The sequence below is a fragment of the Bradyrhizobium sp. 172 genome (assembly GCF_023101065.1).
GTDB lineage: Bacteria > Pseudomonadota > Alphaproteobacteria > Rhizobiales > Xanthobacteraceae > Bradyrhizobium > Bradyrhizobium canariense_D.
On record NZ_CP064701.1, the window covers coordinates 7,424,020 to 7,481,690 of the forward strand.

Here is a 57,671-nt window from a genome sequence, read left to right on the forward strand (position 1 = left end):
TCGACCTCGATCAAGCCAGGGCGGCAACGACGCGCCGCAGCTTCCTGGAACGCTATTGCGACACCGACACGCTGTGCTGCACCGCGCATTTCCCGTCGCCGTCCGTTGGGAAGATCCGGCGCAAGGGCAGTGGCTTCGTATGCGCGGCGGTGTAGTCGAATGGCGCAATCGTAGGGTGGGCAAAGCGAAGCGTGCCCACCATGCCAAACGCGTTGTAGAATGATGGTGGGCACGGCGCGCGAAGCGCGCCTTTGCCCTCCTTACGATTCCACCCGTGTGGAGAAAGCAAATGACAATGCTCCCCGACATCCCGCTCCCCGCCGGCATCCGCTCACGCTATGTCGACGATATCAACGGCCTGCGCATGCATGTGCTGGAGGCCGGCTTCGAGACCAAGGGGCGGCCCTGCACCCTGCTGCTGCACGGCTTTCCCGAGCTTGCCTTCTCCTGGCGAAAGGTGATGCCGGCGCTGAGCTCGGCTGGCTATCACGTGATCGCGCCGGACCAGCGCGGCTATGGCCGGACGACGGGATGGAGCGCGGAGTATGACGGCGATCTCGCGCCCTTTTCGCTCTTCAACCTGGTGCGGGATGCGCTCGGGCTGGTGTCGGCGTTCGGCTACAGGCAAGTCGACGTGGTCGGACATGATTTCGGCAGCCCAGTCGCGGCCTGGTGCGCGCTGATGCGGCCCGACGTATTTCGTTCGGTGACGATGATGAGCGCGCCATTCGGCGGAGCGCCGCCGCTGCCGTTCAACACGGTCGACACGCCGGTAAAGCCAGCGGCCGAAGACCCCGTGCATCGCGAGCTCGCCGCCTTGCCGCGTCCACGCAAGCATTATCAATGGTACTATGCGACACGCCCGGCCAATGCCGACATGCACCGCGCGCCACAGGGCGTGCATGATTTCCTGCGCGCCTACTATCATCACAAGAGCGCGGACTGGACCGACAACAAGCCATATCCGCTGAAATCCTGGTCGGCGAACGAGCTTGCGAAGCTGCCGACCTATTATGTGATGGACCTGAACGAGACCATGGCCGAGACGGTCGCGAAGGAGATGCCCTCGCAGGCCGCAATCGCCGCCAATCAATGGCTGCCCGACCGCGAGCTCGGCTACTACAGCGCCGAATATGGCCGCACTGGATTCCAGGGCGGCCTGCAATGGTACCGCTGCGGCACATCGGGCGCATTCAACAGCCAGCTCCAATTGCTGGCCGGCCGCAACATCGACATCCCCTCCTGCTTCATCTCGGGCAAGCAGGATTGGGGCACCTATCAGCGTCCCGGCGTATTCGAGGCCATGCAGGCGCGGGCCTGCACGAAGCTGCTGGGCTGCCACCTCGTCGATGGCGCCGGTCACTGGGTGCAGCAGGAGCAGCCGGCCGAGGTGAGCCGCCTGCTGCTCGATTTCCTGGCGAAGAGCCGCGGCGTGGTTTGACCCGGTAACCCAAGCGCCCTATATAGTTTAGAATTATTCTAAACTAATCAGACAGGGCCGCCGTGAAGAATTTTGCCGATCTGACCGAGCGCGAGGTGCTTGCGGTCGCAATCTCCTCCGAGGAGGAGGACAGCCGCATCTACATGAGCTTCGCCGAAGACTTGAAGGAGCGCTATCCGGACTCCGCCAAGATCTTCGAACAGATGGCCGAGGAAGAGCGCGGCCATCGCCACATGCTGCTGGAAATGTACGAGCAGCGCTTCGGTCCGCATTTGCCCCCGATCCGCCGCGAGGACGTCAAAGGCTTCCTGCGCCGCCGTCCGGTCTGGCTCACCAAAAACCTGTCGCTCGACACCATCCGCAAGGAGGTCGAGACAATGGAATTGCAGGCCGAGCGCTTTTACGTGAAGGCCGCTGAACAGGCGCAGGATGTCGGCGTGCGCCGCCTGCTCGGCGATCTGGCCGAGGCCGAGAAGGGCCACGAAAAGGTGGCGGCGAAGCTGACGGATCGGATCCTGAGTTCAGACGTGCGCGCCGAGGAAGACCGCACCAACCGGCGCATGTTCGTGCTGCAATATGTGCAGCCAGGTCTCGCCGGCCTGATGGACGGCTCCGTCTCGACGCTGGCGCCGCTGTTTGCGGCTGCCTTCGCCACGCATCAGAATTGGCAAACATTTCTGGTCGGCCTCGCCGCCTCGATCGGTGCCGGCATCAGCATGGGCTTTGCGGAAGCGCTGTCCGATGACGGCTCGCTGACCGGGCGTGGTTCGCCCTGGCTGCGCGGTCTCACCTGCGGCTTGATGACGACGCTAGGCGGGCTTGGGCACACCCTGCCCTATCTCGTGCCCGATAGCTGGGCCAACGCATTCTGGATCGCGACGGGAATCGCCGGAATTGTCGTGTTCTTCGAATTGTGGGCGATCGCCTTCATCCGCGCGCGCTACATGGACACGCCGTTCCTCCAGGCCGTGTTCCAGATCGTGCTCGGCGGCGCGATCGTGCTGGCGGTGGGGATATTGATCGGAGCGGCGTAGGACGCCTTCATGCCCCGGCTTGACCGGGCATCCAGCACGCCGCGACCTGTCCGTGTCCAATCGGCGCCGGTGGAATACTGGATCGCCCGGTCAAGCCGGGCGATGACTGCGAGTGGTTGCTTGGCTCACCGCGTTCCGTCTTGCTCAGATGTCAATCGCGATCAAACGGCGGTTGCGGTGCTGGGCCAAACTGCGCATCATTGTTCCACGCTAAGAACAGGAGATGCGGGATGGCCAAATCCGAATGGAGCTTCAAGAGCGCGGTCGAGCTGTCGGCGGCACTGACGGCCAAGAAGGTTTCCGCGGTCGAGCTCACGCAGGATGCGATCGACCGCATCGAACGGCACGACAGCAAGGTCAACGCGATCTGCGTCCGGGATTTCGACCGTGCGCTGGACGCCGCACGCGAGGCAGACGCCGCATTGGCGCGCGGCGAGCGAAAGCCGCTGCTCGGTCTCCCCATCACTGTGAAAGAATCCTACAACATCGCCGGCCTGCCCACGACCTGGGGCTGGACGCCGCAGAAAGATTTCAAGCCGGCGGAGGACGCGCTGTCGATCGCCCGGGTCAAGGAGGCCGGTGGCGTCATCCTCGGCAAGACCAACGTCCCCGTGGGCTTGGCGGATTGGCAGAGCTACAACGAGATCTACGGCACGACGAACAATCCGTTCGATCTCGGCCGCACGCCGGGTGGCTCGTCGGGCGGCTCGTCTGCGGCGCTCGCGGCAGGCTACGGACCACTCTCGCTTGGGTCCGACATCGGCGGCTCGTTGCGCGTGCCCGCCTTCCATTGCGGGGTCTATGCGCATAAGCCGACCTACAATCTCTGTCCAACGCGTGGCCACACGCCGCCGCCCTTTCCAGCCATCCCGATGGAGCGCGATATGGCGGTGATCGGTCCGATGGCGCGGAGCGCAGTCGACCTGCCCCTGCTCCTGGACGTGATGGCAGGCCCCGATCCGTTGGACCTGGGCATCGGATACAAGCTCGCGCTGCCGGAGGCGCGACACCGCGCGCTGAAGGATTTCCGGGTGCTGGTGATCGACAGCCATCCGCTGCTGCCTGCGAATGCAGATATTCGCGGCGCGATCGAAAAACTGGCGGGGCAATTGACGGGCACGGGCGCGCGCGTCGCGCGCGAAAGTCCGCTGTTTCCGGACTTCACGGAGGCTTCTCGCCTCTACATGCGCATGCTGATGAGCTTCCTCGGCGCCTTCCTTCCGCCGGACAATCTCGCGCGCGCGCGTGCCGGTGCAGCGCAGCTCTCACCCGACGACAAGAGTCTCGCTGCCGAACGGCTGCGTGGTATCACCAGCACGCATCAGGCCTGGGTATTCGACGAGGGCGCCCGCGCCGGCCTGCGCGCGCAATGGCGGCAATTGTTCAAGACATTCGATGCGGTGATCTGTCCGATCATGCCCACGCCGGCCTATCCGCATGATCATTCGCCGGAGCAGGAAAAGCGCCGAATCAACATCGATGGCAAGGACCACGCCTATCCGGACCAGCTTGCGTGGCCCGGCATCGCCACGCTGACGGGCCTGCCGGCAACGGCTGTTCCACTCGGCCTATCGAAGGACGGCCTGCCGGTCGGCGTGCAAATCATCGGGCCCTTCCTCGAGGACCACACGCCGTTGAAGCTCGCCGAGCTGATCGAACGCGAGTTCGGCGGGTTCGTGCCGCCGCCCTTGTTCAATGACTGAGAGAAACCCCATGAGCAACGACCTCGAACAGCTCACCGCGCTCAACCGCGACTATGTGGCCTCGGTGCAGAATTGCGACGTCAAGCGCTTCGACGAGATTTTGGCGCCGGAGTTCTACTGCTCCAATCCCGACAAGACGCTGGTCGATCGCGAGGCCTTCCTGAAGCAGACGGCGCGGCCGATTGCGATCCGAAACCTCAGAGAGCACGACGTCATCATCCGTATCATGGGTGATTTCGCCATCATCCACGCGGCAACGAGCTACACCAATGCGGACGGCCAGCAGGCCACCGGGCGCTATACCGATTGCTGGGCGAAGACGAACGGGACGTGGCTGGCGGTGTCGGCGCACGTGTCGCGGTAAAGAGCGCGTCACACCACACATTCTCCGGCACAGCCAGATATTCGGGAGGCCGCGAGCTCACCGCTCCAGATTCTTCAGCAGCAATTTCAGCGCTGTCGCTGCAAAGGTCTGCATATTGGCCAAGCGGTCGTTGCTGCCCGTCTCAAGCGTCATCACCTCGACTGCGGGCCCGGCGACCGCCATGCAGCTGTGGCCCGCCGCATCGCCGTAGCGATTGCCGGTGGGACCGGACGCCCCGGTCTCCGACAGGCCCCAATCGCAGTTGAAACGGCTGCGCATCTGCCCGGCCAGCAATTGCGCGTAGGGCTCCGAGGAGGAACGAAAGCCCTTCATTCCTTCGTCCGAAATATCCATCAGCACGCGCCTGGCATCGCGAGTGTAGACCACGGCCCCGCCGAGGAAATAAGCGGACGCGCCGGGCACCGCGAGAAGGCTGGCCGAGATCAGGCCGCCGGTCGAGGATTCCGCAACAGCAATGGTCTGTTTGCGCGCGATCAGCTTCGCTGCGACCTGTTCCGCAATGCCGACGAGCTCTTTCATTCCTTGACCCCTTATTGCTTCGCAACCGAGCTCGGCCTTTCTAGCATATGACAGCGCCGTTGGCCGAGTTGCAGCCAACGGGCAGGCCTGCTTGAATGGCGGCCAAAGGGCGGAGCGGCCAAGCTCTGCCCGCGGGAAAGACGCGACGAGGAAACGTGAAGGACACGTCATGGCGTCCCTGATCGCCGGCGGAGTGGATTGCGATGTGCATCCGGCCGTGCCGCATCTGACCAGCCTGCTGCCGTACCTGAACGAGTATTGGCGCGATCAGGTGACGACGCGCGGCATGGTCGATCTCATCTCGCAATCCTACCCGCAGAACTCGCCGATCACGGCGCGGCCCGACTGGCGCCCCGAAAGCGGCAAGCCGGGTGAAAGCCTGGCGGACATGCAGCGCCATGTGCTCGATCCCTTCCAGCTCTCGCACGCCATCTGCAATCCGCTCTACGGCGTGCAGATGGTGTTTTCAGAGGATCTGCAGGCCGCCTTCTGCCGCGCGCTGAACGACTGGCTCGTGAAGGAATGGCTCGATCGCGATCCGCGGCTGCGCGGCTCGATCGTGATCCCCACCCAAAGCGTCGAGAAGGCCGTCGCCGAGATCGAGCGCTGTGCGACGGACCGCCGCTTCGTGCAGGTGCTGATGCTCGTGATGGGCGATACGCCGCTCGGCAAGCGCGCGCTCTGGCCGATCTACGAGGCGGCGGAACGGCTGGAATTACCGATCGGCATTCATGCCGGTTCCGCCTATCACAATCCGCCGACCGCCGTGGGCTGGGGTTCCTACCACATCGAGGATTATGCCGGTCAGGCCCAGGCGTTCCAGACCCAGCTCACCAGCCTGATCGTCGAGGGCGTGTTCGTCAAATATCCGCGGCTGAAGATGGTGATGCTTGAATCCGGGGTGTCCTGGATCTCCCCATTTCTATGGCGCCTGCACAAGTTCTGGCGTGGGGTGCGGATGGAGACGCCGTGGGTTGATCGCGCGCCGCTGGACATTGTGCGCAGCAACATCCGCTTCTCGTTGCAGCCATTCGATGCACCGCCGGATGAGGCGACATTAATTCGCCTGTTTGATCATATGCAGTCCGACGAATTGGTCGTATTCTCCACCGACTATCCGCACTGGCAGTTCGACGGCCAGGAGGCGCTGCCCGCAGGTCTCACCCCCGATCTCGTGCGCAAGATCATGATCGATAATCCGCATGCGACCTATCCCCGCCTGACTTAGCCGCTGCCAAAGGAGGCAAGGCGATGAATATTCAGTTCCGCGAAAGCTCCGAAGCCGCTTCCCCACTGGCCGTCAAAACCGCGATCGCGGACTGCGACATCCATCCGGCACGCGCGACCCGCGCCGAGCTCTATCCCTACCTGGCCAAACGCTGGCAGCATCATCTCGAAGTGTACGGCGTCCATGCCTATCAGGGCATGATGGAAGGCCCGCCCTATCCGAAGGCCCAGCCCAACGCCTCGCGCCGCGACGCCTATCCGCCGGAAGGCGGGCCGCAGGGCTCCTCGCTGTCCTTCATGCAGAAGCAGCTGCTCGATCCCAACAACGTGCAGCTCGGCGTGCTCAATCCGCTCAACACCGGGCAAGGCATCCGCAATCACGAGCTTTCGGCGGCCTTGTGCTCGGCGATCAACGACTGGCAGATCGACAAATGGACCAGCAAGGACAAGCGGCTGAAGGCGTCCATCGTCGTCGGCAATGAGGACGGGCTGTCAGCCGCCGCGGAAATCCGCGAGCGTGCCGGCGACAAGAATTTCGTGCAGGTGCTGCTGCTCAGCCGCAATGTCGAGCCGCTCGGCCAGCGTCGCTACTGGCCTATCTATCAGGCTGCGGAAGAGGCCGGCCTTCCCGTCGGCGTCCACGCCTTCGGCTTCGGCGGCAACCCCATCACGCCGTCGGGCTGGCCCTCCTATTACATCGAGGAGATGGTCGGCCACTCGCAGTGCCAGCAATCGGCGCTCGCAAGCCTCGTGCTGGAGGGCGTGTTCGAGCGCTTCCCGAAGTTGAAGATGGTGATGATCGAGGCCGGCTTCGGCTGGGCGCCGTCGCTAGCATGGCGGCTCGACAAAGTCTGGCAGCGCCTGCGCAGCGAGGTGCCGCATGTCAAGCGGCCGCCGTCCGAATATATCCGCGAGCAGGTGTGGTGGACGACGCAGCCGATGGAGGATCCGGAGCGGCGCGAGGATCTGTTCGATGTCATCAAGTGGATCGGCTGGGACCGGCTACTGTTCGCGACCGACTATCCGCACTGGGATTACGACGAGCCGTCGCGCGTGCTGCCCGCGGGCGTCAGCGACGACGACCGCGAGGCCTTCTATCTCGGCAATGCGAAGAAGCTGTACGGGATCAGTTGATGGCGCGGCATGTGATTGCCGCGGTCGACGAGCTTCCGCCCGGCACGCGAAAATTTCTGGAGATCGACGGACGGCCGATCGCAATCTTCAACATCAAGGGTGAATATTTCGGCCTGATGAACCGCTGCCCGCATCAGGGCGCTGCGCTGTGCGAGGGACCCTTGATCGGGCTCGCGCAATCGAAGGATCCGGGCGAGATCGAATATACCAAGCTCGGCGAGATCATTCGCTGCCCCTGGCATGGCTGGGAGTTCGACATCCGCACCGGCCAGTCCTACTGCGACCCTCGCCGCTTCCGCGTGAAGGCCTACCCGGCCCATGTCGAGCCGGGTGCAAGCGTGGTGAAGGGGCCGTATGTCGCCGAGACGATACCCGTGAAGATCGAGAGCGACTACGTCGTGGTGGAGCTGTAGCGAGAAGCAGGTTGCGCGGACATGCGCCGGCACGATTTCAGGCCTTATTCCGCGTTGCCGCGATCATCCACTCACGGAATGCGGCGAGCTTCGGCGCTTCGCGGCGCCCCTCCGGCGCGACCAGGTAGAAGCCCGCATCGGCCGGCAGCGCGATCTTGAAGGGGACCACTAGTCGCCCCTTGGCGATGTCGTCCTGGACATAGGAGGTCCGCCCCATCGCCACGCCGATGCCGTCGATCGCGGCCTGGATGGTCATGAAGATCATGTCGAAGGTGATGCCGGGCTGCCTGGCGATGTCGGCCGGCAGACCCGCCGCCGTCAACCACAGCCGCCAGTCGTCGCTGTTGGCGTTGGAGGTGTGCAGCAGCATGTGGCTCTTGAGGTCCTCGGGACAGCGCAACGGCTTGTCGCCACGCAGCAGAGACGGGCTGCAGACCGGAAACAGCTCGTCCGCCATCAGCCAGTCGGCGCGCAAGCCCGGCCACTGGCCGCGCCCGTAGCGGATCGCGGCATCGACATTGTCGCGCTGGAAGTCGACGAGGCTGGTGGAGGTCGTGATACGGACGTCGATGCCGGGATGGTGCTCCTGGAAATCGGTCAGCCGCGGCAGCAGCCATTTTGCGGCGAGCGAAGCCAGCGTCGAGACCGTCAGCACCTTGTCATCGTCCTTGCGCAGCAGCCGATCGGTGGCAAGCCGGAGGTCGTTGAAGGCGGCGCGGACGCCCGGCAGATAGTCGCGCGCCTCGGCCGTCAGCGCGAGCGCGCGGTTCTGCCGGACGAACAGGCGGATGCCGAGCTCCTCCTCGAGCCTGCGGATCTGGTGGCTGATCGCGGTCTGGGTCACGTTCAGCTCGGACGCCGCCAGCGTGAAGCTGAGATGGCGCGCGGCGGCCTCAAAGGCCCGCAATCCATTCAGGGAGGGCAATCTGGCAGTCATCTGGCAGCAGGATACATGACGTTATTTCATGCGAAAGAGTACAAATTGTCGTTTGTCGCAGTGCACCCGGAAGCAGATATTAGCGGTCAACTTAGCTCCAGGAGCTGGCAATGTCTACTTTGACCCAGAATTCGATGACAAATCATCATGCGCCAGGGCTGATCCACCAGATCGGCGAGACGCTTCACGTTTGGCACGAGCGTTACCGGACCCGGCGTGAGCTCACCAACTGGTCCGCGCGCGACCTTCAGGACGTCGGACTGTCCTGGAGCGATGTCGCCTACGAGGCCGACAAACCCTTCTGGCGGGCCTGATTGGCCGCCAGGCCGGCGCCGCCTGACTGTGGGGGCGCCGGCGGTCCCTTTCCCCTTTGGTCCCCTTGGGGGCGCGTGTCATGAGCACCCTTCGCCTGGAAGATCTGAAGCAATATTCGGACACGCTGCGCACGCGACACGGCGAGGCGCTGCGCGTTCGTTTCGTCGAGCCGCGCGACACCGAGGAGCTCCAGCACTATTTTCGCTCGCTCTCGACGCGGTCCCGATACAACCGCTTCTTCGGCGCGATCAGCGAACTGCCGCAGGGCCTGCTGCACGAATTCCTTCAAATCGGCGAGCGCGAACGTTTTACCGTGGTGGCGACCATGATGGTCGACGGCTTCGAGACCATCGTCGCCGAAGCGCGCTATGCGCTGCATGCCGAAACCGCGACGCTTGAATTCGGTCTGTCGGTTGCCGACCGCTGGCAGGGCCACGGCATCGCCACCGTGCTGATGAAGAATCTTGAATGCCGCGCGGCCGCGCTCGGCGCCGACCACATGTTCGGCGACACGCTGCGCTCCAACGCCGCCATGATCTCGGTCGCGCGTAAATCGGACTTCGCCTTCGTCAACCATCCGGACGACTGGAAGCTAGTGCGCTTCGACAAGGAGATCTCCGTCGCACCGAAAGACATTCCCTGCGCGAGCTGGCGCCTCGTCGCTCTTTCCCGTCAGGCCGATAGCCCCTCAGCCTCGGCCTGACACCACTCGAGCCCGGCCTGGCGAAAACCAGAGCCGGGCATTTTTGCGCCGCTACTTCCCCGTGAACACCGCCTTGCGTTTCTCGATGAAGGCCTGCACCGCTTCCTTGTGATCGGCGGTCGTGGTCAGGCGAACCAGACGTTCGGCCTCGTGGTCGCGCGCGGTCTCGAAGTCGAACAGCAGGGCCTCGTCGAGATTGTCCTTCATGTAGCGCAACGCGAGGCGCGGACCTTCAGCGAGGGATTTTGCCAGTGCAAAGGCCTCCGCCTGCAATTTGTCATCGGGCACCACGCGGTTGACGAGGCCGATGGCCTCGCACCTGACAGCATCGACCCGATCGCCGGTGAACAGCAGCTCGCGCGCCCGCGCGGTGCCGACGAGGCGCGTCAACAGCCACGCGATGCCATAGTCGCCGGACAGCGCGATGCGCGCATAGCCGGTGGCCACGAAGGCCGATTGCGCGGCAATGCGGATATCGCAGGCCATGGCGATGGCGAGCCCCGCGCCGACCGCCGGCCCCGGCAGCGCCGCGATGGTCGGCTTGCGCACCGACACCAGCGCGCCGGTGAGCAGGCGCTGCCGCTCCTGGAGATCGGCGACCTTGTCGTCAAAGGACATCTCCAGCTTCTTCGGGTCGCGATGCGCGCCCATGCCCTTGACGTTGCCGCCGGCGCAGAACGCTTCGCCGGCGCCGGTGATCAGCAGCGCGCCGACATCGGGGTTCTCGCCGCAGGAGCGGATCATCGTACGCAGCGCCGGGGTCAGCGCGTCCGACAGCGAGTTGCGCGCCTCGGGCCGGTTCAGCGTGATCAATGCGACGCGATCGCGGATCACGCAGAGGAGTTCACTGGTGCCGGTATCGATGGTGGTTTCCGTGGACATGATTCCCGCCCTTGTAGGATGGGCAAAGCGAAGCGTGCCCACCAATTGCTGTTTCGTCGTTGATAGTGGGCACGGCGCTATGCGCCTTTGCCCACCCTACGGCAGCTTGCCTCAAAACTTCTCCACCCAGGGCCGCAGCTCCAGCTCCCAGCTCCAGGCGCTGCGCGGCTGCTGCAACACGTTCCAGTAGCTCTCCGCGATGGCATCGGGATCGAGCATTGAATCCGGCTTCTCCGGCGCTTCCGTGCGCGCTGCGCTCCTGATGCCGCCATCGATCACGAAATGGGCGACATGGATGCCTTGCGGCGACAATTCGCGCGCCATGCTCTGCGCGAGCCCGCGCAGTGCGAACTTGCCCATCGCGAACGGCGCGGACTGCGCATAGCCCTTGACGCTTGCCGAAGCGCCGGTGAACAGGATCGCGCCGTGCTGGTTCGGCAGCATGCGCCTGGCCGCTTGCTGCGCCACCAGGAAGCCGCCATAGGCACTGACCGCAATGGCGTTCGCCACGTCGGCCGGAACGAGATCGACGAACGGCCCGCGCGCGCGGCCGCTGGCGTTGTAGACGACCACGTCGGGCATGCCGATCTCGCGTTCGACCAGGCCAAACAGGCGTTCGACCGCATCAGGCTCGGTGGCGTTGCAGGCATAGGCCTTGGCGCCGGTCTCGCTGCAGAGCGCGCCGAGCTTCTCGATTTTTCGCGCGGCCAGCGCGACGCGGATGCCCTGGGCGGACAACAACCGCGCCAGCGAGGCGCTCAGGCCTTCGCCGGCGCCGACGATGAGGGCGATCTTGTATTTCGGGTGTTCCATGGCGTGATCTCTCGAAGACGGGAAGCCGCTGATCTATGCACGGTCCGCGCGGACAACCAGCCGGGACGATCATAATTCCGCAGAGCGAATTGCGCCCTCACGGCGATCATGCCTCCCTGACAATTTGCGGCTTTATCCGCTTTCGCGACTGGAGCATGATCGACATCATCACAAGCGGCAAGCGCCAAATCAGCGCAAAATGACCGCAAGGCGGAAACGAAGAGGATGATCATGCGACAGCCGGCCCCCGCGCAGCCAAAACAGGTCGCGGCCGCACCATCCGGACTGCTGGCTCCCGATACCACCGGCATGAATTTCTACCGCGCCGATCAGGCACTCACCGATCTCCTCCGCATTCATCTACCGGAGACGCTATTCCGCCACATCGAGCCGCATCTCGATCGGCTGGGCGAACTCGCCGGCGGCGTGCTCGATGAATGCGCGCGGCTCGCCGACCGGCACACACCGGTGCTGCACCAGCGCGACAAGTTCGGTCGCGACGTGCAGTGGATCGAATACCACCCGGCCTATCGCGAGCTGGAGAAGGCCGCCTTCGGCGAGTTCGGCATCCACGCGCTCTCGATCCGCAAGGGCATCATGGGCTGGCCGGACAAATATCCTGTCGTCGCCAAGCACGCCTTCACCTTCCTGTTCAACCAGACCGAATTCGGCATGGGTTGCCCGATCAACGTAACCGACGGCTGCGCCAAGCTGCTCGCGAATTTCGGCAGCGAGGCGCTGAAGGCGAAATATCTCGACGGACTAACCCAGACCGACATGAGCAAGCTGACCCAGGGCGGCCAGTTCATGACCGAGAAGGAAGGCGGCTCCGATGTCGGCACGCTGACCACGACGGCCGTGCAGGAAGGCGACCATTGGCGCCTCACCGGCGAAAAATGGTTCTGCTCGAACGCCGACGCAAAGATCGTGATGCTGCTGGCGCGCCCCGAAGGTGCCGGCCCCGGCACGCGCGGAGTCGGCCTGTTTCTGATGCCGCGCTTCCTCGACGACGGCTCGCAGAACCACTACCGGATCGTGCGTCTGAAGGACAAGCTCGGCACGCGCTCGATGGCCTCGGGTGAAATCAAGCTCGAAGGCGCGATCGCCTACGCGGTCGGCAAGCTCGACCGCGGCTTCGTGCAGATGGCCGAGATGGTGAACTCGTCGCGGCTCTCAAATGGCGTCAAATCCACCGCGCTGATGCGGCGGGCCTACCATGACGCGATGACGGTGGCGAAAAACCGCGTGGTGTTCGGCAACCGCATCATCGACCTGCCGCTAGGTCGGCGCCAGATGCTGAAGATCATGCTGCCGGTCGAGCAGGCGTTGTCGATGAGCTTTCTCACTGCGGACGCGCTCGACCGCGCCGAGGCCGGCAGCCAGGATGCGGCCGCACTGCTGCGCATCCTGACGCCGACCTTGAAATTCCGCGCCACCCGCGATGCGCGAAAGGTCTGTGGCGATGCGCTCGAGATGCGCGGCGGCATCGGCTATATCGAGGAATTCGCGACCGCCCGCCTGCTCCGCGACGCGCATCTCGGTTCGGTCTGGGAAGGCACCGGCAACATCGTCGCGATCGATGCGCTGAGGCGTGCGGTCGGCCGCCACGGCGCCGAATCCGCGCTGGCCGCCGATCTGCATGCTCGCCTCGATGACAGCCCCTCGGTGCCGCAGGCCTGGCGCGACCGGCTGCACACGCTCACCGATCGTGCGGTGGGCTTCGCACGCGAGGTCGCGGGAAAGGCCGACAATGAGGCCGATGCGCGCCGCGCCACCAGCCTGCTCTATCATGTCGCCGGTGCCGTCGCGCTCGCCTGGGAGGCGCATCGTATTCACGACATGCGGGGCGATGCGCGCAGGCTGTTGTTGTCGCGGCTGGTGATCGATCACCGGGTGTCGCCGAGCGATCCGTTCCGGCTGACGGAAAATGCCGTGCAGCAGAAGATCGCGGCGCTGCTGCTCGGCGATCGTGCAGGCAGCATGAGCGAGGTTGGCGAACTGGTCCTGGCAGCGTAGGCTGCACCCACGTTCGAAGCAAAAAAAGCGATAGGGAGTGCTCGATGAAGGCGGCCGTCCTCCATGAAGTCAACAAGCCCCTAGTCATCGAGGATGTCAGCCTGCCGAAGCCCGGCCCGCGCGAGGTCCTGATCCGGACCTCGGCCGCAGGTCTCTGCCACTCCGATCTGCACTTCATGGAAGGCCTTTATCCGCATCCGCTGCCCGCGGTGCTCGGGCACGAGTCGGCCGGTGTCGTCGAGCAGGTCGGCTCCGACGTCACCTATGTGAAGCCCGGTGATCATGTCGTCACCTGTCTTTCGGTATTCTGCGGCACCTGCGACAACTGCACCACGGGCCGCACGGTGCTCTGCACCGACACCACGGTGAAATTGCTGCCGGGGGTGTCCAATCGGATGCAATGGGCTCGCTCCGAGAAGCTGCATCAGTTCCTCAACCTCTCGTCCTTCGCCGAGCAGATGCTGGTGCACGAGAACGCGATCGTCAAAATCCGCAAGGAGATGCCGCTCGATCTGGCCGCGCTGATCGGCTGCGGCGTCATCACCGGCTACGGCGCGGTCGTGAACACGGCGAAGGTGACGGCCGGCGAGACCGTGGCCGTGATCGGCTGCGGCGGTGTCGGCATGGCCGCGATCAACGGCGCGCAGATCGCGGGCGCCGGCCGCATCATTGCCATCGACACCAACCCGGCCAAGCTCCAGCTCGCGACCAAGCTGGGCGCCACCGACATCATTAATCCGGCAGACGGCGACGTCGTGAAGCAGGTGCGCGATCTCACCAATGGCGGCGTGCATCATTCCTTCGAGGTGCTCGGCCGCAAGGAGACCGCGGAGCAGGCCTTCGGCATGCTCGCCTCGGGCGGCACGGCCACCATCGTCGGCATGATTCCGTTCGGCCAGAAGATCGAGCTGCACGGCTTCGACTTCCTGCGCGAGCGCAGGATCCAGGGCTCATCGATGGGCTCGAACCATTTTCGCGTCGACATGCCGCGGCTGGTGGATTTCTACCTGCGCGGCCGGCTGCATCTGGAAGACTGGATCTCGGCCAAGCTGAAGCTCTCCGAGATCAACGAAGGGTTTGCCAACATGAAGGCCGGCAAGACGCTGCGCAGCGTGATCATGTTTGACAGCTGATGGCTCGATGACGCGGGTCGCCCAGGATTAAGGCAACTGGTCCGGGCCGGCCAAGTCGCCACGCGACTCTTTCAGGAGCAGCAGCGCCGCAGCTGTCACGAGACCCGTGGCGAGCAGGTACAGGGGCGATATGTTCAAACCGGGCCCTTCGATGACCAGATAGGAGAACAATCCCGCGGTCGACGCGATGAAGCCGAGCCAAGCAAGCTTCGGAAAGCGAAATCCACGTTCGCCGCGCCAAAGATCATGCACGAGGTAGTACACGAGAAGGCTGTTGCAGAGTGCCGCCGGCAGCACGCCCAGGACGATTCCGTTTTCGAACGCGAGATAGGATAACACGCCGTCGACCTGAGCAATCACCGCGAAGGGCACATAGCGCGGATTGAGGCAGGCCAGCGCGATCGACGCAAGCTCGAACGCGTAGAAGTACCGCTCGTGCATCTTCGGGAGCAGATACGGCATGAGCATGAGCGATACACAGGCGACGAGCAGAATAAACTCCGGCCCCGCCCGTCGAGAGCGCGCGATGAAGATCGACAAGGCGAGCCCGCTCGCGGCCGCGAGCACCATGCCGACGGCGACTCCGATCGCGTACGGCAGTCCGCCAGCCAGCACCCAGATGTTCGCTGCGTTCATGGTGAGGCGATTGAAGGTGTGAGCTTGGTCCAGATAGACCGCGAACACGGAGGCCAAAGATCTACCGGCGACCAGAACCGGAATGGCGAGAACCACATAGATCCCGGGAACGGTGGCGAGCCATGCCGGGTGGATCCTGCGGCGCAGAATCATGCCGAGCACGAAGGGTCCCAGGAACACGCCCTGAGCCTTCACCGAAAATGCCATCGCAAATGACGCAACGCCATTTCGGTCCCGCATGAACAGCGCGATGGAAACCAGCGTGAAGTACGTCCAGATCGAATCACTCTCCGCCCACACCGCGCCGTTGAAGATCACCGTCGGTGCAAGCCAGACAGCGCAGAAGGCCAGGGAAGCTCGCAACGGCAGCTTTGTCGCTCGCCAGACGATCTGGGCCACAGTGATCGCGCAGCCCAACTCGAATACTGCCGAGATCGCTTTCACGAGGGAAAGTGGCTCGCCTAGCCAATCAAATCGGGCGGCAATCAGCAGGAGGTAGCTGTAGAACGGCGTGTAGTTGGTAAAGGCTTCGGCCAGCCCGGCGACTCCGTGATCGCGAGCAAAGACATACCAGGGGATCAGATGCTGAATGGCGTCATCGGTCGCGTGTTCCCGGGCAACGTAGCGGAGCGCAAGGCCGACAAGTCCACATCCGATCGCGACGGCGATTGCAAGCCGCCAACTCTCTGGCTGCGTCTTGTTCGGATTGACGTCATGACCGGGCCCGCGGATCGCGTCGATTCCAACAATGTCTTTTGTCACGCGATCACTCGTGAGGCTCCATTTCGTGACCCAACCTCTACGGGCCATCAATTCATAGCTGGATAACGTCTGGTTTCGCAGGTCTTAAGATTGCCGCGAAACGGTTGCTTGGTTAGCGAATGCTTTAGAGGAATTGACGCTCGTCGAAATGGCTGCCGGCGGGAAGGTAAGCCCGGCAAGACCAAATCTTGACCAACTGATGAACTGTCCTGGAGCATGACGGCGGAGGCTGGAGCGGCACTATCGCTGCAAATGTCGCGTGAAGATCCGCACCACATGGCCCCTGACCCGCGGCGCCTCGTCGTAGAGGTCTGAGGCGAGCCGCTCGATGGTCTCGCGCAGCGACAGGAACTGGGCCTGCCGCGCGCTGCTTTCGGTGCCTTGCATGCCCGCAAGCTCGTCCATGGCGGCGTCGCTGATCTGGCACTGCACGACCTCGCCGTCGTTCAGCATGGTGAAGCGAAAGGCGAGCCGTTCGAGATCATGGCCAATGATCCTGTCGCGCATGAGTGGCATCAATTCGTCCCGGTCGACCCCCGCGCCGAAAATGCCGAAAATCCCGCTGCTTGTCAGCAGCAAAGGCAATCCATGGCCTACTGAAATGCAACTTCGGCGAAACTGCGGAGCTTGCGGGAATGCAGTCGCTCGGATTCCTGCTGCTTGAGCCGTTCCAGCGCCTTTAAGCCGATCTCGAGATGCTGGCCGACGCGGCGGCGGTAGAATTCGCTGGCCATGCCTGCGAGCTTGATCTCGCCGTGGAGAGGCTTGTCGGAGACGCACAGCAGCGTGCCGTAAGGGACGCGAAAGCGGTAGCCGTTGGCGGCAATCGCGGCCGATTCCATGTCGAGCGCAACCGCGCGCGATTGCGACAAGCGGCGAATGACATCGGGCCCGCTGATCTCCCAATTGCGGTTGTCGACGCTCGCGACGGTGCCGGTGCGCATCAGGCGCTTGAGCTCGAATCCTTCGAGCCCGGTGACGTCCTCGACCGCCTCCTCGAGCGCCACCTGCATCTCCGCGAGCGCCGGGATCGGCACCCACAGCGGCAACTCACGATCGAGCACATGGTCCTCGCGCACATAGCCATGGGCGAGCACGTAGTCGCCGAGCCGCTGCGTGTTGCGCAGGCCCGCGCAATGGCCGAGCATCAGCCAGGCATGGGGCCGCAGCACGGCAACATGGTCGGTGACGTTGCGCGCGTTCGACGGACCGGTGCCGATGTTGATCAGGGTGATACCACGATAGCCGGGCGCGGCCAGGTGGAAGGCAGGCATCTGCGGCGTGCGCGCGGGCGCAACGCCCGTCGTCGCGCCGCCGCTGCGCGTGATCACATTGCCTGGAGCGACGAAGGCATCGAGGCCCGCCTCGCCAGCCTGAAGCCGCTGCTGGCAAAGCTGCGCGAAGGCGTCGACATAGAACTGGTAGTTGGTGAAGATCACGAAGTTCTGGAAATACTCTGGATCCGTGCCCGTGTAGTGGTAGAGCCGGCGCAGCGAGTAGTCGACGCGGGCCGCCCGAAACAGGGACAGCGGTTCGGGCGCGCCGGGCTGGAGCTCGAAAGTGCCGTCGGCGATGGCATCGTCCATGGTGGCCAGATCAGGCACGTCAAACGCATCGCGCAGCGATCGCGTCACCGGCGAGTTCTCGCTGGTGGTGATGGCGGCTTCGATGTTGATGTCGCGGCGATAGGCGAAGTGAACGGGGATCGGTTCGCTGGACTCGCCGATTTCGACTGGGACACCGTGGTTCTGGATCAACAGTCCGATCTGCTCTGTGAGATAAGTCCGGAACAGATCCGGCCGCGTGACGCTGGTCTCGTGCACACCGGGCCGCGCGACGAAGCCGTAGGCGAGCCGCGAATCCAGCCGCGCATGCGTCGCGGTGGTGATACGGACGAAGGGATAGAAGGCCCGCACCCGCGTCGTGATTGCCTCGCCGTTGACGTAAGCTTCGAACCGGTCGCGCAGGAACTTCGTGTTGCGCTCGTAGATCTCTTCGAGGCGGGCGACGGCGAGGCCGGCGTCGGAATAGGATTCGGTGGCGACGGAGGGTGGAGATTGGATGGATTGCATTGTTCGACGCCGGGTTTGCTGGGGCTGAATCGAACTATAGCAAGAAAACTAAAGCAAGAAAGAAGCCGCCCGTCATTGCGAGCGTAGCGAAGCAATCCAGAAATCTCGCCACGGAGGCGACCTGGATTGCTTCGCTGCGCTCGCAATGACGAATGGGATGACGCGCTTTCGCGCGTCACTTCTCCCGGAACGCTCGCATGAACTGGTCGTGCAGCGGCTTCATCAGGTAGGACAGCATGGTGCGATCGCCGGTCTGGACGAACGCTTCCGCCGGCATGCCGGGGATCAGCCTGGAGTCACCGAGCTTGGCGACCTCCTCTGCGGACAGCGAGACGCGGATGGTGTAGTAGCTCTGGCCGGTGCGCTGATCGGTGGTGACGTCGGGCGAGACGCGGCTGACGACGCCGTTGAGCTCCGGCGTTGTGCGCTGGTTGAACGCGGACAGGCGCAGCAGCGTCTTCTGGCCGATCTGGAGCTTGTCGATATCGACCGGATTGACCTTGGCTTCGACCTGGAGATCGTCGGCCTGCGGCACGATCAGCATGAGGGCGTCGCCGGCGGTGATGACGCCACCAACGGTATGCACCGTCGATTGCAGCACCATGCCGTCCTGCGGCGCGCGGATGTCGACACGGCGAAGCTGGTCCTCGGCGGCGACCTTGCGCTCGATCATTTCGCCGATCTTGTCGTTGGTCTCGCGCAGATCCTTCGAGACCTCGCTGACCATGTCCTTGTCGACCTGGATGATCTGGAGCTCGGTCTCGGTGATCTTGCCCTTGGCCTGCGCCCGCGAGGCGATGTATTGCGCGCGCTCGCCGTTGAGGCGGGCGCTGTCGCGTTCGAGCGTGGTCAGACGGGAGATCTGCACCAGGTGCTTGTCATAGAGATCGCGGACACCCACGAGCTCCTGCTGCACCAGCGAAATTTCCTTGTCCTTGGCCCGCTCCTGCGCGGAGAGGCCCTCGATCTCTTCATTGAGCTGCTGGATGCGCTCGCGCAGCTGCGCCTTCTGGCCGGCGCGTCCGTTGACGCGGACGTCGAACAGCTTGGTTTCGGCGGAGAGCAGCGCCTTGACGTCGGGATCGTTGCCGCGATCGAGCAACGCTTGCGGGTAGTCGATCCTGTCGATTCCGCGCTGCTCGGCCTGGAGCCGCGCCGCACGCGCCTGCGCCGCGTCGAGATTCTTGGTGACGATGGCGAGATTCGCCTTGGTGACGGTGTCGTCGAGCCGCACCACGATGTCGCCAGCCTTAACTACGTCGCCATCGCGAGCACGCACCTCGCCGACGACGCCGCCGGTCGGATGCTGCACCTTTTTGACATTGGACTCGACGACGATCTGACCCGGCGCGATCAGCGCGCCCGAAATCTGCACCGTCGAAGCCCAGCCGCCGAGGCCGACCAGGAGGACCAGCACGATCCCAAGCCCGAGCATCAGGTGAAACCGGATCGACTGCCGTACGGTCCTCTTCGCGGCAGGCTTCGCGCCGCCGAGCGCCATCGTGCTCATGCCTTGGCTCCGCCTTCGCTGACGATCTTGATCGGCGCCGGCGGCGTCACGCGCGGCTGGAGCACCTGGGCGAGCACCTGTTCCTTCGGCCCGAAGGCCTGCATGCGGCCGTCGCGCAGCACCAGGATCTGGTCAACCGCTTCCACGCCGATCGGACGGTGCGCCACTACGATGACGATGGCGCCGCGCTCGCGCGCCGCGCGGATGGCGCGGGTCAGCGCCTCGTCGCCTTCGGTATCGAGATTGGAATTGGGCTCGTCGAGCACGATCAGGAAGGGGTTGCCATAGAGCGCGCGCGCCAGCGCCACGCGCTGCGCCTGGCCCGCGGAGAGCGCCGTGCCCTGCTCGCCGACCTGGGTGTTGTAGCCCTCGCGCATCTTGATGATCATCTCGTGCACGCCGGCTTCCTTGGCGGCGCCGATGATGCCGTCAGACGTGGCCTCGGGATCGAAGCGGCTGATGTTCTGCGCGATGGTGCCGCCGATCAATTCGACGTCCTGCGGCAGATAGCCGATGTGGCGGCCAAGCATGTCCGACGACCACTGGTCGAGCGCCGCGCCGTCGAGCCGCACCTTGCCGCGGACCGGCTGCCAGACGCCGACCAGCGCGCGGATCAGCGACGACTTGCCGGAGCCGCTCGGTCCGATCACGCCGAGGCCATTGCCGGCTTCGAGCGCAAAGGTGATGTCTTGCACGATGAGGCGCTGGTCGCCCGGCGGCACCATGGCGATACCTTCGACCGAGAGGCGGCTGGTGGGCGCCTGCAACTGGGTCGGCATCGTCTGCGCCGGCATCTGCTCGAGAAGGCGGGTCAGACGATGCCAGCTCTGGCGTGCCGCGACAAAGGATTTCCAGTGCGCGATCGCGAGGTCGACCGGCGCGAGCGCGCGTGCCGAGAGGATCGAGCCGGCGATGATGATGCCGGCGGTCGCCTCCTGGTGGATGACGAGATAGGCGCCGACCGCGAGCACGGCCGATTGCAGCATCATGCGCAGCACTTTTGCGACCGCGCCGAGACCGCCGGCGACGTCGCTCGCACGCTGGTTGCCGTCGAGATATTTTTCGTTGGCCTCGCTCCAGCGCGCGTTCATCCGGCCGGCCATGCCCATCGACACCATGACTTCGGCATTGCGGCGGCTGGCCTGGGCGAGATCGTTGCGCTGGGCGGCGAGCCCCATCGCCTCGCGCGCCGGCTGGCGGGACATGAACTCGGTGACCAGCGTCAACCCGACCAGGATGACGGCTCCGACCAGCGCGGTGACGCCGATCATGACGTGGAAGGCGAAGCAGATGGCGAGATAGAGCGGCAGCCAGGGCAGGTCGAAGAACGCGCTCGGTCCCATGCCGCCGAGGAAGGAACGGACATTGTCGAGATCCCGCAGCGGCTGAAGCCCCTCGTTGCGGCTGCCAACCAGCAGCGGCAGGCGCACGATGGTGTCGAACACCCGCTTGTTCAAGGCTTCGTCCAGGGCGGTACCGACCCGGCCCAAGATCCGGTTGCGGATCATGTCCAGCACGCCCTGCGCCATGTAGAGGAAACCGGCGAGGACGATCAGGCCGACCAGGGTCGGAATACTGCGGCTCGGCAGCACCCGGTCGTAGACCTCCAGCATGAAGATCGACCCGGTCAGATAGAGCAGGTTGATCATGCAGCTCATCAAGCCGACGCCGACAAACGCCGTGCGACAGGCGCGCAGCGCATCACCGAGCTCTGAGCGGCGGACGCCGGGAACGGCTGCCATCAGTCTGATCTCTTTCGGGTAGGGGCCAAAGTCCCTGATTTCAAAGGCAAATTCAGGAGTAATTGACCCGGATTAACATCGCGTTTGCGCTCATCGCTCAACGCAGTCGAACACCCGGGACCCCTATGGCCCACATCACCCCCGACCGACCTTGCACGCAAGTCCGGAATCTCACGATCTTGCGGCTTTTTCTTGCAGACATGTCACCTCTCCCCGGGCGGGGAGAGGTCAAAAGTTCGATCAATTGAACCCGGGCGCCATTAGAACCGGCCGCCGCCGCGGACCAGCCGCACCACCAGCAGCAGGATGACCGCGCCGATGGCGGAATAGATGATCTCCGATATCAGCCCGGTGCCGATGTGAATGCCGAGCTTCGGAAACAGGAAGCTTGCCACCAGCGCGCCGGCGATGCCGACCACGATATCGCCGATGATGCCGAACCCGGTTCCGCGCACCACCTTGCCGGCCAGCCAACCAGCGACGAGGCCGACGAACAGGATGACAAGCAAGCCTTCATTCGAAATGTACATAAATGAGGTCCCTCTCCGTGAACGGTTCCATGGAAGCGGAACCGGGATGAACGAGGTCTGAATGCTGTTCCCCCGTTCCCCGCTGGCGGTCTAAATATCATGACAGCGCGGTGACCGGCTCCGCCAGCACGCACCGTGCTGCCCGGCCCGGCCCGACCTCCACATTCCCAGGCAATTGCTCCAGGCAGCGCGGCTGGGCAGCGGCGCAGCGGGGCGCAAAGGAGCAGTTGTGCGGCCGCTCGCCCAGCGACGGCGGGGTGCCGGGGATGGTCTCGAGCCGCTGTCCCCGCTTGGCCCAGTGGACGGTCGAGGCGAGCAGGCCCCTGGCGTAGGGATGCACCGGCGAGCGGACGATGTCGCGAAGCGTGCCCTGCTCCACGATCTGGCCGGCATACATCACCGCGACCCGGTCGCAGATCTCGATGGCGACCCCGATGTCATGGGTGACGAAGATGACGGACATGCCGAACTCGCGCTGCAGCTCGCGCAACAGCAGCAGGATCTGGATCTGCACGGTGGCATCGAGCGCCGTGGTCGGCTCGTCCGCGAGCAATATCTTGGGACGACACGCGAGCGCCAGCGCGATCATCGCGCGCTGACGCATGCCGCCGGACATCTCATGCGGATAGGCATCGAGCCGCCGTTTTGCGGAAGGAATGCGCACGACCTCGAGCATTTCGAGTGCGCGCGCCCTGCCCTCCGCATACGACTTGCCTTCGTGACGCACCACGCTTTCGGCGATCTGCGCGCCGATGGTGTAGACCGGATCGAGCGCCAGCGCCGGCTCCTGAAAGATCATCGACACGGTTTGGCCGCGGAACGACGACAGCTGCTCGTCGTTCATGGCGAGCACGTCGCGGCCCATGACGTTGACCTTGCCCGTGATCTGCGTGCGCTTCTTCGGCAACAGGCGCATCAGCGCGCGCAAGGTCACGCTCTTGCCCGAGCCGGACTCTCCGAGCAGGCCCAGCACCTCGCCGTCGCCGAGCGAGAGACTGAGATCGTTCACGGCATAGACCGTGCGCTCCCCGGTGAAGCGGATGTTAAGGCCTGAGATCTCGACGAGCTTTGTCATGACGGAAGTTTCGGCAGCCTTTCGTGGTAGTCGGTGGCGCGCTGGAACGCGGCGCCGATGGTGAGCAAGGTCGCTTCATCGAACGAGCGGCCGATCAGCTGCATGCCGATCGGAAGACCGCTTTTGGTGAAGCCCGAGGGCACCGTGAGCGACGGCAGGCCGAGGTAATTCACCGGACGGGTGAACAGCGTCAGCCGCTGCAACAGCGCCGGCGCATTCGGCCCGCCGCCAACGTCGCTCTCCTCGATCGTTGGCGCCGGCACGGGGGACGCCGGCGCGATCATCGCGTCGACGCCCGATGTGGCAGCGTTGTGCGCGGCGAGCGCAGGTCCGCGCCAGCGCATCGCCTCGAGATAGGTGATGGCGGGGACCGCGAGGCCGTTCTGGAGCCGCATCAACACCTGCGGACCATAATCCTGCGGCCGCTCAATCATCCAGCGCTTGTGGAAGGCGGCGGCTTCGGCTGCGAGCACGAGCTGGCTTGCCGAGGACAATTGCCGCTGATCGGGCAGCTCGACCGTGACGATGTCGGCGCCCTCACGCTTGAGCACCGCAACGGTCTCGTCCAGCACGCGCGCGACCTCGCCGTCGAGATCATCGACATAGAAGGACGAGGGGACGCCGACCTTGAGGCCCTTCAGCGAGCCCTTGGTCGCGCCGACATAGTCAGACAGCGGCTCATGACTGCAGGTCGAATCCTCAGGATCAGGGCCGGCCATCAGCGCCAGCAGCAGCGCGCAATCCTCGGCGGTGCGGGCGAGCGGGCCGACCGTGTCGAGCGACTGCGACAGCGGCATCGCGCCGGCGCGGCTGACCCGGCCGACGGTGGTCTTCAATCCCGTGACGCCGCAGAAATGTGCGGGCATGCGGATCGAGCCGCCGGTGTCGGAGCCGAGCGCCGCATAGGTCAGTCGCGCCGCGACCGCCGAGCCCGAGCCCGACGACGAGCCGCCGGTGATGTGCGCAGCGTTCCAGGGATTGCGAACCGGGCCGTAATGGGCGTTATGGCCAGTCGGGCCATAGGCGAATTCGGCGAGATGCAACGTGCCGAGGCGAACCTGGCCGGCGTCCTTCAGCCTCTGCAAGGCGGTGGAGGTCACTGTCGGAACGAAGTCGCGGCGGATCAACGAGCCGCAGGTCGCGACGTGACCTGCGTCGTAATACATATCCTTGTGCGCGAGCGGCACACCGTGCAGCGGACCGCGGACTTCCCCCTTGGCGAGTTCGGCGTCGGCGGCATCGGCGGCCTTCAGCGCTGCCTCTGCCTCGATCGACATGAAGGCGTTGAGGTGCGGCTGCCACTGCGCGATGCGATGCAGCAGCGCACGCGTCACCTCATGCGAGGACACCTGCTTCATCGCGATCGCGCGCGCGACCTCGGTGAGCGTCATCAATGCGGGCTCGGTGCTCATTTCGAGACCTTGGCAGTCTGCGCGATCGGATAAAGCGCGGGCTCGAGATCGAACGGCAACGTGCCGGCAATGGCCGCAAAGCCCTCGAAGGCCGGTCCGATGGAATTGGAGATGCGCGTCGCGATCTCGTCGTCGACGGGAACGCCGGCGACCTGTGCCGTCGCCTTGATCTCTTTTGTCGTCGGTCTCATGCGGTTTCCTCCTTCGGCGCGCGGCGATGGCCTGAACCCGGGATCGCCATGTAGCACGCGGCCTCGTGGCCCATTCTATCGAGCGCGGTGAGTTTTGGTGTCGCATTTGCGCAGAGCGGCTCCGCAAACGGGCAACGGGTGTGGAAGCGGCAGCCCGAGGGTGGATCGATCGGATTGGGCGGATCGCCCGTGATCGGCGGCGTCTCGGTGCGGCGGTCCGGATCCGAGGACGGCATCGCGGCAAGAAGTGCGCGCGTATAGGGATGCGCCGGTTGGTCCCAGACCTGGTCGACCGGGCCGAGCTCGACGACCTCGCCGAGATACATCACCAGCACGCGATCGCTGATATAGCGCACGACGTTGAGGTCGTGACTGATGAAGAGATAGGTCAGGCCGAACTCACTCTTGAGATCGGCAAGCAAATTGAGCACCTGCGCCTCGACCGACTTGTCGAGCGCGGAGACGGCTTCGTCGAGAATCACCAGCCGCGGCGACAGGGCCAGCGCACGCGCGATGTTGACGCGCTGGCGCTGGCCGCCGGAGATCTCATGCGGGTAGCGGTTGGCAAAGCTTGCAGGAACCAGGCCCACTTTGCCCAGCAGCTCGCGCGCCAGCGCGCGCGCGGCGCCGTCGGCCATGCCGTGCACCTTTGGGCCGAAGGCGATCGAGTCCTCGATGGTCAGGCGCGGGTTGAGCGAAGCGTAGGAATCCTGGAACACCATCTGCATGCCGCGGCGCAGCTCGCGCAAGGAGAGCGACTGGCCGACGCTCATGCCGTCATAGATGATGTCACCGGTGTCGCGCGGCATCAGATGCATGAGCAGCCGCGCGGTGGTCGACTTGCCGCAACCGGACTCGCCGACGATGCCGACGGTCTCGCCCTTGGCGACGGTGAACGAGACATTATCGACCGCCCGCACGGTGCGCTTTGCGGCGAACAGGCCGCCACGAACCGGGAAATGCTTGGTGAGGCCGTTGACCTGGAGCAGCGGCTGGGCGACGCCGCCGAGGTCTTCGATCGGCTCCAGCATTGCGACGGAGAGGTTGGTTTCGCTCATGGCTAGTTCCTGATGTCCATGGCGCTGCGCAGGCCGTCCGAGAGCAGGTTGAAGCAGATCGAGACCGCGAAGATCATTGCACCGGGGAGCGCGGCGACCCAGGGGTTGACATAGATCGCGGTCCGCAAGGTATTCAACATCAGGCCCCATTCCGGCTCCGGCGGTTTGGTGCCGAGGCCGAGGAACGACAGGCCTGCCGCGAGGATCATCGAGACCGAGATCAGGCTGGTCGCGTAGACGAAGATCGAACCGAGCACATTGCCGAGGATATGAACGCGCATGATGGTGAACGGTCCCGCGCCCGAGGCGCGCGCGGCGTCGACGAAGTCCATGTTGCGCACCCCCGTCGTGACGCTTTCGGCAACGCGGGTGATCTGCGGCACGAACACGACGGTCAACGACACGATGGAATTGAGGATGCCCGCGCCCAGCGCGCCCGAGATCGCGATCGCCAGCAGCACGGACGGAAACGCGTAGAACACGTCGATCGTGCGCATGATCGCGGTGTTGAGCTTGCCGCCGACATAGCCGGCAACGAGGCCGAGCGAGGTGCCGATGCAGAAGGCGAGGATCACAGGCAAAATGCCGATGAGAAGCGACAACCGGCCGCCATAGATCAGCCGCGCCAGCATGTCGCGGCCGAGTTCGTCGGTGCCGAGCGGGTAGCCGGATGTGCCAATGTGCCGAAGGCGGCGGATCATCGAGCCCTTGTAGGGATCTTCCAGACCGAGCCACGGCGCAACGATCGCGGAGAGAAAGATCAGCAGCAGCACCAGCGCGCAGACCATGCTGACCTTGTCACGCCAGATACGACGGCCGACGGTCGCCCAATAGCCGCGCGCCTTGGTCGCGGGCGCGGACTGAAGCGCCGTATCGCTGGTGACGGACAACGGAAGCTCGCTCATCGCTAACCCCGTTTGATGCGCGGGTCGATCGCGGCTTGCGCGATGTCGACCATCAGATTGAGGAAGACGAAGAACAGCGCCAGGATCAGGATCGTGCCCTGCAGCAGCGGCAGGTCGCGCTGGAAAATCGCGGAGTTGAGCAGGAAGCCCGAGCCCGGCCAGGAGAACACCGTCTCGATCAGGATCGAGCCGCCGAGCATGTAACCGAGCTGAAGTCCCATCACCGCGAGCGCGGTGGGGGCGGCGTTCTTGATGACGTGGCGGAACACGCCGCGCTCATGCAGGCCTTTTGCACGCAGCGCCTCGACGAAGTCCTGGCTGAGAATGTCGCCGGTCAGCGCGCGCACCGTGCGAGTGACGATGCCCATCGGGATCACCGAGGTCGTGATCGCTGGCAGCACGAGATATTGCAAATGCGCCCAGTCCCAGGCCCAGGCGGCCGAGCCGCCGGGTCCGGCGCCGACAGCGGGCAGCCAGTTCAGCTGGACCGAGAAGATGATGACGAGCACCATGCCAAGCCAGTAATGCGGCACCGAAACGCCGGCGACGGCAAAGGAGGTCGCCAGCTTGTCGATCCAGGTCTCGCGGAAATAGCCGGCGATCAGGCCGAGCAGGATGCCCATGGTGAAGCCGATGATCGCCGCCGCAATCGCCAGCGTGACCGTGTTGCTGACCGCGCGCATGACCTCGGCGAGCACCGGGCGGCCCGTGGCGATGGAATTGCCGAGATCGCCATGAAGCGCGCGGAGCAGCCAAAGCCCGAACTGCACCGGCAGCGGGCGGTCGAAACCATAGGCTGTCCGGAGCTGCGCGGCGAGCTCCTGCGAGGCGTCTGCGGGGAGCACCGCGACGAGCGGATCGCCCGGCGTGATGTGCACGAGCAGAAAACACACCAGCGCGACGCTGATGACGATCGGGATGACGTAGACGATGCGTCTGGCGATATAGGCGAGCACGTTGTTTCTTTTCTTCCCTTCTCCCCTTGTGGGAGAAGGTGGCGCAAAGCGCCGGATGAGGGCTCTAACCCCGGATGCAGTGTTAACGAAAAAGAGAGAGGGTCATCCGCGGAAAGAGATCCCTCACCCGGCTTCGCTTGCGCGAAGCCACCCTCTCCCGCAAGGGGAGAGGGTGCACTGCGTATGAGGCGGGAACTATTGCATCGACACCAGTGAGAAGTCGATGAACCAGCTCTTTGGCTGCACGACGCCTGTCACCTTCGGGCTGATGGCGCGGGGACCGACGTCGTGGGCGACATAGAGGAAGGCCGCGTCATCGACGGAGGCCGCGTGCAGTTCGGCGAGCGCGGCGTCACGCGCGGCGGGATCGAAGGTCTGCCGCGCCTTCTTCACCAGCTCGTCGAATTTGGGATTGTTGATGAAACCCCAATTGTTCGAGACCGGCGGCGCCATGCCCGATTGCAGGAAGCGCACCAGCGCGAAGAACGGGTCCATCGCCGCATAGGTGACGTTGGTCGCGTTCGAGCCGTTGGCACTGGGATCCTTGGCGCCGCGGCGCCAGTTGGTGAACAGCGTATTCCACTCGATGACATCGAGCTGCACGTCGAAATAGCATTCGGCCAGCGCCTGCTGGATATATTCGTTCATCGGCAACGGCTGCATCTGGCCCGAGCCGGACGCAGACGTCTGGGTCTTCACCGTCAGCTTCTTGTTCGGGCCGAATCCGGCCTCCTGCATCAGCTTCTGTGCAGCAGCCTTGTCGTACTTGATCTCGAAGGTCGGTCTGCCGCGCCAGGGATCGCCGACCTCGAACGTGCCGGTCGCGGGCACCATCAGCCCCGCGAGCAGGCCGTCCTTGAGGCCTTCGCGATCGACGCAGAGGTTCGCGGCCTTGCGCACGCGGATGTCGTTCCAGGGCGAGCCCTCGACGCGCGAGAACTGCCACGGCCAGACGTGCGGCTGCTCGTTGGCGTAGAGCTTGAAGCCGCGCTGCTTGAGCTCGGGCAACGCGTCCGGCGCCGGCGCCTCGACCCAATCGACCTGCCCGGAAAGCAGCGCCGCGGTGCGCGCGTTGGCCTCCGGCATCGGCAACAGCACCATCTTGTCGACCTTGGGCACGCGGTCCTTGTTCCAGTAGCTCGCATTCTTGACCAGCTCCAGCCGCTCGCGCGGGGTGAAGCCCGCCATCTTCCACGGGCCGGTGCCCGCGGCGTCCTTGGCAAACGCGGTCCATGCGGCCTGCGACTTGGCCTTGGCGTCGGCGCCCTCCGCCTTGTCGTAGAAGGCCTGCCACTTCGCCGGGCTCGCCATGAAGAGATTGGTGAGGTTGATCGGCAGGAAGCTGTCGGGCTCCTTGGTGGTGAGCTCGACCGTCATGTCGTCGACCTTCTTCGCTGATGCCAGGTCGGCATGCGCGAGGCCGTGACACCGACCTGGCTGGCGTCGAATTGCGGCGCGTCCTGCTTCAGCACCTTCTCGACATTCCACACCACGGCGTCCGCATTGAACGGCGAGCCGTCATGGAAGGTGACGCCCGGCCGCAGCTTGAAAGTCCATTTGGTCTTGTCGGCATCGTCGACCTTCCACTCGGTAGCAAGGCCGGGGATCACCACGCTCGCCTTGTCGGCCGAGGAAAGGTCCCAGCCGGTGAGCGCGTCATACATGGTGAGGCCGGTGAAGCGGTTGCCTTCAAAGCCCTGATCGGGCTGGCCCAGCGTGCGCGGAATATCGGCAGCCGTCATGGCGATGCGCAGCACGGTTTCGGCAGTGGCCGCGCGCGGCCACGCAGCCGCGCTACTGAGCGCCAGCAACGCGATCAGCGCCGCGCGGGTCTTGTTTTTCTTGATCAACATTGACTCAATCCTTTTCCGGCTTCGATGACTAATTTTGATGCAATCGTATGCAATGCCTATGCCAATGGGGAAACTTATTCTGCAAATTGCCCCTGCGACGACAAGTCCTTGTGATGACACGTCGGCGAAAGCACCTCGCTGCCTATTCTGGCATCAAGATTGCAGGTTTGGCTCCGATTGTCCTTGAATTCTTCCTTGGAGCTTTGGCCCATGCGTATCCGACTATCGACCTGTTTCGCCGTGCTTGCACTGGCGTTGTCCGCGATTCCGGCGGGCGCCGAAACGGTGCTGCGCTACGGCATCTCGATGGCGGACATCCCGCTGACGACCGGCCAGCCCGATCGCGGCGCGGGCGCCTATCAGTTCACGGCCTACACCATCTACGATCCGCTCGTGGCGTGGGAGATGGACGTCGCCGACCGGCCGGGAAAGCTGGTGCCCGGATTGGCCACCGAGTGGAGGGTCGATGCCGAGAACAAGACCAAATGGCGCTTCACCTTGCGCAAGGGCGTGAAGTTTCACGATGGCAGCGAGTTCGATGCCGACGCCGTGATCTGGAATCTGGACAAGGTGCTCAATGACAAGGCGCCGCAATTCGACAAGCGCCAGAGTGCGCAGGTCAAGACCCGCCTGCCTTCGGTCGCGAGCTACGCCAAGATCGACGACTTCACGGTGGAGATCACCACCAAGACGGTCGATTCCTTCTTTCCCTATCAGATGCTGTGGTTCCTGGTCTCCAGCCCGGCGCAATACGAGAAGCTCGGTAAGGACTGGGACAAGTTCGCGAGCCAGCCTTCGGGGACCGGCCCGTTCAAACTGACAAAACTGGTGCCGCGCGAACTCGCCGAGCTCACGAAGAATCCGGATTATTGGAACAAGAAGCGTATTCCCAAGGTCGACAAGCTCGTGCTGGTGCCGATGCCGGAAGCGCTGACGCGCACCAATGCGCTGCTGGCCGGGCAGGTCGATCTGATCGAGACGCCGGCGCCGGATGCCGTGCCGCAGCTCAAGGCCGCCGGCATGAAGCTCGTCGACAACGTTACGCCGCATGTCTGGAATTATCATCTGAGCGTGCTGCCGGGTTCGCCCTAGACCGACATCCGCCTGCGCAAGGCGCTGAACCTCGCGATCGATCGTGAAGCCGTGGTGGGCCTGATGAATGGCCTTGCGAAACCCGCCAAGGGACAGGTCGATCCGTCGAGCCCCTGGTTCGGCAAGCCGAGCTTCGAGCTGAAATACGATGTCGCAGCCGCCAAGAAGCTGGTCGAGGAAGCCGGCTACTCCAAGGCGAAGCCGCTGAAAGCGACCTTCATCATCGCACAGGGCGGCACCGGCCAGATGCTGTCGCTGCCGATGAACGAATTTTTGCAGCAGAGCTTCAAGGAGACCGGCATCGACATCGATTTCAAGGTCGTCGAGCTCGAGACACTCTATACGCATTGGCGCAAGGGCGCGGCCGACGAGATGAACGCCGGCATCACCGCCAACAACATCGCCTATGTCACCTCTGACCCGCTCTACGCCATCGTCCGCTTCTTCCATTCGAGCCAGATCGCGCCGGTCGGCGTCAACTGGGGCGGCTACAAAAACCCGAAGGCCGACGCGCTGATCGACGAGGCCAAGCAGACCTTCGACAGCGCCAAGCAGGACGAGTTGCTGGCGCAGGCGCACGCGCTGATCGTCGACGACGCCACGCTGGTATGGGTGGTGCACGACACCAACCCGCATGCGCTGTCGCCCAAGGTCAAGCAGTTCGTGCAGGCGCAGCACTGGTTCCAGGATCTCACGACGATCGGGGCGGAGTGAGGCTCAAGGTCGGCACCCCGCTTCCGCAAACACCACTGTCGTCCTGGCGAAAGCCAGGACGACACCTCTTATTAAGGCGACGGCCTGCGGCGTCGAACACCGCTGTCGTCCCGGCGTAGCCGGGACCCATAACCACCGAGTTGAATTCGGCAACGACAGCCAACTCCGATCTGGCGTACAGCTTCTGCTGCGGAGTATGGGTCCCGGCCTGCGCCGGGACGACACCGAGGGTTTAGCCGCTAGCAAGCGCCTCCCTTATTTCGTCAGCAGCGCATAGGCCCCGGTCCAACCTTCCGGCGGTGGATTGACCTGGAATTCCTTGATGCGCACTTCATAGAGCTTGAACAGCTTTTCCAGCGTGTCGGCATCCTCGCTCCTGCGGCCGCGGTCGATCGCGTCCAGCGCGCCCTGCCAGTCGCGGCTGCGATAGCAGGCGAGCATTTCGATGGTGACGTTGCGCAGGCGCTGGAAGGCGCCTGAAAGCATCACATCCTCGCGGCCGGCGATGGCATAGATCACCTCCGGCTCGGTCTTGCCCTTGACCATGATGAAGTCGAGTTCGAGGATCGCGAACTTGTCCTTGGCCGCGAGCGCGGTGCGCGAGCCAACGATAATGGGAAAGCCGTATTCCTTCGACTGGCCTTCCAGGCGCGAGGCCAGGTTGACGCTGTCGCCGAGCACCGAATAGTTCTTCTTCAGGTCGGATCCCATGTTGCCGACGACGCCGATGCCGGTGTTGAGACCGATACCGACATTGAGCGGGATGTAGACGTGACCGCCATCAATGGCCTCCTGCTCGCGGTCCTTGTTCACCGCGTCGATCTTCTCCAACATCTGGATCGCGGCCTCACAGGCGTTGACCTCGTGCTCGGCATCGTCGAGCGGCGCATTCCAGAACGCCATGATGGCGTCGCCCATATATTTGTCGATATAGCCCTTCTGATCGATGATCACGTCGGTCAGCGGAGTCAGGAAGCGGTTCATCAGCGCGATCAGGCCCTGCGGATCGTGCTTGTAGGTTTCCGATATGGTGGTGAAGCCGCGCACGTCGGAGAACATGATCGTCATTTCGCGCTCCTCGCCGCCGAGGACGAGTTTTTCCGGTGACTGCGCGAGTTGCTCGACCAGCACCGGCGACATGTATTGCGCGAACATGCCGCGGATCTGCACGCGCTGGCGCTGCTCGCGCACGAAGCTGGCGAAGATTAGCGTCAGATAGATCGCGGTGGTCGAGAGCAGCGGATAAGTGAAGTCGATGAGATAGCGGTGCTGCGCATAGAAGAACCAGGACACTCCGATCAGGATAGCGGCGAAGGTCGCGCCGGCAAGCACGAGGCGAACTGGTCCGAGGTTCGGCGTGAAGATGATGACGAGCAAGCCGATGACGAGCGCGGCGAGCAGCTCGACGCCGAGCGCATAGTTCGGCTGGGAGATCACCGCGCCGCTCAGCACGCTCTCCAGCACCTGGGCGTGGATCTCGACGCCGGGCATGGTCGAGGACACCGGCGTGGTCTTGATGTCGTTGAGCCCAACCGCCGAGGTGCCGATCAGCACCAGCTTGCCGGCGATCTTGTTAGGCGGCACCGTATTGTCGAGCACGTCGGCGGCCGAGACGTAGATCGAGGGATCCTGGCGCGCGTAATGCACCCAGAGCTGACCGTTCCTGTCGGTTGGGATCTCCACGCCCTTGAGACGCACGGCCCGCACGCCGGTCTTGTCGGTCCGAACCAGCAAGGTCGGCGTGCCCGTGACGACGCGCAAAATCTCGAGGCTCAGCGAAGGCATGACCATGCCCTGGGCGCGCATGATCATCGGCACGCGCCGGATCAGGCCGTCGCGCTCGGTCTTGATCGAGAACAGGCCGCGGCCGGCCGCGACCTTCTCGATCTCGGGCACGTTGCGCAACAGCCCGGGAAATTCGAATAGGAAGCGCTCAGCGCCCTCCTCGCCGACCGTCGCGACGCCGGTGAAGGGCAGCGACTTGTCGACCTCGGACGAAATCGCCCGCTGCCCAGTCTCGCCCAGGATCACGCGCGAGCGCTTGATCGCTTCGGAGAGGATCTGGTCGTTGCTCGGCAGCTCGCGCAGCTTGGCGCGGGTGGCGTCGTCCAGGTAGCGCATCTGGCTCGCGACCAGATCCGGGTTGAGCCGGTCGGCCTCCGAGAACACGACGTCGAAGCCGATCGCCACCGCGCCGTGATTGGTGAGGTTCTGGATCATGTCGGCGATCCGCGTCCGCGGCCACGGCCACTGGCCGAGCTTGGCGAGGCTCTTGTCGTCGATGTCGACGATGGTGACCGGCCGCGCCGTCTTGTGGCGCGGATCGATCAATTGAAACATGTCGAACGTGCGCAGCCGCAGTTCCTGGATCGGAGGCGGATCCCAGAGCCGAGCGCCGGCAAATACGACCAGCAGCGCAAGGCACATCAGCCGCGCAAACCCGAACTTGCGCGCAAACCACCGCCGCAGGATCTTGAGACGTTTCATGGTGGCTGGATATCACGCTTTGGCGGTGAACGGCAGCGTGGATCGGGCCTGCCGACGATCGCGGCCCATCATGCAGCAATCAGGCATGGACGATGAAGTCGCTCGCCTGGAGGTGGGCGACACCCTTCAGAAGGATGGTGTCCGAAGCGTTGATCGTGACCAGGGTGTCAGCGGAATTGGTCGGCGAAGCCGCCACGTGCTGCGCCATCCATGCCCCAAAATCGCTGGCGGTCACGACTGCCGACAAGTCGATATGGTCCTGACCGGGCGTGAAATTGGTGATCGTATCGTTGTTGGAACTGGCGGCGAACACGAACTGGTCCTGATGGCCTGTCCCGATGAAGTCATCTTGCCCGGCCGTGCCAAAGAGCAGGCTAACCGTCTTGCTTGCGTTGTGACTGTCGGCCACGGTGAGCGTGACCGTCTGTATGGCCGCACCTTCACTTGCATCAGTGTAGGTCACGGTCTGCAGCGCGGAATTGATATGCGCCAAGGTATCGGACGTCGACGCCGGACTCAAATTGCTACCCGAGCCGGAGGCAACGAGCGTGAAGGTTTCATTGGCAGCCGCATCGGAGTCGGTGGCCGAGATACCGTGCACAGTGACTTGAGCGTCGTCATGCGTGAGGCTGATCTGGTTGACGTCCATTACCGGCGCATCGTTCGCGCCGTCCACGTCCACCGTGAGTGTCGCAGTGCCGGTCGCGCCATGCGCGTCCGTCGTCTGGACCGTAAACGTATCCGCGAAGGGCCCTTCTTGCAACGCGTTGATCGCAGCCGCGTCGGGAACGTAGGTGTAGCTGCCGTCAGAGTGGACCGTCAGCGCGCCGTAGTGTCCTGGAGCCGTCCCGCAACTATCCGCATTCTGGACAGAATAGGTCAGCGTCACCGTCTCGTCGGCATCGGCGTCGGTGCCCGCGAGATTTCCGGTGAGATTGGAGAAGGTGTCGGTCGCCGCCGTGTCCGTAAGCTTGCCGAGGTTGAGAGCGGACAGCGTTGGCACGTCGTTGGCGCCCGTCAGGTCCACCGTGTATATCGCCGTGGAGGCGGCGCCATGTGCATCCGTGACCTGGACCGTGAAACTGTCGGAATAGTGCAAGCAGCCCGGCAGCGCGTTAATCGAAGCCGCATCGGGAACGTAGGTGTAGGTGCCGTTCGTGTTGAGCGCCAGCGCGCCATAGTGACCCGTGACCTCTCCGACTGCCTGGTGATCTGCGTTCAGCAAGGTGTAGGTCAGCGTATCGCCGGAGTCGGCATCGGTCCCGACCACCTGTCCGGTGAGGTCAGAGAAATTATCCGCTGCGCACGTATCGGTGAGCTGCCCGATGCTACCATCGGTCAACACCGGAGCGTCGTTGGCGCCTGTTACGGCAACCGTGAATGATGCCGTGCCGACAGCACCTTGCGCGTCCGTGGTCTGAATCGTGAAGACGTCCGAACAAGGGCCTTCCGAAAGCGCGTTGATCGAAGCCGCATCGGGAACGTAGGTGTAGGTGCCGTTCGCGTTGACCGTCAGCGAGCCGTACAGGCCAGCCGTCGTCCCATGACTATCCGCGTTCAGAACGGCATAGGTCAGCCCCGCCGTCTCTCCATGGTCGGCGTCGGTTCCGACCAGCATTCCCGTGACGTCCGAGAAGCTGTCGGCGATGGAGGTATCGACGAGCGGATCCGTGGTGACCGCGGCCAAGGTCGGCGCGTCGTTCTTGCCTGTGATCGTGACCGTGACGTCGGTTGTGGCGGTCTCGCCGTAATCGTCCGTGCTCGTGATGGTAGAAACCACCTTCGCGGTCTGGTCCTTGGCGAGGAAGTCCAGCGCGCCGTCGGCGATCGAATAGCTCCAGGTGACGATGCCATTGTTCAGCCCGGCCTGCGGCAGAAGCGTCAGCCCGCTCTTGAGCGCCGCGATCTCGTCAAGCGAGAGCGACGAGGTGAGGTTAGTGCTGTGATCGGCGCCAAGCGAGGTCACGTCCTGGCCGGTGATCTGTGCCGACGGCAGGTCGGTCAGGTCGATGTCGGTGAAGTCAATCGCGCCGGTCGCAGGCGTTGAGGTATCGGAGGTGGCGAAGTCACCGGTGGCGTCCGCCTGCTCGGAGACGCCCCCCGCCAGCACGCCGCCGGCGGTGAAGGCCGGGGCGTGGTCATCGGTCATCGTGATCAGCGTGTGGCCAGTGCCGTCGTCGCTCCCGGCGAAATGGGCATTGCTGTAGTCGGCGCCGGCCAGGTTCAGGCTGATGTGATTGCCGTCCGCATCGGTCACCGTCAGCACGCCGCCGGTCGCGGGATTGGAGTTTGCAACATAGACCGCGCTGGTGCCGAGCCCGTATTTGATCGTCGACAGGTCGATCGTGTCGTTCGCCGACAGCTCCGCGATCGATCCGCCGAACGTATCCGTATCGATCTCAACCGCGGCGCCGTCGCCCGCGAGGTTGATCGTCTGCGCGACCGTGCCTTCGAGCTTCAGCAGCGCACCGGCATCGACGGTGACCGAGCCCGTGCCGGTCAGCAAGCCGAACAGCGACAGCTCGCCATCATGGACCTCGATGCTGCCGGTATTGCTGATGGTGCCCGAGATCGACGCCGTGCCCCAGCTGTCGATGTGGCTGTGATTGACGAGTCCAGGCCCACCCAGGGAGATCGAGGCGCCGTTGAGGAGATCGATGACACCGTCATTGACGATCGACGACGCATTGCCGAAGGCGCTCGTGCCGGCGACCGTCCAGGTGCCGCCGGACTCGTTATTGAAGGTCGCGCTGGCGACCGAGATATTGCCGTTGATGTGGCCGGTGTTGTTGATCGTGAGGCTGCCACCGATCTCGATGATCGCGTCGGTCGCGGAGGTCACGCTCGAAGCGGCGGGCGGCCCGATGGTGCCGGAATTGTTGATCACCGAACCGGTCGTATCCTGCTGGATGTGGATCGCCGCATTGCCACCGGCGCCCACGATGGAGCCGGAATTGACGATGTGGATCGAACCGGTCGCGCCCGAAAACTCCAGCGTCGCGCCAACATCGACGATTACCTTGCCTGAACCGGCGATGCCGCCCGCAAGGTCGAGAATGCCGCTCTGGACCTCGATGATGCCAGTGTTGGTGACGCTGCCCGTGACCGTATCGACGCCGGCGCTGTAGAGATTGCCGGCATTGCTCAGGCTGCCGCCGTTGATCGAAACGTCGGTCAGATAGAGCTTCGAGGTGCCGTCGACCGTGATCGACCCAGCACTGCTGTTGCTAACGGTGAGATTTGCCAGCTTCAGCGTGCCGTGGTTGACTGCCTCAAGAGCCGCAGTGTTGGAGATATCCTCACCGGAGACGTCGAGCACGCCGCCCTTCGCCTGAATGAGATTGTGATTGGTGATGGCGTGAAGCGTGGCGGGATCAATCGTCAGCGTACCGCTGGTGACCGTGATCGTGCCGGTGTTGGTAATGTCGGCATTGTCGATGGCGCTGGTGCCGGTCGATTCCAGCGTACCGGCAATCGTCACCGTGCCGCCGTCGATGGTCGCGCCCTGAAGATCGAGTGCCGAGCCGGACTCGACCGAGACACTACCGCTGCCGGTGTCGGTCACCGTCATCCCGATCAGCTTCAGTGTCCCATGATTGATCGCCGCCAGCGTGCCGGTGTTTGCGATGGCTTCGCCGTTGATGTCGAGCTCGGCGCCATTGGCCCTGAGGATGCCGCCATTCGCGATCGAGCTTGCGGAGGTCGTCGCCAGCAGCGTCAACGCGCCCAGGGTTGCCTCGATCAGATAGTTGTTCGAGATGTTGGCGTCGGTAATCGCAGTTGTGCCGGTCGAATTCAGCGTGCCCGAAACGGTGAGCGCGCCGCCTGTCAGGCTCGCACCGTTCAATGTCAGCTTGCTGCCTGCATCGACCTTGACCGTGCCATGATTGGCGATTGCGGTGCCCGCAACTATCACGTCATCCAGCGTCAGGATGACGCCGCTCTCGACCGTCACGGCAGTGGTGCTCAGCGTCGCCGATTGATCGATCTTGCTGGCGCCAGTGACATCGATCGTGCCGAGACCGTTGATCGTACCACCGCTGATCGTCGCGCCGTTAACTGTCAGCTTGCCGTTGGCATCGACCGTGACGTTACCGGCATTCGCGACCGTCGAGCCCTGGTCGATCGTCAGCGCGCCATTCGTCAGCACCTCGATCGTGCCGGTGCTCGCATTCGTGATCGTCTCGTGGTCCAGCGCGTTGCCGGTGCCGCTGACCTTCAACGCCGCGTTGTTGTTCAGGATGCCGCCGCTCAGCACCGCAGCGCCGGTCAAATCGATCTCGCCATTGCCGGTGACCGTGCCGGTGCCGTTGATCGTCGCCCCGTTGACCGTCAGCTTGCCGTTGGCATCGACCGTGACGTTACCGGCATTCGCAACCGTCGAGCCCTGGTCGATCGTCAGCGCACCGTTCGCCAGCACTTCGATCGTACCGGTGCTCGCGTTCGTGACCGTCTCGTGGTCCAGCGCGTTGCCGGTGCCGCTGACCTTGAAGGCCGCGTTGTTGTTCAGGATGCCACCGCTCAGCACCGCAGCGCCGGTCAAATCGATCTCGCCATTGCCGGTGACCGTGCCGGTGCCGTTGATCGTCGCCCCGTTGACCGTCAGCTTGCCGTTGGCATCGACCGTGACGTTACCGGCATTCGCGACCGTCGAGCCCTGGTCGATCGTCAGCGCACCGTTCGCCAGCACTTCGATCGTGCCGGTGCCCGCGTTCGTGATTGTTCCATGGTCTAGCGCGTTACCCGTGCCGCTGACCTTGAAGGCCGCGTTGTTGTTCAGGATGCCGCCGCTCAGCACCGCAGCGCCGGTCAAATCGATCTCGCCATTGCCCGTGACAGTCCCGGTACCGCTGATCGTGGCGCCGTTAACTGTCAGCTTGCCAGCGGAATCGATCGTGACGTTGCCGGCATTCGCGACAGTCGAGCCCTGGTCGATCGTCAGCGTGCCGTTCGCCAGCACCTCGATCGTGCCGGTGCTCGCATTCGTGATCGTCTCATGGTCGAGCGCGTTGCCGGTGCCGCTGACCTTGAAGGCCGCATTGTTGTTCAGGATGCCGCCGCTCAGAACCGCGCCGCCGGTCAGATCGATCTCGCCATTGCTGGTGACCGTACCGGCACCATTGATCGTGGCGCCGTTCACCGTCAGCTTGCCGTTGGCATCGACCGTGACGTTGCCGGCATTCGCAACCGTCGAGCCCTGGTCGATCGTCAGCGCGCCGTTCGCTAGCACTTCGATCGTGCCGGTCGTCGCATTCGTGATCGTTTCGTGGTCCAGCGCGTTGCCGCTGCCGCTGACCTTGAAGGCCGCGTTGTTGTTTAGGATGCCGCCGCTCAGCACGGCAGCGCCGGTCAGGTCGATCTCGCCGTTGCCGGTGACAGTCCCGGCACCGTTGAGCGTGGCGCCATTGACTGTCAGCTTGCCGTTGGCATCGACCGTGACGTTACCGGCATTCGCGACCGTCGAGCCCTGGTCGATCGTCAGCGCGCCGTTCGCCAGCACTTCGATCGTGCCGGTGCTCGCATTCGTGACCGTCTCGTGGTCCAGCACGTTGCCGGTGCCGCTGACCTTAAAGACCGCGTTGTTGTTCAGGATGCTGCCGCTCAGCACCGCAGCGCCGGTGAGATCAATCTCACCGTTGCCGGTGACCGTGCCGGTGCCGCTGATCGTGGCGCCGTTGACCGTCAGCTTGCCGGTGGCGTCCACCGTGACGTTGCCGGTGTTGGCGACGCCGGAGCCCTGGTCGATCGTCAGCCAGCCATTCGCCAGCACCTTGATCGTGCCGCCGGACGTGTTTGCGACGGTCTCGTGGGCGAAATCCGCCGTGCCCTTGACGTTGACCGCCCCTGAATTGTTCAGCGTGCCGTTCTTGAGGACGCTGCTGCCGTCGAGTTCCAGCGTGCCGGCGATGGTGACCGTGCCGCCGCTGATGGTGGCGGTGTCGACGATCAGCGTCGTGCCGGCATCGGCCTTCAGCGTGCCGCCGGCATTGTTAATTCCGGCGAGCGTCTTCAGCGTGCCGCCGAACAGCTCGATCGTGCCGGAATTGGTGATTGTGGTGCCGTTGGCGAAATCGCCGCCGCCCTTGAGCGTCAGGTAGCCGGCATTGGTGAGGACGCTGCTGTCCAGGAACTCAGCCTTGCCACCAACCGAGATCGTGCTTGCCGTGAAATTGGTGAGCTTCGAATCGGCCTTGAGGCTGATCTCGCCCGCAATCGTCAACGCACTCTTGTTGATGACTTCCGGCGCCTTGTGGCCGACCGCGGTGTCGTAGTCGTTCATCGTGATCGACTTGGCAAAGGCTGCCGTGTCGATCGTCACCGGATAGGACGGCGTCAGCCCATGCAGCTGGTCGGTGATGACGATGACGTCGTCATTGATGGTCGGGACCGTGCCGGTTGCCCAGTTGGCCGCATCCTTCCAGAAGCCGCCCGAGGGAGCGCCGGGCTTGTCGGTCGCGATCCACACCACGGCGGGAGCGTCGGTGCCGGTGATCGTGACGGTGATGGTCTGCTGCGAGGTGGCGCCTTGCGCGTCCTTGAGCGTCACGGTGTAGACCAGCGTCAGCACCTCACCCTTGGGGATGAAGTCGGCGAGATAGACCGGCAGGTCAGCCAGCGACCAGTTGATGGTGCCGGTGCCGTCTCCGGTGCTATCGGCGCCCGCCGCGATCGCGACCGACATCGCGCTCTGGAACGCCGCAAGCGGCCCCGGCGGAACGGTGCCGTCAGGCAGGGTCGCGCTGCTCAACGCCACCGACACCGTATGCTTGTCGGTGAGATCGACGTCGTCGAAGCTCAGCGTGCCCGACGTGGGAACATCGCTGGTGAGCGGGCCACCCGGCACGCTGGTGCCGCCTTCGAAGATGATGGTCGGAACGCTGGTGGTGATCACCGGCTTGTCGTTGGTGCCGGTGATCGTGATGGTGATGTCGATGGTCGACGTTTCGGGATTGACCGAGAAATTATTGTTGACGCGGACCTTGTAGGTCAGCGTCAACGTTTCGCCCGCCGCGAGGAAGTCGAAGACGTGGTCGGGAATCGTGTAGGTCCAGACCGCCGAGCCGTTGTTGTTGTTACCGGCGGCTGCGGCCACGCTGAGCTGGATCTGCGTTGCCGCGATGTCCTGCTTCTGGAGCGCAGAGAGCGCGCCGGTGACATCCTGCTGGCCGGCGTTCTTGTAGACAAAGTTCGGCGCATCGCCGAGGTCTATGCTCACCGTTGGCAGATCGGCCAGGTTTTGATCGACGAAGGTGATGCGACCGGAGATGGTATCGTAATGAGTTGTGTCGCCGGTCGTGCCCGCGCGCTCGATCATCTCGAACGCCGTCTTCACATTGCCGTTGAGATCGAGGCTTTGACGAACGGGCGGGCCGGGAATGCGGGTGCTGGTCGACGGATTATGGCCGGTCCCCTGCGATCCCGGCTCAGGGAGATGCGTGAAGGTCGCGGTCGCGGTGGCACCGGTATCCGTCTTGATGAAGACAATGTTGCCGGTCTGCGTGATCGAGTCGGTGAAGTTCTGGGTCAGCTTGGTGTTGCTGTTGTTGTCCGTGAACTTCAGCGTGAACACGTCCGTGATCAGCTTCTGGATGTCCGGCGACATCAGCGCATTGGAGATCGAGACGTTGCCGCCGCTGATCTGGATCATCTGGCCGGCCTGGTTGACCGTCGCGATCGGCAGCAGCGTGACCTTGTCGAACAGGATGTAGGAGCCCGTCGTGCCGTTCGGCTCGACCAGCACCTGGAAGCTTGCCTGCGGCTGCGGATCGCCGCCGCCAGCGGGAACGACGAAGTTGATCTGGCTCAGCACCGCCGTACCGCGGATGCCCATGGTGGCGACCGGCGTGTCGACCTTCATGTCGCCGTGCTTAGCGGTCTCACCGGCAACGAAAGTGATGGTGCCTGCGACCAGACTGAGCAGAGAGGAATTGTTCGACCCGTTGGGGTCGTAGACCATATCGTTCAGCACCATCCGCGCATTGGAGGACAGGCCGAACACCGTGCCGTCGATGAACGTAATGCCGAGCGTCGAGTCGCCGCCGGTCGAGACCACGTCGCCCTTCTCGACGTTGTCGCCATTGTTCAGGATGACGGAGACGCCGTTACGGACCGCGGTCGCGCTGCCGGAGAGCTTGGTGACGTGGCCGATGACCTGCGCGGCGGCAATGCCTGAGGCGGCCTGCGCGTATTGCACATGGCCGGTGAGTGCGTTGACGACGTCGCCGGTGAGGTGCGCGCCGTCGGGCGAGGCGATCGCCGCGCGCTTGTCGCCCCTGAAATAATCGTGAACGACGAAATCGTGCCCATCATGAGACAGCACGAGATCGAGACCGGCGCGCTTGAAATCGCCGTTGAAGATCAGGTTCGGGTCGGGAACCACGAATGCGCCATCGGGCACGTGGCCGTGTGCCTTCGCAGTAAAGGAATCGACATGGCCATCGGCGGGCGATCGGGAACCCAAGCCGTCCAAGGAAATCGCGGCGTCAAATTTGCCAGCGTAATTCAATCCGGGCACCAAAAAAGGAGTTAAAATCTAAGTAAGTATCGCTCGCCTAAACTTGCATATCATTACCAAGTCCTTAGCGAAACCACCTATTGCTTGTGTGATTTCGCATCACCAAGCGGTCGATGCTCTCGGACGGCTGGGCACCTGCAGGGAAGCCAAAGTAATCTTTCAAATACTCATAAGTAAAGTAGCGCTTATTTTCGCTCATTTTCAGTAACCTCATGTATTCTATTGCAGAAATCTGGCAATAGATACTTCTGTCATCTTTTGTTCGTGGTGCCCCGCACCACCCTGCGGCAAATACGGGGCCAAATCTGTGATCCAGCTAACAGAACTCACGAAATAGCCAGCCGTTAGCCATAAGGCGCAGAATCAGTTCCACAACAACTTCTGCCTGCAATTGGTCCCTCTTCGCGGCAACTGCCGCCCTCCTAGCCGGCGAATCGTAAAATTTTACGCAATATGAGCAGGCCCGTTTCAGCCTGTTGCCCGGTTTTGGGACCCCAGGCCGGGCGCGTTAAGCAGAACAAAACCGCCCGCCTCGCACTATCTCCGCGAAAGCAACAAAGCCCGGCACGTGCAGGTCGAGGGGGACCTGGCGAAGCCGGAAGGGGATGTCAGATGGAGACCGCTGCTCGTTCGCGCGCTTGGCGCGCTATCCTTGTGCTGTGCGGATTGATCCTACTCGGATCGGCCGCCGAGCTTCGCGCTGGCACGCTACTATCGCCGGGAGCCGGCGTCCTCGTGCGCAAATCCGCCGAGCCGTTCGGCGTGTTCGCCTTCGCCATCTCCGCCGGCAGCCTGCAACAGAAATGGCTCGCCCTGAGGTCCAGGCTCGACGATGACATGGTGCAGCTCGCCCTGTGCGACGGCGATCGGGACAATTGCGCTTCGCCCGCTGCGCTGAAACTGCTCGCGATCGTCGACCAGGCCCGCAGCCGTGACGGCCGCGCCCGGCTGGGCGAAACCAATCGCGCCATCAACCTCGGCATCCGCGCCGCCGATGACGGTTCTGAGGACGTCTGGAGCTCGCCGCTCGCGACCTTCGCGCGTGGCGCCGGGGATTGCGAGGACTATGCCATTGCCAAGCTCGCCGCTCTTAAGCTCGCGGGCATTGCCGCGGAAGATCTCCGCATCGTCGTGGTGCGCGACCTCAGGGCCGGCGAAGAGCATGCGATTGCCGCTGCACGGCTCGACGGCCACTGGCTGATGCTCGACAACCGTCGCATGGCAATGGTCGAGGACGACGCTGCACGGAGCTACCAGCCGCTGTTCGTGCTCTACCAGTCGGCCGTGTTGAAATATGTCGACGAGCCCGTGCGGTTCTCGATGATCGCCGCCGAGGCGCGTTGATCTTGTTGTAGCCCGGTATAAAGTACGCTTACCCCACAAAGTCATTTCGCCGCGCGATTCGGGACGCTAGCATGCCCGCGGCTATGCGGGGGCGACTGGAATGCGGTTCATCGTGCTGACTATGCTTGCGCTGCTGGCCTTGCCGGCGGCTCCAGGCTTCGCGCAATCCAGCCCGTCCGACCGCTCCGTCGCCGACAGGCTGCCGCTGTTCGCCAGGAACAACTGCCAGCAGATCCGCGATCCCGGCAATCAATTGTTCTGCGGTGATGCCGAGCTTGCCGCCGCCGCCGAGAAGCTGAGCACGGGAATCGAGGCGCGGCTTGCCCGCCTGCCCGATCGCCTGCCCGGGATCGAGGAGAACGCGATCTGGATCCGCCAGCGCAATCTCGGTTGCGGCATCGTCGGCCAGACCGCGATCCGCGCCGAAGATTTCGACCGGGTGAAGGCATGTCTTCTTAAGGTGACCGATGAGCGCGCAGCGATCGTACGCGATCCGGATTTCGACTGTCTCGCCGCCAACACCGCCGCGGGCGCGCTGATCTGTGCGGACCCGTCGCTGGCGCTGGCCGAGACTGAGTTGAACAGCCAGGTTCTCGGCCTGATCGGCAAGCTCGATCCGACCGCGGCGCGCTTTGCCTTCGCCGAATACGGCCGGTGGACGCGGGAGCGCGATCGCAAATGCAATCTGGTTGGCAAGGAGAACGTGCCGCTCGGGGAGCTCGAGTCCGCGGAGGACTGTCTCGCCGGCTATCTGAAGCACAAGGCTGACGAGATTGGCACGGCGAAAGGCGATCCGAAGAAGGTGTTCGGCCGGCAGGTCGCAGCCCACTCGCCCGACACCGATGCCGTCGATTTCTGCGCCGCGCGAATCCACGCGGCCAATTCCTGCGGCAACTTCCTCCGCATCAACCGCGTCTACGCACTCGACAGCCAGGTGGGCGAGCAGGAAGCGCAGGTCACGGGCGAGATCGAGATGGCCGTGCTGGCGCCCTTCGCCACCTGCAGCAAGATCGCCACGACCTGTACGGGCACCTGCTGGGATGCCAGAACGGGTCGTCCGCAGCCCGGCGTCGGCAACAAGGAGCGCTCCACGGACGCCTTCAACGTCACACGCCGCCTGCGGATCCAGCGCACGTTTGCATTTGTCAAAGCCGCCGATGGCTGGCGCTGCCGGGAAGACGAACTGGCCCCGGTGAATTCAGGCACCGCAGGTGGGGGATCGTAGGGCTGTGTGCTCTCCCTCTCCCCGCTCTTCGCAGGGAGAGGGTTGGGGTGAGCGGCTGCTTCAGCGAATCCGGTGACAGTTAGACTCGCGGAGAGCCCCCTCACGGGGAAATTTGCTGCGCAAATTCCCGCCTCTCCCCGCATGCGGGAAGAGGCGAAGAAATCAAAACATCAGATTGTCCTTCACCAGAACCCAGCGGCCGCCCTTGACCTGCTGCACCTGGGTGATGGTGTTGGCGAGGTGGTCGGTCTTGGAGAATTTGGTCGGCGGCGAGTTGAAGATGTCGAGGAACTTGTCGCCCGATTCCAGCGCGTCCAGCATCTTCTGGCCGGTCAGATCCTTGCCCGCCTTGTTGGCGTAAAACGCGAACGTCATCACCGCATTGTAGCCAATGATGGCCTGCGTGTTGGCATCGGTGCTGAACATCTTCTTGTAGTTGACCAGCCAGTCCTTCACCTTGCCCTTTGCGGTGTCCTCATAGGGAATCTCGAATCCGGACGCAGCATAGAGGCCTTCGACCGCCTCCTTGCCGAGCATGGGCACCTCCATCACGTTGGTCGGCGTCGCGCCGAGAAAGGTGACCTCCCAGCCGAGCTTCTTGGCTTCCGTCATCGCGCCGATGGGCTCACGGAGCACAGCGCCGAGCACAACGAGGTCGCAGCTGTCGGACTTCATCTTGGCGATCTGCGCGCTGAAGTCGGAGGCACCGCGCTTGTAGCTCGTGATCGAGGCCGGCTGCACCTTCATGGCAGTAAGCTGCTGGTTGAAGCCGTCGAGCACGTTCTTCCCGTACTCGTCGTCCTGATGCATGATGCAGGGTTTCTTGAAGTTCTTCCACTCCATCATGTATTTCAGCGCCGCCCGCGTACTCTCGACATAGGGCAGCAGATTGTTGAACTTCAGCCGCTCCTGCGGCTTGGCGGGATCGAACTTGAACGTGAACTCCGCCGCCGTCAGCGGGAAGAGCTGAAGCACGCCGGCGTCGAGCAGGATATCCTGCGCCGCCAGCACGGTCGGCGAGCCCATTGGCCCCACCATCGCGAAGATCTTGTCGCGCTCGATCAACTTCTGCGACGCGAGCACGGCCTTCTTCGGATCGTAGCCGCTGTCCTCGACGACAAGCCGAATCTTCCGCCCCTGGACGCCGCCGGCGGCGTTGATCTCCTCGACCGCCATCTTCATGCCGTTCGAGACTGGCACACCCCAGCCCTTGATCGGCCCCGACAGATCCTGATGGGTGCCGATGACGATCTCGGAGGCCGAGATGCCCTCATTGGTGACCTTGGTCTGCGCCGCGGCAGGCAGACAGGTGAGCACCACCGCGCCTGCCGCAAAGCCGAACGTTTTCAACGATCTCGACATTGAAGTCTCCTCTCCTTGGGGCCCTTATGATGCGAAGGGTGGGGCCTTCACTCCTTCCCTGTTATTCAAACAAGATTGTTCAAGCCACCGCCCGCGCCGGATACATCGCGTCGATCTCGGCGGCATAACGCTTGTTCACGAAGCCGCGCTTCAGCTTCATGGTTGGCGTCAGCTCTTCGTCCTCCGGGGTGAGCTGGCGTTCGATCAGATAGAATCTCTTGATGGTCTCGACGCGGGCGAAATTGGCATTGACCGTTTCGATTTCGCGCCAGATCAGGTCCTGGATCTCCGCCGCGCGGCACAGGCTGGCATAATTGGTGAAGGGGATGTCGTGGTCCTGCGCGAATTTCTCGACATTCTCCTGGTCGATCATCACGAGGCAGGTGAGGTATGGCCGCTTGTCGCCGATCACCACGGAATCCGAGATGTAGGGCGAGAATTTCAGTTGATTTTCGATTTCGGACGGCGTGATGTTCTTGCCCCCGGAGGTGATGATGATGTCCTTCATCCGGTCGGTGATGCGGACGAAGCCCTCATTGTCGATGGTGCCGACGTCGCCGGTATGCAGCCAACCGCGATGGTCGATGGTCTCGGCTGTCCTCTCCGGCTGGTTCAGGTAGCCCATGAACAGGAAGTCGCCCCTGATCAGGATTTCCCCCTCGGGTGACAGCGCGACTTCGCCCCAGGAAACCGCCTTGCCTACCGAGCCGAGCTTGATCCGCTCCGCCGGCATCATGGTGGCGACCCCGCAATTCTCGGTCTGGCCGTAGACCTCGTGAATGTCGATGCCGAGCGCGAGATACCAGCGGATCAGCTCCGGCGCGATTGGCGCCGCGCCGGTGAAGGCGATGCGGCAACGGTCGAGCCCGATCATGCGTCGGATGTTGCGGAAGACGACCCGGTAAGCGATGCCGTTGGCGAGCCGCAACGGCAGCGGCGGCGGCTTGCCTTCAATCCTGCAATCGACCATGCGATAGCCGATGTCGATGGCGCGGCGGTAGACCCATTGCTGCAACCGCGTCGCATCCTTCAGCGCGATGGTGATCGCGGAATAGAATTTCTCCCAGATCCGCGGCACCGCGAGGAAGATGGTCGGCTGCACCTCGCGCAGATTGTCCGGCACAGTCTCCGGACTCTCGGCAAAATTCATCACCGAGCCAAGCGCGACCGAGATGTAATAGCCGCCGATCCGTTCGGCGACGTGGCAAAGCGGCAGGAAGATCAGCCGGTCCTCGTTCTCGCGCGCCGGAATGAAATCGTTGGCGTGCCGCATCTGGTGCGTGACGCTACGGTTGGCGTGCATGGCGCCCTTGGGCGGACCCGTGGTGCCGGATGTATAGACGAGGACCGCGAGATCGCTTGCGCTACGACTGTCGACCATCTCCTGCCACAGCGCCTCGCGGCCGGCCATGTGGTTGCGCCCGAGCGCGCGAAACTCGTCGAGCGACATCACCATTTCATCGGAGAAGCCGCTGAGGCCCTCCATGTCGAACACGATGATCTTTCGCAGAGACGGGCAGCGTGCGCGACAGGCCAGGATCTTGTCGAGTTGCTCCTCGTCCTCGGCGAAGATCACCTTCGTCCGGGAATCGTTGACGAGATATTCGACTTGGGATGAGGCATCGGTCGGATAGATCCCGGAAGAGACGCCGCCGGCGCACAGAATGCCCATGTCGACATGGACCCATTCCGGCACGGCGTTGGCGATGATGGAAGCAACGTCGCCGGGCCTGAAGCCGATGGCATGCAGCGCGTAGGCGACCTCCTTCGAGATCTCCAGCCATTCGCGCCAGCTGGTCGGCTGCCAGATCCCGAATTTCTTCTCGCGTATAGCCGGCCTGTCGCCCCGCGTCTCCGCGGCGCGCAAAAAGCTTTTCGCGATCGTGTCAGCGACCGTCAGCACCGCCGGTCGGGCCATGCACGTCTCCTCCCTGTCGCGTTCCCCTCCGCTGCCTGCCTTGCCGGCGGTCTATATTGGCGGATGGGCTTTGGTATTTAAGGCTTTTTCTAACGCCAAGTCTTCCCTTAACGCCAAGTCTTCCTCTAACGCCAAGTCTTCTTCTTTTTCCAGCGCCGCTCGCCTCGTGCGCCCGCTTCCTTGGCGCCAAGGTAGAATTCCTGGATGTCCTTCGAATGCATCAAGCGGTCGCAGCTGTCGTTCATCACGATCCGGCCGGTCTCCAGTACATAGCCATAATGCGCCGTCTCCAGCGCCACCTTGGCGTTCTGCTCGACCAGCAGGATCGACATGCCCTGCTCCTCGTTGACGCGCCGGATGATCGCGAAGATTTCCTTCACCAGGATCGGCGACAGCCCAAGCGAGGGCTCGTCGAGCAGCAACAGAGTCGGCCGGTTCATCAGCGCGCGGCCGATCGCGAGCATCTGCTGCTCGCCGCCGGAGAGCTGTCCGGCCGGCTGGTTGATGCGCTCCTTCAGCCGCGGGAAATAGCCGTAGACGCGCTCCAGATCGTCCGCAACGCCGTTACGATCCTTGCGCGGATAGGCCCCCATCATCAGGTTCTCGCGCACGGAGAGGAACGGGAACACCTCGCGTCCCTCCGGCACGTGGCTGAGGCCCAGCCGCACGATCCTGTCCGCCTCCATGCGTTGAATCGACTTGCCCATGAACTCGATGGCGCCCTTCTGCGGATCGAGAATGCCCGAGATCGTCTTCAGCACCGTCGTCTTGCCGGCGCCGTTGGCGCCCAGCAGCGTGACGATGCGGCCGCGCGGCACTTCGAGCGAGATGCCGCGGATGGCCATGATCGGCCCGTAATAGCTCTCGATGTTGGAGAGTTTCAGGATGATGTCTGGTGTTACCACGGCATCCATCGCGTCAGGCTCCCAGATAGGCGGCAACGACATCGGGGTGCTGTTGCACTTCGGCGGGCGAGCCCATCGCCAGCACCCGGCCGTAGTTCAGGGCGATGACGCGGTCGGAGACGCGGTTGACCAGCGACATATCGTGCTCGACCATGAGCACGGTGACGCCGAGCTCGCTCTTCAGGTCGCGGATCCAGAACGACATGTCGTCGGTCTCCTCCACGTTGAGGCCGGAGGACGGCTCGTCGAGCAGGATCAGCTTCGGCTCCGAGCACAGCGCGCGGGCCAGCTCGATCACCTTGCGCACGCCGTAAGGCAGACCCGAGATCAGCTTGTCGCGGTAGGGCTCGAGATCGAGGAATTCGATGACCTGTTCGACCCTGCGGCGATGCACCTTCTCGTCGGCGCGCACGCCCGGCAGGAACAACAGCTCCTGCCAAAGCTGCGTGGTCGAATGCCGGTGGCGGCCGACCAACAGGTTCGACAACACCGTCGCATTCTCGAACAGTTCGATGTTCTGGAACGTGCGGGCGATGCCGAGCCTTGCGATGTCGTGGGGCGGCTGCTCCGTGATGTCCTGGTCTTCGAAGAAGATGCGACCCGAGGTCGGGCGGTAGATCCGCGAAATCAGGTTGAAAATCGAGCTCTTGCCGGCACCGTTGGGCCCGATGATCGAGAGGATCTCGCCCTTCTCGACCGCGAACGACACCGCATCGACGGCCTTCAGCCCACCGAAATGCAGGGACAAGTTCTCGGCGCGAAAATAGCTCATCGGTTGCGCTCCGACTTCACGTAGATCTTCTGCCGCTTGAAGGTGGCGCGCTTGTAGAGCGGGAACAGCTGGAAGAAGAGTTTGATCTTGAGCCAGCGGCCGTAAAGCCCGAGCGGCTCGAACAGCACGAACAATACGATGATGATGCCGTAGATCGCGCCTTTCAGGCCGTTGAGCGAGGCAAAGGCCGCGACCTTGGACTGGACATTGGCTGCGGCTTGCGTGCCCGCTCCGAAGGTCGCTGCAATGCCGGCGATGATGCCGGGCATGTCGTCCTTGAGGTAGGTCAGGAACGGATCGATCATCACGATGAAGATTGCCCCCAGCACCGCGCCGTGCAGGCTGAAGGTGCCGCCGATCAGGATTACGATGATGAACTCGATCGAGAGTTGGAGCGTGAACATCTCCGGCGAGATGAAGGAGAGCTTGTGCGCAAACAACACGCCGGCGAAGCCGGTGATCGCCGCGGAGATCGCAAAGGACTTCACCTTGTACAGCGCGACATTGACGCCCATGCTGCGCGCAGCGGTCTCGCTGTCGCGGATCGCGACGAAGGCGCGCCCGGTGGGCGAACGCAGCAGATTGAGCGTACCGACGATGGTCAGCACCAGCACGGCGAGGCAGAGGAAATAGAAAGTGGGGCTGTCGCGCGGCACCGCAACGCCGAGCAGCGACAGCGTCTTCACCCGCATGCCCTCGTTGCCGTGGGTCACGCTCTCCCAACGCGCCAGGATCTCCTCGACGATCAAGGCGAAGGAGATAGTGGCGATGACGAGGTAGATGCCCTGGAGCCGCAGCGCGGGAAAGCCGACCAACGCGCCAATGCAACCGGACAGAAGGCCTGCGGCGAGGAAGTAGACCGGGAACGGCACGTTGTACGTCTGCAAGTACGCCGCCGTGTAGGCGCCGATCGCGAGGAACGCCGCGTGCCCGAGCGAGGCCTGCCCGGTGAAACCGGTCAGGATCAGCAGCGCCACGCCGACGGTCGCATAGATGCAGACGAAGACGAGCTGGCTCATCAGATAGCTGGAGAGCACATAGGGCGCGATCAGCAGCACGGCCAGCAGGAGACCGTATGAGACGTAATAGCCCGAATGCGGAAACAGCCTGATGTCGTCCTCGTAGTCGGTCTTGAACAGGAAGCGCATGCGTTCAGACCTTCTTGCGGACGTGAAGGCCGAACAGGCCTTCGGGCTTGAGCAAGAGCACGGCGAGCAGCACGATGTAGGGCGCGACGTCCTTCCAGCCCTCGGCCAGATAGAAGCCCGCCATGCTCTCGATGACGCCGATCAGGACGCCGCCGACCACGGCGCCGGGGATCGAGCCGAAGCCGCCGAGCACGGCGGCCGGAAACGCCTTGAGGCCGAGCACGAGGCCGACATTGGAATGGATGAAGGTGATCGGCGCCAGCAGCACGCCGGCGCAGGTCGCGACCGCCGCGCTGATCGCCCAGACGATCGACACCACGCGCTTGACCGGAATGCCCATGTAATAGGCCGCGAGCATGTTCTCGGAACTGGCGCGCATCGCAGTGCCGAGCGTGGTCTTGTTGAAGAACAGATAGAGCAGCGTGCACAGGATCATGGTCGCCGCGATCACCGAGAGCTTGTCGTAGGCGAGCACCAGCGGGCCGATGCGCAGCACGCCCTGGCTAAACGGCGTCTCGATCTTCAGATCATCGGTCCCCCAGATCATGCCTGCGATCGAGCGCAGGAAATAGCCGAGCCCGATGGTGGCCATGATGATGGAGAATTGCGGATAGCCGAGGATCGGCCGCACCACCACGCGCTCGGCCAGCATGCCGAACAGCGCCATCGCCGCCACCGCACCGGCAAAGCCGATCCAGTAGTTCAGCCCCATCATGCCGATGAAGGTGAAGGCAAAGAAGCCGCCCAGCATCATCAAATCGCCCTGGGCGAAATTGACGACCTCGGTGGCTTTGTAGACAAGCACGAAGCCGAGCGCGATCAGGCCGTAGACGCAGCCGAGCGCAACACCGCTGACCAGCTGCTGAACGAAATCCAGCATCGTCGCGCATCCTCCCGATACAACCGGCGGTTCTTCCTGACCGCCTTGCCGCATCTTGTGTTCAGTCGCTACGCAGTCGTTTCGCTGCGTTCGCGCCATTCGTCCCTTCACCAATTCAGCCTGAACCGCCAAGCGCTGTCAACAAACGGTGACTTGCCATTAGTCCAATCCGGATGACGGAATTTGCGGCAGCGCGATTCACGGTGCCGAAACATCTTCGGGGCATGGTCGCGAGCGATGCAAAACCGCAAGGTGTGGCCGTGATGAAGCGGGACGACTCGGCGCTCGAAGTCATGGGGTTAACGAAGTGTTTTGACCGTCTGGCGGTCGATAACCTCGATCTCACCATCCATGCCGGCGAATTCTATGCGCTGGTCGGCCCCAACGGCGCCGGCAAGACCACCACTTTGCGCATGGTTGCAGGCCTTTTGCGGCCCGATGCCGGCTCGGTCTCCATCTTCGGCATCGATGCGCTCCAAAACCCCGTCGCCGCCAAGCAGGTGATGGCGTGGGTCTCCGACGAGCCCATGATCTATGACAAGCTCACGCCGCTCGAATATCTCGAGTTCGTAGCCGGTCTGTGGGGCATCGCACCATCGGCCTCGGAACCGGTCGCCGCGGAGCTCCTGAACTCGCTCGGGCTCGAGCCGCACCGGCACGAACGCTGCGAGGGCTTTTCCAAGGGCATGCGCCAGAAGGTCGCCCTCGCCGGCGCCCTGGTGCACGATCCCCGCCTCATCATCCTCGACGAGCCGCTGACGGGACTGGACGCCGTCTCCGCCCGCCATGTCAAGGGACTCCTGAGCGAGCGCGTCCGCGCCGGCTGCACCGTCATCATGACCACGCATATCCTCGAGGTCGCCGAACGCATGGCCGACCGCATCGGCGTGATCGCAGCCGGCCGCCTGGTTGCCGAGGGCACGCTGACTGAGCTCCGGCAGCAAAACGGGCACGCCGATACCAGCCTGGAAGATCTCTTCATCGCGCTGGTGACCCTCCAGGAAGCCGCATGAGCTCGGCCACCGCGCTGTCCTGGTTCGCCCGCCACGAGCTCCGGCTCGCCTGGCGCGAATGGCTCGCCATGATGACCGGCGGGCGGCGCAATCGAACGCGTGCCGCGGTGATCGGCCTGCTGTTCTTCGCGGCGCTGCTGCACGTCCCGGCCTGGGCGGTGATCGGCCGCTTCGCCGACCTGCAATTGCCGCTCGACAAATCCTCGCTGATCGTGATTTCGGCGACAATTTTTCTGGCCTGGACGCTGATGCTGTCACAGGCGATCGAATCGGTGACGCGGGTGTTCTACGCACGCGCCGATCTCGACCTCATCATGTCCTCACCCGCGACGCTGGCCAATCTGTTCTCGGTGCGCATCGCCGCGATCGCGCTCGCCATCACGGTGATGGCGCTGCTGTTCTCGACACCCTTCATCGACGTGCTGGTGTTCGGGGGCGGCGCGCGCTGGCTTGCAGCGTTCGGCGTCGTCGTCGCGATGGGCCTGTCGGCCGCAGCGATCGCGATCGCCGTCACCATCCTGCTGTTCCGCCTGATCGGTCCGGCGCGGACACGGTTCGTCGCCCAGATCCTCGCCGCCATCATCGGCGCCGGCTTCGTGATCGCGCTCCAGGTGGCGGCGATCATGTCCTACGGCACGCTGTCGCGCTTCACCATCCTGACCTCGGGTAGCTTGGCCGCTTACGCGCCCGATGCCGACAGCATCTGGTGGTGGCCGGCGCGGGCGGCGATGGGGGATGCCGAAGCGCTGCTGCTGCTCCTGGCGCTCGGCCTCGTGCTGCTCGGAGGCGTCATGGCGATCTTCTCGGGCCGCTTTGCGGACACGGCGATCGATGCCGCCGCCTATGGCGCGTCCGGCCGTCGCAGCGCGAAGGAGCGCCCGTTCCGCGGCGGATCGCGGCAGCATGCCCTACGGCGCAAGGAATTTTCGCTGCTCTGGCGCGATCCCTGGCTGATCTCGCAGACGCTGATGCAGCTGCTCTATCTGGTGCCGCCGGCATTGCTGCTCTGGCGCAACTTTGCCGACAGCTCCGCGGCGCTGACGCTGATCACGCCCGTCATCGTCATGGCGGCGGGACAACTCGCCGGCGGGCTTGCCTGGCTGACGCTCTCGGGCGAGGACGCGCCCGACCTGGTTGCGACCGCGCCATTGCCGCCGTCCAGCGTCATCCGCGCCAAGATAGAGGTGGTGCTGATCGCGATCGGCGTCATCTTCTGCCCGCTGATCGCGGCGCTCGCTTTCGCCTCGGCGTTCCAGGCCGCGGTCAGCGCCGGTGCGGTCATCGTCAGTGCGGCCTCCGCCACCGCAATCCAGCTCTGGTTCCGGGTGCAAGCCCGGCGCAGCCAATTCCGCCGCCGCCAGACCTCGTCGCGGCTTGCGACCTTTGCCGAGGCGTTCTCCTCGATCGGCTGGGCTGCCAGCGCCGCGCTGGTGCTCACGCTGCCCATCGTCGGCCTCGTCAGCAGCCTGATCACCGCGAGCCTCGTCGCCCTCACCTGGAAGTTCAGCCCGCGGCGGGAGTAGTAAAGGCGCGAATCATAGGGCGGCGTGACGGTGCGACACTGACGCGCTGTTGATCGCGCGCTGTTGGCCACGCGCTGCATTGCAAGCTAGACTTTCCCCTGAAGTCATCGGGGATGAATTCATGCGACGACTGGTTTCGGCCGCTCTGGCGCTGTTCGGCGCATTCCTCTCACCTGCCATCGCCCAGCAGTCGCAGCGCAGCGAATGCTTGGCGATGGCGAATGCTGCGCCGCGCCTCATGTCGGTCGCGTTCAGGCAGGCGGCGGCTGCGCCCGAGGTCGAGATCACCTATGCCGGCCATTCCACCTATTTCATCGACACGCCCGGCGGCTTACGCATCGCCACCGACTATAGCGGGGCCTACCAGGTGGGCCGGCTGCCCGATGTCGTCACCATGAACCGGGCCCACAGCACGCACTACTCTTTATATCCCGACAAGCGCATTCCTCGTGTGCTGCATGGCTGGGGCGAGGACGGCAAGCCGGCCATCGTGTCGGAGCGCATCGGCGACACCTTCATCCGCAACGTCACGACCGACATCCGTCGCTATTTCGGCGACGATGCCGGCGCCGACATGATCCGTGACGGCAACTCCATCTTCATCTTCGAGGTGGCGGGCCTCTGCATCGGCCATCTCGGCCATCTTCACCACAAGCTCGATGACAGCCACTTCGCCCAGATCGGGCGGCTCGACATCGTGATGGTGCCGATCGACGGCACCTACACCATGTCGCTCGACGGCGTCTCCGAGATCACCAAGCGGCTGCGCGCCTCGGTGGTGCTGCCGATGCACCGCTTCGCCACCCCGCTCGACGATTTCATGCAACGCATCGGCCAGCAGTTCGAGATCGACCGGCGCATGGAACGAAGTTTCCGGATGTCCCGAGATGCGTTGCCGTCGAAGCCGACGGTGATCATCCTCGACGGGGTGTGACGCAATTTTCTCCAAGTCGGCTGCCGGCCGGTCGTGCTGATCTCCCGCAAAGGGAGATCGACATGACCGACTTTGCGAGATTATTGCACGCGGACGGACCGAACCCCCAGCACGCGGCGGCACTCCAGCTTTATGGCCGCTTCGTCGGCGATTGGGACGCCGAGATCACCGCCCATGGACCCGATGGAACGAAACACACCGCGCCCGGCGAAATCCATTTCGGCTGGGTGCTGGAGGGCCGCGCCGTGCAAGACGTCTGGATCATTCCGCGCCCGGCCGGCAGCCCGGCCTTGCCGATCGCCGGCAATTGGTACGGCACGACGCTGCGGGTCTACGATCCGACCATCGATGCCTGGCGGATTTCATGGTTCGATCCCGGCCGCTGCATATTCCGCCAGCAGATCGGCCGTCCACGCGATGCCGACATCGTGCAGGAAGGCACGACCGAAGCTGGCGACCTGACGCGCTGGAGTTTTACGGAAGTCACCGAGGATTTCTTCCACTGGCTCGGCGAGGTCAAGCCGGCCACCGCAACCGATTGGCGGCTGGTGGTCGATGTGAGGGCGAAGCGGCGCAAGGGTTGACGCCGGCGCCGCTGTACCGCGATGACGGGCGCGATTGCGCAACGCGCGTTGGTGCATGCGAGGACGAGGTGCTAGGCTCCCAAAACAAGAAGCATACATCAAGGGAGCGCACGCCGATGGCTGCAAGCGGTTTGCCCGCCAACACGAGCGGGCTATTCGTCGAGCCGCGCGAGGACTGGCTCGCGCTGCATCAGGAGGAGATCATCGATCCCTCACGGCCGATCGTCGATCCCCATCACCATCTCTGGAATCGCGGGCACCGCTATCTGATCGAGGAGATGGCGGCAGATATCGCCTCCGGCCACAACGTCATCGCCACCGTCTATGTCGATTGCCGCTCGATGTATCGCGCGCACGGGCCGGAGGCGTTCCGGCCGGTGGGCGAAGTCGAGTTCGCCAATGGCGTCGCCGCGATGAGCGCCAGCGGCGGTTACGGCAAGGCCGCGATTTGCGCCGGCATCGTCAGCCACGTCAATCTGCTGCTCGGCGATGCCGCACAACCCGTGTTGGAGGCCGAGATCGCGGCGGGCAACGGTCGCTTCCGCGGCATCCGGCATTCCTCGGCCTGGGACCAGGATCCTGCTGTCGCCGGCATGTATGCGAGCCGGCCGCAGGGATTGCTGCAGGACCCGACCTTCCGCAAGGGCTTTGCCTGCCTCGCGCCGCTCAACCTGAGCTTCGACGCTCGGCTGTTCCATCCGCAAATCGGCGAGCTGACCGAGCTCGCCCGCGCATTTCCCGACACCAGGATCGTGCTCGACCATTGCGGCGGCCCGGCCGGAATCGGCCGCTTTGCGGGGCGACGCGAGGAGGTGTTTCCGCAATGGCGCGCCTCGATCCGGGAGATCGCCAAATGCGAGAACGTGGTGGTGAAGCTCGGCGGGCTCGCGATGTGCCTGCTCGGCTACGACTTCCATTTGCGCGCGAGTCCGCCATCATCCAAGGAGCTTGCCGCGGCGTGGCGGCCTTACATCGAAACCTGCATCGAGGCGTTTGGACCCGAGCGCGCGATGTTCGAGAGCAACTTCCCGCCGGACAAGGGCCAGTGCAGCTACCAGGTGATCTTCAACACGTTCAAGCGTATCGCGGCGCCCCTGAGCGAGACCGAGAAGACGGCGTTGTTCTCGCAGACCGCGAGCAATTTCTACCGGCTCGATTTGCCTTAAAGGGATTGGCACCATGACGAGAACAGGGGCCGGGATGTTGATCCCGGCCCCTGTTCCGTCGTGACCGCTGGGAAGCGTCCTTGAACTGTTTGAACTCTAATTTGCGCCCATCAGCGAGGCCGGACGGCGCTCGCCGGTGGCGACGAAGATCTTCTTGAGCTTGTTGACGACGCGGATCAGGAAGCCGATCATCACGGGATTGGTCTTGCGGCAGAAGGCGATCTTCTTGACGTGGCCTTCGACATGCCATTTGGCATGCGCGCCGTCGCGGAAGAAGATGACGTCGCCCGGGCCGTAGCGCTTCGGCGGCATGCCGTCGCTTTCGAGCACGATCGATCCTTCCATGATCATGATCGTCTCGTCGATATCGTAGTACCAGTTGAAGCGCCCTTCGGTGCAGGCCCAGATGATGGTCGAAGCGGTGCCGTCGGCGCTGGTGGACAGGATGTGCGAGCGCGACACCGGATTGCCTTCGATAATCCAGGACGGCTCGATCGGCCGCAGCTCGAGATCTACATTGCAATGACTGATTTCAATCAATGTGCGCGACATCTGTTTCCTCGGGGGATAAAATATGACCTGCCCGGATCTCGGCCCGGATTGTTCAAAGATGGCGGGAACGCTAGTAGCCGATTTTTAATTCTTTCTTACGCAGGGCCCGACAATCAGCCGCAAGTTGCAGACGCGAAACGGTTAACGTCGCAATTTCCCTGCAATTTCGAGCACATGAAC

Annotated in this window: 44 protein-coding genes and 2 pseudogenes (1 of these 46 running past the window's edge); 20 read left to right on the forward strand and 26 right to left on the reverse strand. The window is 63.8% G+C overall.

Annotated elements, in window-relative coordinates; translation table 11 throughout:
* The 5 genes from IVB07_RS35280 to IVB07_RS35300 form a co-directional block, all read left to right on the forward strand.
* A protein-coding gene (locus tag IVB07_RS35280) for an MBL fold metallo-hydrolase (RefSeq protein WP_018457569.1) crosses the window boundary here: on the forward strand, positions 1-155 show its end. It extends 715 nt beyond the left edge of the window; the window shows 155 of its 870 coding nt (coding positions 716-870); its start codon lies off the left edge, out of view; its stop codon occupies positions 153-155.
* Positions 156-289: 134 nt separating this feature from the next.
* Complete coding sequence (locus IVB07_RS35285) at positions 290-1,441, forward strand: alpha/beta hydrolase (RefSeq protein WP_026233401.1); 1,152 nt, start codon at positions 290-292, stop codon at positions 1,439-1,441.
* A gap of 62 nt (positions 1,442-1,503) precedes the next feature.
* Positions 1,504-2,475, forward strand: coding sequence for an iron exporter MbfA (gene mbfA / locus IVB07_RS35290; protein WP_247767409.1), 972 nt, complete (start codon positions 1,504-1,506; stop codon positions 2,473-2,475).
* Positions 2,476-2,705: 230 nt separating this feature from the next.
* Positions 2,706-4,178 carry an amidase gene (locus tag IVB07_RS35295; protein WP_018457572.1) on the forward strand — a complete coding sequence of 491 codons (1,473 nt, stop codon included), beginning with the start codon at positions 2,706-2,708 and terminating at the stop codon, positions 4,176-4,178.
* Between the two features lie 10 nt (positions 4,179-4,188).
* Complete coding sequence (locus IVB07_RS35300) at positions 4,189-4,542, forward strand: nuclear transport factor 2 family protein (RefSeq protein WP_018457573.1); 354 nt, start codon at positions 4,189-4,191, stop codon at positions 4,540-4,542.
* Between the two features lie 57 nt (positions 4,543-4,599).
* Here the strand turns inward: IVB07_RS35300 and IVB07_RS35305 are convergent, their stop codons facing one another.
* Entirely contained in the window at positions 4,600-5,082 is a 483-nt protein-coding gene (locus IVB07_RS35305; RefSeq protein ID WP_018457574.1) for a CinA family protein, read from the reverse strand.
* A 169-nt stretch (positions 5,083-5,251) separates the two neighbouring features.
* Here IVB07_RS35305 and IVB07_RS35310 point away from each other — a divergent pair, with 169 nt between their 5' ends.
* The 3 genes from IVB07_RS35310 to IVB07_RS35320 are packed head-to-tail and all read left to right on the forward strand — an operon-like array spanning position 5,252 to position 7,856.
* The gene (locus tag IVB07_RS35310; protein WP_018457575.1) at positions 5,252-6,310 is read left to right on the forward strand and encodes an amidohydrolase family protein; all 1,059 of its coding nucleotides are present in this window, start codon (positions 5,252-5,254) and stop codon (positions 6,308-6,310) included.
* Between the two features lie 23 nt (positions 6,311-6,333).
* On the forward strand, positions 6,334-7,443 hold the full coding sequence (locus IVB07_RS35315; RefSeq protein WP_018457576.1) for an amidohydrolase family protein: 1,110 nt from the start codon (positions 6,334-6,336) through the stop codon (positions 7,441-7,443).
* The gene (locus tag IVB07_RS35320; RefSeq protein WP_018457577.1) at positions 7,443-7,856 is read left to right on the forward strand and encodes a Rieske (2Fe-2S) protein; all 414 of its coding nucleotides are present in this window, start codon (positions 7,443-7,445) and stop codon (positions 7,854-7,856) included. The genes IVB07_RS35315 and IVB07_RS35320 overlap by 1 nt, the downstream gene beginning before the upstream one ends.
* Before the next feature lie 37 nt (positions 7,857-7,893).
* Here IVB07_RS35320 and IVB07_RS35325 read toward each other — a convergent pair whose 3' ends face one another.
* Positions 7,894-8,793 (reverse strand): transcriptional regulator GcvA, encoded by a 900-nt coding sequence (locus tag IVB07_RS35325; protein WP_026233402.1) that lies wholly within the window; start codon positions 8,791-8,793, stop codon positions 7,894-7,896.
* A gap of 110 nt (positions 8,794-8,903) precedes the next feature.
* On the opposite strand from IVB07_RS35325, the gene IVB07_RS35330 reads away from it, so the two are divergent.
* Together IVB07_RS35330 and IVB07_RS35335 are read left to right on the forward strand one after the other, a co-directional pair.
* A complete protein-coding gene (locus tag IVB07_RS35330) occupies positions 8,904-9,107 on the forward strand; it encodes a DUF1127 domain-containing protein (protein WP_007599575.1) in 204 nt (67 codons plus the stop codon).
* Between the two features lie 80 nt (positions 9,108-9,187).
* A complete protein-coding gene (locus tag IVB07_RS35335; RefSeq protein WP_018457580.1) occupies positions 9,188-9,811 on the forward strand; it encodes a GNAT family N-acetyltransferase in 624 nt (207 codons plus the stop codon).
* A gap of 51 nt (positions 9,812-9,862) precedes the next feature.
* Here the strand turns inward: IVB07_RS35335 and IVB07_RS35340 are convergent, their stop codons facing one another.
* Both IVB07_RS35340 and IVB07_RS35345 read right to left on the reverse strand, forming a co-directional pair.
* Complete coding sequence (locus IVB07_RS35340; protein WP_018457581.1) at positions 9,863-10,693, reverse strand: enoyl-CoA hydratase; 831 nt, start codon at positions 10,691-10,693, stop codon at positions 9,863-9,865.
* Between the two features lie 111 nt (positions 10,694-10,804).
* Positions 10,805-11,506, reverse strand: a complete 702-nt coding sequence (locus IVB07_RS35345) for an SDR family NAD(P)-dependent oxidoreductase (RefSeq protein WP_018457582.1) — start codon at positions 11,504-11,506, stop codon at positions 10,805-10,807.
* A 231-nt stretch (positions 11,507-11,737) separates the two neighbouring features.
* On the opposite strand from IVB07_RS35345, the gene IVB07_RS35350 reads away from it, so the two are divergent.
* The gene (locus IVB07_RS35350) at positions 11,738-13,522 is read left to right on the forward strand and encodes an acyl-CoA dehydrogenase family protein (protein ID WP_026233403.1); all 1,785 of its coding nucleotides are present in this window, start codon (positions 11,738-11,740) and stop codon (positions 13,520-13,522) included.
* A gap of 44 nt (positions 13,523-13,566) precedes the next feature.
* Complete coding sequence (locus tag IVB07_RS35355) at positions 13,567-14,655, forward strand: Zn-dependent alcohol dehydrogenase (RefSeq protein ID WP_018457585.1); 1,089 nt, start codon at positions 13,567-13,569, stop codon at positions 14,653-14,655.
* A gap of 27 nt (positions 14,656-14,682) precedes the next feature.
* On the opposite strand, the gene IVB07_RS35360 is transcribed toward IVB07_RS35355, so the two are convergent.
* From IVB07_RS35360 to IVB07_RS35420, 13 genes and pseudogenes are all read right to left on the reverse strand, one after another.
* On the reverse strand, positions 14,683-16,053 hold the full coding sequence (locus tag IVB07_RS35360; protein WP_018457586.1) for a hypothetical protein: 1,371 nt from the start codon (positions 16,051-16,053) through the stop codon (positions 14,683-14,685).
* Positions 16,054-16,293: 240 nt separating this feature from the next.
* Complete coding sequence (locus IVB07_RS35365; protein ID WP_026233404.1) at positions 16,294-16,569, reverse strand: DUF1488 family protein; 276 nt, start codon at positions 16,567-16,569, stop codon at positions 16,294-16,296.
* A gap of 77 nt (positions 16,570-16,646) precedes the next feature.
* On the reverse strand, positions 16,647-18,125 hold the full coding sequence (locus IVB07_RS35370; RefSeq protein ID WP_018457588.1) for an AMP nucleosidase: 1,479 nt from the start codon (positions 18,123-18,125) through the stop codon (positions 16,647-16,649).
* 175 nt (positions 18,126-18,300) lie between these two features.
* Positions 18,301-19,635, reverse strand: a complete 1,335-nt coding sequence (locus IVB07_RS35375; RefSeq protein ID WP_018457589.1) for an HlyD family type I secretion periplasmic adaptor subunit — start codon at positions 19,633-19,635, stop codon at positions 18,301-18,303.
* On the reverse strand, positions 19,632-21,377 hold the full coding sequence (locus IVB07_RS35380; RefSeq protein WP_247364156.1) for a type I secretion system permease/ATPase: 1,746 nt from the start codon (positions 21,375-21,377) through the stop codon (positions 19,632-19,634). Before IVB07_RS35380 ends, IVB07_RS35375 begins: the two co-directional genes overlap by 4 nt.
* Before the next feature lie 260 nt (positions 21,378-21,637).
* Complete coding sequence (locus IVB07_RS35385; RefSeq protein ID WP_007605178.1) at positions 21,638-21,907, reverse strand: GlsB/YeaQ/YmgE family stress response membrane protein; 270 nt, start codon at positions 21,905-21,907, stop codon at positions 21,638-21,640.
* Positions 21,908-22,004: 97 nt separating this feature from the next.
* Entirely contained in the window at positions 22,005-22,982 is a 978-nt protein-coding gene (locus IVB07_RS35390; protein WP_247364159.1) for an ABC transporter ATP-binding protein, read from the reverse strand.
* Positions 22,979-24,394: an Asp-tRNA(Asn)/Glu-tRNA(Gln) amidotransferase GatCAB subunit A gene (locus IVB07_RS35395; protein ID WP_018457592.1), complete on the reverse strand. Its 1,416-nt coding sequence runs from the start codon at positions 24,392-24,394 to the stop codon at positions 22,979-22,981. The genes IVB07_RS35390 and IVB07_RS35395 overlap by 4 nt, the downstream gene beginning before the upstream one ends.
* The gene (locus IVB07_RS35400; protein WP_018457593.1) at positions 24,391-24,585 is read right to left on the reverse strand and encodes a hypothetical protein; all 195 of its coding nucleotides are present in this window, start codon (positions 24,583-24,585) and stop codon (positions 24,391-24,393) included. Before IVB07_RS35400 ends, IVB07_RS35395 begins: the two co-directional genes overlap by 4 nt.
* Entirely contained in the window at positions 24,582-25,643 is a 1,062-nt protein-coding gene (locus IVB07_RS35405; RefSeq protein WP_247364162.1) for an ABC transporter ATP-binding protein, read from the reverse strand. The genes IVB07_RS35400 and IVB07_RS35405 overlap by 4 nt, the downstream gene beginning before the upstream one ends.
* Positions 25,644-25,645: 2 nt before the next feature.
* On the reverse strand, positions 25,646-26,548 hold the full coding sequence (locus tag IVB07_RS35410; RefSeq protein ID WP_018457595.1) for an ABC transporter permease: 903 nt from the start codon (positions 26,546-26,548) through the stop codon (positions 25,646-25,648).
* Positions 26,549-26,550: 2 nt separating this feature from the next.
* Positions 26,551-27,504: an ABC transporter permease gene (locus IVB07_RS35415; RefSeq protein ID WP_018457596.1), complete on the reverse strand. Its 954-nt coding sequence runs from the start codon at positions 27,502-27,504 to the stop codon at positions 26,551-26,553.
* Positions 27,505-27,699: 195 nt separating this feature from the next.
* Positions 27,700-29,357 (reverse strand): annotated as a pseudogene (locus IVB07_RS35420) (ABC transporter substrate-binding protein).
* Between the two features lie 210 nt (positions 29,358-29,567).
* Here IVB07_RS35420 and IVB07_RS35425 point away from each other — a divergent pair.
* Positions 29,568-31,163 (forward strand): annotated as a pseudogene (locus IVB07_RS35425) (ABC transporter substrate-binding protein).
* Between the two features lie 255 nt (positions 31,164-31,418).
* On the opposite strand, the gene IVB07_RS35430 reads toward IVB07_RS35425, so the two are convergent.
* Together IVB07_RS35430 and IVB07_RS35435 are read right to left on the reverse strand one after the other, a co-directional pair.
* Entirely contained in the window at positions 31,419-33,650 is a 2,232-nt protein-coding gene (locus IVB07_RS35430) for an adenylate/guanylate cyclase domain-containing protein (protein ID WP_018457599.1), read from the reverse strand.
* 79 nt (positions 33,651-33,729) lie between these two features.
* Positions 33,730-42,048, reverse strand: coding sequence for a VCBS domain-containing protein (locus IVB07_RS35435; RefSeq protein WP_247531396.1), 8,319 nt, complete (start codon positions 42,046-42,048; stop codon positions 33,730-33,732).
* 729 nt (positions 42,049-42,777) lie between these two features.
* Here IVB07_RS35435 and IVB07_RS35440 point away from each other — a divergent pair.
* The gene (locus IVB07_RS35440) at positions 42,778-43,509 is read left to right on the forward strand and encodes a transglutaminase-like cysteine peptidase (RefSeq protein ID WP_018458192.1); all 732 of its coding nucleotides are present in this window, start codon (positions 42,778-42,780) and stop codon (positions 43,507-43,509) included.
* Between the two features lie 100 nt (positions 43,510-43,609).
* Positions 43,610-44,734 (forward strand): lysozyme inhibitor LprI family protein, encoded by a 1,125-nt coding sequence (locus IVB07_RS35445; protein ID WP_018458191.1) that lies wholly within the window; start codon positions 43,610-43,612, stop codon positions 44,732-44,734.
* A 162-nt stretch (positions 44,735-44,896) separates the two neighbouring features.
* Here IVB07_RS35445 and IVB07_RS35450 read toward each other — a convergent pair whose 3' ends face one another.
* The 6 genes from IVB07_RS35450 to IVB07_RS35475 form a co-directional block, all read right to left on the reverse strand.
* The gene (locus IVB07_RS35450; protein WP_026233521.1) at positions 44,897-46,096 is read right to left on the reverse strand and encodes an ABC transporter substrate-binding protein; all 1,200 of its coding nucleotides are present in this window, start codon (positions 46,094-46,096) and stop codon (positions 44,897-44,899) included.
* A gap of 79 nt (positions 46,097-46,175) precedes the next feature.
* Positions 46,176-48,014 (reverse strand): AMP-dependent synthetase/ligase, encoded by a 1,839-nt coding sequence (locus tag IVB07_RS35455; protein WP_018458189.1) that lies wholly within the window; start codon positions 48,012-48,014, stop codon positions 46,176-46,178.
* 125 nt (positions 48,015-48,139) lie between these two features.
* The gene (locus IVB07_RS35460; protein ID WP_018458188.1) at positions 48,140-48,928 is read right to left on the reverse strand and encodes an ABC transporter ATP-binding protein; all 789 of its coding nucleotides are present in this window, start codon (positions 48,926-48,928) and stop codon (positions 48,140-48,142) included.
* 4 nt (positions 48,929-48,932) lie between these two features.
* Entirely contained in the window at positions 48,933-49,691 is a 759-nt protein-coding gene (locus IVB07_RS35465; RefSeq protein ID WP_018458187.1) for an ABC transporter ATP-binding protein, read from the reverse strand.
* A complete protein-coding gene (locus IVB07_RS35470) occupies positions 49,688-50,839 on the reverse strand; it encodes a branched-chain amino acid ABC transporter permease (protein ID WP_018458186.1) in 1,152 nt (383 codons plus the stop codon). The genes IVB07_RS35465 and IVB07_RS35470 overlap by 4 nt, the downstream gene beginning before the upstream one ends.
* A gap of 4 nt (positions 50,840-50,843) precedes the next feature.
* Entirely contained in the window at positions 50,844-51,719 is an 876-nt protein-coding gene (locus IVB07_RS35475) for a branched-chain amino acid ABC transporter permease (protein ID WP_018458185.1), read from the reverse strand.
* Between the two features lie 263 nt (positions 51,720-51,982).
* Here IVB07_RS35475 and IVB07_RS35480 point away from each other — a divergent pair, with 263 nt between their 5' ends.
* The 5 genes from IVB07_RS35480 to IVB07_RS35500 all read left to right on the forward strand — a co-directional run bounded on the left by IVB07_RS35480 (position 51,983) and on the right by IVB07_RS35500 (position 56,939).
* Entirely contained in the window at positions 51,983-52,732 is a 750-nt protein-coding gene (locus IVB07_RS35480) for an ABC transporter ATP-binding protein (protein WP_026233520.1), read from the forward strand.
* Entirely contained in the window at positions 52,729-54,255 is a 1,527-nt protein-coding gene (locus tag IVB07_RS35485) for a hypothetical protein (RefSeq protein ID WP_018458183.1), read from the forward strand. Before IVB07_RS35480 ends, IVB07_RS35485 begins: the two co-directional genes overlap by 4 nt.
* A 121-nt stretch (positions 54,256-54,376) precedes the next feature.
* Entirely contained in the window at positions 54,377-55,189 is an 813-nt protein-coding gene (locus IVB07_RS35490; RefSeq protein ID WP_018458182.1) for an MBL fold metallo-hydrolase, read from the forward strand.
* A 62-nt stretch (positions 55,190-55,251) separates the two neighbouring features.
* Positions 55,252-55,773 carry a hypothetical protein gene (locus IVB07_RS35495; protein WP_018458181.1) on the forward strand — a complete coding sequence of 174 codons (522 nt, stop codon included), beginning with the start codon at positions 55,252-55,254 and terminating at the stop codon, positions 55,771-55,773.
* 116 nt (positions 55,774-55,889) lie between these two features.
* Entirely contained in the window at positions 55,890-56,939 is a 1,050-nt protein-coding gene (locus tag IVB07_RS35500) for an amidohydrolase family protein (protein ID WP_018458180.1), read from the forward strand.
* A gap of 96 nt (positions 56,940-57,035) precedes the next feature.
* Here IVB07_RS35500 and IVB07_RS35505 read toward each other — a convergent pair whose 3' ends face one another.
* Complete coding sequence (locus IVB07_RS35505; protein ID WP_018458179.1) at positions 57,036-57,491, reverse strand: cupin domain-containing protein; 456 nt, start codon at positions 57,489-57,491, stop codon at positions 57,036-57,038.
* Positions 57,492-57,671: the final 180 nt, after the last annotated feature.

Bases quoted from the DNA above. Each gene is read 5' to 3' on its own strand.
- IVB07_RS35285 (WP_026233401.1), top strand. From the start codon at position 290: ATGACAATGCTCCCCGACATCCCGCTCCCCGCCGGCATCCGCTCACGC.
- IVB07_RS35295 (WP_018457572.1), top strand. From the start codon at position 2,706: ATGGCCAAATCCGAATGGAGCTTCAAGAGCGCGGTCGAGCTGTCGGCG.
- IVB07_RS35300 (WP_018457573.1), top strand. From the start codon at position 4,189: ATGAGCAACGACCTCGAACAGCTCACCGCGCTCAACCGCGACTATGTG.
- IVB07_RS35305 (WP_018457574.1), bottom strand. From the start codon at position 5,082: ATGAAAGAGCTCGTCGGCATTGCGGAACAGGTCGCAGCGAAGCTGATC.
- IVB07_RS35310 (WP_018457575.1), top strand. From the start codon at position 5,252: ATGGCGTCCCTGATCGCCGGCGGAGTGGATTGCGATGTGCATCCGGCC.
- IVB07_RS35315 (WP_018457576.1), top strand. From the start codon at position 6,334: ATGAATATTCAGTTCCGCGAAAGCTCCGAAGCCGCTTCCCCACTGGCC.
- IVB07_RS35320 (WP_018457577.1), top strand. From the start codon at position 7,443: ATGGCGCGGCATGTGATTGCCGCGGTCGACGAGCTTCCGCCCGGCACG.
- IVB07_RS35325 (WP_026233402.1), bottom strand. From the start codon at position 8,793: ATGACTGCCAGATTGCCCTCCCTGAATGGATTGCGGGCCTTTGAGGCC.
- IVB07_RS35330 (WP_007599575.1), top strand. From the start codon at position 8,904: ATGTCTACTTTGACCCAGAATTCGATGACAAATCATCATGCGCCAGGG.
- IVB07_RS35335 (WP_018457580.1), top strand. From the start codon at position 9,188: ATGAGCACCCTTCGCCTGGAAGATCTGAAGCAATATTCGGACACGCTG.
- IVB07_RS35340 (WP_018457581.1), bottom strand. From the start codon at position 10,693: ATGTCCACGGAAACCACCATCGATACCGGCACCAGTGAACTCCTCTGC.
- IVB07_RS35345 (WP_018457582.1), bottom strand. From the start codon at position 11,506: ATGGAACACCCGAAATACAAGATCGCCCTCATCGTCGGCGCCGGCGAA.
- IVB07_RS35350 (WP_026233403.1), top strand. From the start codon at position 11,738: ATGCGACAGCCGGCCCCCGCGCAGCCAAAACAGGTCGCGGCCGCACCA.
- IVB07_RS35355 (WP_018457585.1), top strand. From the start codon at position 13,567: ATGAAGGCGGCCGTCCTCCATGAAGTCAACAAGCCCCTAGTCATCGAG.
- IVB07_RS35365 (WP_026233404.1), bottom strand. From the start codon at position 16,569: ATGCCACTCATGCGCGACAGGATCATTGGCCATGATCTCGAACGGCTC.
- IVB07_RS35370 (WP_018457588.1), bottom strand. From the start codon at position 18,125: ATGCAATCCATCCAATCTCCACCCTCCGTCGCCACCGAATCCTATTCC.
- IVB07_RS35375 (WP_018457589.1), bottom strand. From the start codon at position 19,635: ATGAGCACGATGGCGCTCGGCGGCGCGAAGCCTGCCGCGAAGAGGACC.
- IVB07_RS35380 (WP_247364156.1), bottom strand. From the start codon at position 21,377: ATGGCAGCCGTTCCCGGCGTCCGCCGCTCAGAGCTCGGTGATGCGCTG.
- IVB07_RS35385 (WP_007605178.1), bottom strand. From the start codon at position 21,907: ATGTACATTTCGAATGAAGGCTTGCTTGTCATCCTGTTCGTCGGCCTC.
- IVB07_RS35390 (WP_247364159.1), bottom strand. From the start codon at position 22,982: ATGACAAAGCTCGTCGAGATCTCAGGCCTTAACATCCGCTTCACCGGG.
- IVB07_RS35395 (WP_018457592.1), bottom strand. From the start codon at position 24,394: ATGAGCACCGAGCCCGCATTGATGACGCTCACCGAGGTCGCGCGCGCG.
- IVB07_RS35400 (WP_018457593.1), bottom strand. From the start codon at position 24,585: ATGAGACCGACGACAAAAGAGATCAAGGCGACGGCACAGGTCGCCGGC.
- IVB07_RS35405 (WP_247364162.1), bottom strand. From the start codon at position 25,643: ATGAGCGAAACCAACCTCTCCGTCGCAATGCTGGAGCCGATCGAAGAC.
- IVB07_RS35410 (WP_018457595.1), bottom strand. From the start codon at position 26,548: ATGAGCGAGCTTCCGTTGTCCGTCACCAGCGATACGGCGCTTCAGTCC.
- IVB07_RS35430 (WP_018457599.1), bottom strand. From the start codon at position 33,650: ATGAAACGTCTCAAGATCCTGCGGCGGTGGTTTGCGCGCAAGTTCGGG.
- IVB07_RS35440 (WP_018458192.1), top strand. From the start codon at position 42,778: ATGGAGACCGCTGCTCGTTCGCGCGCTTGGCGCGCTATCCTTGTGCTG.
- IVB07_RS35445 (WP_018458191.1), top strand. From the start codon at position 43,610: ATGCGGTTCATCGTGCTGACTATGCTTGCGCTGCTGGCCTTGCCGGCG.
- IVB07_RS35450 (WP_026233521.1), bottom strand. From the start codon at position 46,096: ATGTCGAGATCGTTGAAAACGTTCGGCTTTGCGGCAGGCGCGGTGGTG.
- IVB07_RS35455 (WP_018458189.1), bottom strand. From the start codon at position 48,014: ATGGCCCGACCGGCGGTGCTGACGGTCGCTGACACGATCGCGAAAAGC.
- IVB07_RS35460 (WP_018458188.1), bottom strand. From the start codon at position 48,928: ATGGATGCCGTGGTAACACCAGACATCATCCTGAAACTCTCCAACATC.
- IVB07_RS35465 (WP_018458187.1), bottom strand. From the start codon at position 49,691: ATGAGCTATTTTCGCGCCGAGAACTTGTCCCTGCATTTCGGTGGGCTG.
- IVB07_RS35470 (WP_018458186.1), bottom strand. From the start codon at position 50,839: ATGCGCTTCCTGTTCAAGACCGACTACGAGGACGACATCAGGCTGTTT.
- IVB07_RS35475 (WP_018458185.1), bottom strand. From the start codon at position 51,719: ATGCTGGATTTCGTTCAGCAGCTGGTCAGCGGTGTTGCGCTCGGCTGC.
- IVB07_RS35480 (WP_026233520.1), top strand. From the start codon at position 51,983: ATGAAGCGGGACGACTCGGCGCTCGAAGTCATGGGGTTAACGAAGTGT.
- IVB07_RS35485 (WP_018458183.1), top strand. From the start codon at position 52,729: ATGAGCTCGGCCACCGCGCTGTCCTGGTTCGCCCGCCACGAGCTCCGG.
- IVB07_RS35490 (WP_018458182.1), top strand. From the start codon at position 54,377: ATGCGACGACTGGTTTCGGCCGCTCTGGCGCTGTTCGGCGCATTCCTC.
- IVB07_RS35495 (WP_018458181.1), top strand. From the start codon at position 55,252: ATGACCGACTTTGCGAGATTATTGCACGCGGACGGACCGAACCCCCAG.
- IVB07_RS35500 (WP_018458180.1), top strand. From the start codon at position 55,890: ATGGCTGCAAGCGGTTTGCCCGCCAACACGAGCGGGCTATTCGTCGAG.
- IVB07_RS35505 (WP_018458179.1), bottom strand. From the start codon at position 57,491: ATGTCGCGCACATTGATTGAAATCAGTCATTGCAATGTAGATCTCGAG.